This is a genomic window from Microbacterium sp. NPDC055312, assembly GCF_053645675.1.
Genome location: NZ_JBSHMU010000005.1, coordinates 1 through 57,671, shown reverse-complemented (window position 1 = coordinate 57,671; position 57,671 = coordinate 1). Strand labels below are relative to the sequence as shown.

The following is a 57,671-nucleotide window of genomic DNA, read 5'->3' as shown; positions in this document are numbered from 1 at the left end:
TGGGTTTCTTCGGCCTGTCCTGAGCCCGTCGAAGGGCCTGACGAAGGACCTGTCGAAGAACCCTCGAGCCCCTCGAGCAGATCAGCGGGCTCGGCCCAGAGCAGAGCGGCGTCGGGCGTGGCCCGGGCGGGCGCCGCCGCCGAGACGGACATCGCACCGGCGAGGGACGCGCCGGCATCCGCCGCCGACGTGAAACCGGGGCCACGACGCGGCTCCTGCTTCTGCTGGTACGCCTTCGCGGCGGCGTTCGCGCGCTCGTCGGCTGCTTCGTTGAGCGGATGCCCGGCATGCCCCTTCACCCACGAGAACTCGACGTCGCGGCCGCGCATCGCCTCGTCGATGCCCTCGAGCAGGTCGCGGTTGAGCACCGGGGCTCCGTCGGCCTTGCGCCATCCGCGGCGCTTCCATCCCGGCATCCACTTCGTCACCGAGTCGATCACGTACCGTGAGTCGCACTCGATGATGAGCTTCTCGTCGACGCCGGCGGTCGCGCGCAGCAGTTCGAGCACCGCACGAAGCTCGCCCTGGTTGTTCGTGCCGTGCGGGGAGCCGCCTGCGGCCCAGCGGTCGTCGTCGATGTACCAGGCCCAGCCGCACGGACCCGGATTGCCGAGGGCGGAGCCGTCGGCGGCGGCGGTGATCGTCATCCTTCAACCGTAGGGCGTCGGTGAGACACCGCCCGCAGTCGGTACTCTCGAGAAGTGACCGGATTCGCGCTGAAGACCGTGATCATCGTGGTCGTGATCGCGCTGGTCGTGATCGTCGTCGCCCGATCGTTCCACCGGCAGCCCCCGAACGTGTCTCGGCCGCAGGGGTCGGGGCGGCGGATGCCCGTGCTTGCCTGGCTGGCTGCAGCCGTGCTGCTCGGTGTGGGCTTCGTTCTCGCGCTGGTGTCGTTCACTTCGCGCTTCACCGACGAGCTGCTGCCCATGCGGATCGCCGCCGTCGCGGCGCTGCTGGCCGGCGGCGCCGTGCTGCTCGTCGCGTCCCGGCGCGCCCGAAACCGAAAGCGCTGACCTACTCGCCGGTGTCGCCGGTGTCGGCCGCTTCGGGAGCGGGCGCCGTCACCGGGAAGACGACGGTGGAGTACTGGGCGCTGAGCCCGACATCCAGCAGATCGAGCGAGGGCGCGTCATCGAGCTGCTCGGTGGGGTTCGTCTCGTCGAGCGGCTCACCGGGCAGAGCAGCCCACGCACTGGGCTCCTGCGGCTTCTGTGTGAACAGTCCCATGTCTTCATTCTCCTCCGCTCCGGCACTCTCAGGCCCGATCTCAGAAGTCGGCGATCACCAGTTTCTTCATGTCGAGCATCCGCTGATACGCCCCCGGCTTGGCCAGCAGCTCGCCCATGTTCTCGGGTACGACCTGCCAACTCACGCCGTACCGGTCGACCAGCCAGCCGCACTGCTCGGCGTCGGGCACCGCCGAGAGCGCATCCCAGAAATGATCGATCTCGGCCTGGTCCGTGCAGCGGATCTCGAGCGACACACCGGGCGTGAAGCCGAACTCGTGCCTGACGTTCGAGTCCATGAACGAGAACCACTGCTCGCCGATGCGGAACTCGCCGAACATCACGCTGCCCGCCGCGGCGGTGCCGGTCGCCTCGGGATACTCCACCACCGTGCCGAACGCGGTGTCGTCGAACAGCGACAGGTAGAAGTCGACCGCCTCGCGAGCCCGGTTCTGCGCGACGCCGGAGAACATCACCTGCACCATCACGAAAGGACGCGGGCCGCCGCCGGGACCGGCGAGCATGAGCTGCCAACTGACGCCGTACCGGTCTTGCACCCACCCGTAGTACGGGCTGAACGGGTAGTCGCCGAGCGGCATGAGAGCCTGGCCGCCGTCCGACAGGGCGGCCCAGGTGCGATCGAGCTCGGCGCGGGCGGCATCGGCATCCCCGTCGAACAGCAGCGGATCGAAGTTCAGCATGAACGAAATCGACGGCGTCGGACGGAACGTGTCGTCGGAGTTGATCATCGTGATGCGGAACCCGGCGACATCGAGGTCGACCACCACCGGCTCACCCTCGAGACCCTTTTGGAAGTCCGGCAGCTCATCGGGGTAGCGCATCGCGACGTGCGCGCTCGTCTGAGGCAGGGCTGAGCTGTAGAACTCGCCGGCGTCGCCCGCGTCGCCGGCGAACCAGAGGTTGGGGATGATCTTCTGAGTCATGTCGCTCCTTCGTCGATCAGTCGGGCGTCTGCTGCTGGTCTGTGCCTGTGCCTGTGCCTGTGCCTGTGCCTGTGCCGGTGTCGGCTTCCCGCACCGCGTCGACGAGCTCGCGCCACGCGCCCTCGAGCCGGGTGTCGGGAACGACCTGCTCGAGCTGCTGGTCGCGCAGGCGGGCGTGGATGCTCCACACGTAGCGGTCGGCGCCACGGGCATCCGGATCCAGTCGCTCGTCCCACGGACAGCGGTCGACGAGCTCGATCCACGTCGGCGCCTGCTCGGGCGCCGGCTCCGCCCGCCAGCGGCGGCGGAGCCCGGCGATGCCGCCGCTGCGCACCACGGCGATGACGATGCGATCCTGCGCATCGTCGGTTCCCGCACGGTCAGCGGGGGGTTCGTGCTCGTGCATCCTCGATCACTCCGACCGCGATCCACGCGTCGCGGACCGCTGACTCCACGGTAGACCCGATGCTGCCCGCGGCGGCGATCGTCTTCTCGGCGAACTCGGTGAAATCGGCCGTCGACGACAGGTCGCCGGTGAGTGCGCGGTACCAGGCGAGACCCGCGCCCTCCCACGCGTGCCCGCCGATCGCTGTCGCCGCCAGCGCGAAGGCGCGGTTCGGGATGCCCGAATTGATGTGCACGCCGCCGTTGTCTTCCACGGTCTGGACGTAGTCGCGCATGTGCGCCGGCTGCGGATCCTTGCCCAGCTCGTCGTCGTCATAGGCGGTGCCGGGCTCGAGCATCGAGCGCAGCGCCCGCCCCTGCACGGCATCCGTGAAGATGCCCTCGCCGACCAGCCACGACGCCTGATCGGCGGTCTGATCGCGCAGGTGCTGCTCGGTCAGGACACCCAGCACGTCGGCGATCGACTCGTTCAGCGCGCCGGACTGATCGCGGTAGACGAGTCCCGCCGTGCTCTGGATCACACCGTGACCGAGTTCGTGTCCGATGACCGAGACCGATCGGGTGAAGCCGACGAACACCTCGCCGTCACCGTCGCCGAACACCATGCGCGAACCGTCCCAGAAGGCGTTGTCGTAGTCCTCGCCGTAGTGCACGGTCGCGTTCAACGGTGCCCCCTGGCCGTCGAGCGAGTCGCGCTCGAACGCGTCGAGCAGCATCTGGAACGTCGCCCCGAGCCCGTCGAACGCCTCGTTCACCGCGGCGTCGGCGACCGGCGCGTCGTCTTCGGTGCGCACGATCACGCCCGGGAGGGTCTCGGTGTTCTGCGCGTCGAAGATCGTGCGGGTGGGAGCCGACGTCACCTCGGCCACGAGTGCGCCGCTCTCGTCGATCGACAGCTGGAGCGCCGCGTGGAAGGCGGGGCGGCCGGCGATGAGCGTCTGCCTCGCGGCGCGAGCGGCGTGCGGGTAGCGCTCGGATCTCGCCAGCTGCGCCAGCAGATAACCGGGGACGATGCCCTGGCGAACAGACGGGTCCGCAGGAGAGAAGGTGCTCATGTGCCGACCCTACGCCGGGGTGCCGACAACGCCCAGGGGGTCACAGCTGGGCCGCGTAGAATCAGCCTAATGACCGATGTCCCCTCGCTGTCCGCCTCCGGCATCGACCCCGACGACCTCGCCACCACCCTGCGGGTGCTCGCCTCGCTCGATGAGGTCGATCAGCAGCATCCGGACTACCTCGCCGTCCGCCGCGCCACCGCCAACATGTTCAAGGCCGTCAAGCGCGCGCGCCGCAAGGAGATCCGGGATGCCATCGCTGAGGCCGACAAGGCCGTCGTCGCGCGCACCGCGACCGGGGCGCCCGACCGCATCGACGACGAGACCCGCGGGCTCGACCTCAGCTCGCGGGTGACCGACGCGCCCAGCGCCGGTGAACTGCTCAAGCCCCGCAACTGCTACATCTGCAAGCAGCCGTACACCCGGGTGGATGCGTTCTACCACCAGCTGTGCCCGGAGTGCGCCCTGTTCAGCCACGGCAAGCGCGACGCCCGCACCGACCTCACCGGCCGACGCGCCCTGCTCACCGGCGGGCGCGCGAAGATCGGCATGCACATCGCCCTGCGCCTGCTGCGCGACGGCGCGCACCTGACCATCACGACCCGCTTCCCGCGCGATGCGGTGCGTCGGTTCTCGTCGCTGCCGGATGCCTCCGACTGGCTGCACCGGCTGCGGGTCGTCGGCATCGACCTGCGCGACCCTGCGCAGGTGATCGGCCTCGCCGACTCGGTCGCGGCCCAGGGGCCGCTCGACATCCTCATCAACAACGCGGCGCAGACCGTACGGCGCTCGCCGGGTGCGTACTCGCTGCTGGCGGATGCCGAACTGCAGCCCCTGCCCGACGGACCGCTGCCCGAGATGGAGACCTTCGGGCACACCGCCGACCCGCACCCGCAGGCGCTGCAGGCGTCGGTCGACGCGCATCCGCTGCTGTCGGTCGCAGCCCTCGGCGGCACGGTCGCCGAGCAGGGCGGGCAGGCGCTCACGGCGGAAGACCTCGCACGCCTTGCCATGGCGCCAGGCTCGTCGTCGCTCGTCAAGCACGCCGACGGCACGGCGATCGACGCGGGCGGCCTCGTGCCCGACGTGAACCGCGTGAACAGCTGGGTGCAGTCGGTCGAGCAGGTCGACCCGCTCGAGATGCTCGAGGTGCAGCTGTGCAACACCACGGCGCCCTTCCTGCTGATCAGCCGGCTGCGGGCGTCGATGGCGGCGTCGACCGCGCGCCGCAAGTACATCGTCAACGTCTCGGCGATGGAGGGCCAGTTCTCCCGCCGGTACAAGGGTCCAGGGCATCCGCACACCAACATGGCGAAGGCCGCACTCAACATGCTGACGCGCACCAGCGCCGGCGAGATGCTCGAGACCGACGGCATTCTGATGACCGCCGTCGACACCGGCTGGATCACCGACGAGCGCCCGCACTTCACGAAGGTGCGCCTGGCGGAAGAAGGCTTCCACGCCCCGCTCGACCTCGTCGACGGCGCCGCCCGCGTGTACGACCCGATCGTGCAGGGCGAGGCGGGCGTCGACCTGCAGGGCGTGTTCCTGAAGGACTACCGACCCAGCCCCTGGTGACCCGACCGGCCCGGCGGCTGACGGGCTGCCCGACCCCCGACCGGCGTTACGTTCCCCGGAGTGCATCGCGCGACGGGGGCATCGCGCGGCGGATGCCCCGACGTGGGCAGACGCGACGGCGGATGCGCGGGACGACGCGGTCGCGGTCAGGACGACTGGGCGAGCACCCGCTGCAGGGGCGCGTAGTGCTCGATCACGGCTCGGCGATACGCCTCGACGTCTCCGGCGCGCACCGCGTCGAGCATGTCGCCGTGCGCCTTCGCGGTGCTCTCGATGTCGGCCGGGGGAGCGATCTTCAGCTGCGGCAGCACCGCCGTGTGCACGTCCCAGAAGGCACCGACGAGCTGGCCGACCAGGTGGTTGCCGGTGCGGGCGAACAGCTGCGTGTGGAAGGCGCGATCGGCCTCGAGGAAGTTCTCGCCGCGGCCGGCCTTGTCGACCATCTCGTCGACGAGATCGGAGAGCGCCGGATGCCCGCTCTCGGCCGTGCCCGCTTCGACGACGCGCTCGGCCATCGACAGGTCGAGCGCGAGGCGCACCTCGACGACCTCGCGGAGCGCCTGCAGCGACCCCTCGGGTGAGAGCACACCGCGGAACACGAGCGCCTCCACCATCGGATCGAGCGACATCTCGCCGACGAACGTGCCGTGTCCGTGGCGCACATCGACGATGTCGAGCGTCGACAGGGTGCGGATCGCCTCGCGCACCGACGAACGCGACACGTCGAGCGTCTCGCACAGCTCGGACTCGGTCGGCAGCGGGTCACCGGGGCGCAGGCTGCGGGTGAGGATGAGCTGCTTGATCTGATCCGCCGTCGTCGCGCGGCGCATGCGGGACGCACGAGATCGGGTCGGGATCAACTCGCACTTCCTCTCACGTCAGGTCGATCATCTCATTGTCACGAACGGGTGACTGCTGTTGAGAACGTCACCCATCTGTGTTTATAGTACATCAGACATCTGATGTCCCGACGATGTCGTCCCTCCCGAAACTGGAGCATCACATGACCCGTTACATCCCTCGCAGGCGCGGGACCCGATTCGGGGCGGCGCTGGCCGGCTCGATCGCCGTCGCCGTCGCGCTCTCCGGCTGCGGTGCCGCAGCCCCCGAAAAGAATGACGCCGGCGCCGAGCCCGGCAAGGTCGACCCGAACGCCACCATCGAGGCGGGCATCTCGTACTCGCTGAGCGGCAGCTTCGACCCGATGGTCGCCTCCGGCGCCGTCACCGTCTCGGCGAACTGGCACATCTTCGAGGGCCTGGTCGACCTCGACCCCGTGAGCCAGAAGCCCGCGCCGGCACTTGCCGCCGACCTCCCCAAGAAGGTCGACGACACCACGTACGAGATCGACATCCGCGAGGGTGCGACGTTCCAGAACGGTGACCCGGTCACCTCCGACGACGTCGTCTTCAGCTACCAGCGCGTGCTCGACCCGGCGAACAACTCGCTGTTCCTCTCGTTCATCGACTTCATCGACACGGTCACCGCCGTCGATGAGGACACCGTGCAGATCACCACCGACTACCCGTTCTCGCTGATCAACGACCGCCTCGGCGTCGTGAAGATCGTGCCGAAGGCCGTCGTCGAGGCCGACCCCGAGGCATTCGCCTCGAAGCCCGTCGGCTCGGGCCCCTACACCCTCGTCTCGGCCGTGCCCGAGGACAAGATCGTCTTCGAGCGCTACGACGACTACAACGGCCCGCACCCGGCCCTCGCCGCCGGCATGAACTGGAACCTGCTGGCCGACCCCTCGGCCCGTGTGACCGCCATGTCGACCGGCACCATCCAGGCCATGGAGGACGTGCCCTACATCGACGTCGACTCGCTCGCGTCGGCCGCCGAGGTCGAGAGCGTGCAGTCGTTCGGTCTGCTGTTCATGATGTTCAACACCAAGGCGAAGCCGTTCGACGACCCGCGGGTGCGTCAGGCGCTGCACTACGCGCTCGACATGGACAAGATCATCGAGACCGGCATGCTCGGCAACGCCACCGCCGCCACGTCGTTCCTGCCCGAGAACTACAAGAACTACAACAAGGCGTCGACGGTCTACACCTACGACCCCAAGAAGGCGAAGTCGCTGCTGGACGAGGCCGGCGCCTCTGACCTGTCGATCACGCTTCTGACCACCGACACCGGCTGGGTCAAGGAGGTCGCTCCGCTGATCAAGGAATCGCTGGATGCCGTGGGCGTGAAGACCACGCTCGAGATCGGCCAGTCCGCGGCCATGTACGAGAAGGTCGACTCCGGCGACTACACGGTCGCCGTCGCCCCCGGAGACCCGTCGGTCTTCGGCGTCGACCCCGACCTGCTGATGAACTGGTGGTACGGCGACAACGTGTGGTCGAAGACCCGCACGGCATGGGCCGACTCGCCTGAGTACGCTGAGCTGACCGGTCTGCTCGACCAGGCCGTCCAGCAGACCGGCGACGAGCAGCAGAAGACCTGGAACAAGGCGTTCGACCTGCTCTCCGAGCAGGCCGTGCTCTACCCGCTGTTCCACCGCAAGCTGCCCACCGCGTGGAGCGACCAGGAGCTGGTCGGCTTCAAGCCGGTTCCGACCACCGGCCTGTCGTTCCTCGACGTCGGGGTCGCAGCCAAGTGACCCTCCTCCGGGCGGCGCGCGAGCCGCGCCGCCCGGAGATCCCTCTCGAACAAGAAGGCCCCCCGTGTCCAGCACGCTCAGTCTCATCGGCCGCAGGCTTCTGCAGCTGCCCGTGATGATCTTGGGCATCACGTTCCTCGTGTTCTTCGTGATGTCCTTCTCGCCCATCGACCAGGCCCGGGTCGCACTCGGCGAGACCGCCTCGCCCGAGGCCCTCGAGGCATACCGTGAGAAGAACGGGCTCAACCTGCCGCTGCTCGCGCGCTACTTCGGCTTCCTCGCCGGACTGTTCCGGGGCGACCTCGGCACCTACTCCGCGCGCAGCCTCCCCGTCATCGACGAGGTGTCCCGCGCATTCCCCGTCACCCTCTCGCTGACGTTCTTCGGCCTCATCATCGCCGTGGTGCTCGCCTTCGCGATCGGCATCATCGCCGCCGTGTATCGCGACCGCTGGCCCGACCAGGTGATCCGCTTCTTCGGCGTGGCGGCACTCTCGACGCCGTCGTTCTGGCTGGCCATCCTGCTCATCCAGGTCTTCACCCTCGGACTCGGCGTGCTGCCGGCATCCGGTCCGCTGCCCGACTTCTGGACCGACCCCTCCGCCTGGCTCGCCCGCATGACCCTCCCCGCGGTCGCCCTCGCCGTGCCGGTGATCGGCCAGCTGTCGCGCGTCGTGCGCACCTCGATGGTCGAGGAGCTCGACAAGGATTACGTGCGCACCGCCCTCGGCGCGGGCATCCCCCGCGTGGTCGTGGTCGGTCGCAACGTGCTGCGCAACGCCCTGATCACCCCCGTGACCGTGCTCGGTCTGCGCATCGGCTACCTGCTGGGCGGCGCGGTCGTGATCGAGATCATCTTCGCCATCCCGGGAATGGGCACGCTCATCCTCAACGGCGTGACCAACAACGAGCCCAACCTGGTGCAGGGCGTGACGCTCGCCGTCGCCCTCGCCTTCGTCGTGATCAACATCATCGTCGACCTCCTGTACGTGCTCATCAATCCCCGAATCCGGGCGGTGTGACCCATGCGACGCAAACTCACTGAACGACTCTCCGCTCCCGGCCTGCGCTTCGGCGGCCTGTCGGTCGGATCCCTCATCTGCATCGCCATCCTGGCGATCATCGCGCTGGCGGCCGTGTTCGCCCCGCTCGTCACGGCGTTCGACCCGCTCGCCTCGGGCAGCCCGGTGCAGGCCCCCGGCGGCGACCACATCTTCGGCACCGACCGACAGGGCCGCGACATCTTCTCGCGCCTCGTCTTCGGCGCCCGATACTCGCTGGTGATCGGTCTCGGTGCGACACTCGTCGCCCTCGCCGTCGCCTGCGTGCTCGGCACCATCGCCGCCACGGCACCCAAGTGGGTGTCCGAGACGCTGATGCGCGTGATGGACGTCATCATGTCGTTCCCCGGCATCGCCCTCGCGGCCGTGTTCGTCGCGGTGTTCGGCAAGTCGCTGCCCGTGCTGGTGCTGACCATCGCGTTCCTGTACGTGCCGCAGCTCACCCGCATCGTGCGCGCCAACGTGCTCGACCAGTACGGCGAGGACTACGTCTCGTCGGTGCGGGTGATGGGTGCGCGCACCCCGCGCATCATCATCAAGCACGTCGCGCGCAACGCGATGGCACCGGTGCTCGTCTTCGCCACCGTCCTGGTCGCGGACGCGATCGTCTTCGAAGCCTCGCTGTCGTTCCTGCAGGCGGGTGTTCCCGACCCCGAGCCCAGCTGGGGCAACGTCATCGCGGCCGGACGCAACCTGCTGATGTCCGGCGCGTGGTGGGCGACGTTCTTCCCCGGCATCCTGATCATGATCACGGTGCTGTGCCTGAACATCCTCTCCGAGGGCCTCACCGACGCGATGGTCTCGCCGCGGGCGCGCAAGATCACCGCCGACGCTGCGGGCACCGAGGAGTCGACCACCGACCTCGAGCGCGCCGGCTTCGACGACACGCACGTCGTGCGCACCGTCGACACCTCGGTGAACCTGTCGGTGCCCAGCGGCGTGCCCGAGCTGCGGGCTCCGCAGACGCCCGTGGTGCCCCTCGCCGAGCGTCTCGCCGAGCTGCGCACACGTGAGCTCGCCCGCACCGACCGGATGGTCTACACCGGCGATGACGCGCCGCTGCTCGAGGTGCAGGACCTGTGCATCTCGTTCCCGCGGCACGGTGACGTCGACGTGGTCGATCACGTCAGCTTCACGGTGCGCCCGGGCGAGACCATGTCGCTGGTCGGTGAATCGGGCTGCGGCAAGTCGATCACCTCTCTGGCGATCATGGGCCTGCTCGACCCGAAGGCGAACGTGCGCGGACGCATCATGTTCGACGGCGAGGACCTGCTGCAGATGGATCCCGCACAGCGCAACGCGCTGCGCGGGCACGACATCGCGATGATCTACCAGGACGCGCTGAGCTCGCTCAACCCGGCCATGCTCATCCGCGCGCAGATGAAGCAGCTCACCCGCCGCGGCGGCACCCGCACGGCCGAAGAGCTGCTCGAGCTGGTCGGCCTCGACCCGAAGCGCACCCTCGCCTCGTACCCGCACGAGCTCTCCGGCGGACAGCGCCAGCGCGTGCTGATCGCGATGGCGCTCACCCGCGACCCGCGCCTGGTGATCGCCGACGAGCCCACCACGGCGCTCGACGTCACCGTGCAGGCGCAGGTGGTCGAGCTGCTCATGCGGCTGCAGCGCGAGCTCGGCTTCGCGATGATCTTCGTCTCGCACGACCTCGCTCTCGTCGCCGAGCTGACTCACCGGATCACCGTCATGTACGCCGGTCAAGTGGTCGAGCAGGGCACGACGCGCGAGGTGCTCACCCAGCCGGTGCACGAGTACACCCAGGGCCTGCTGGGCGCGGTGCTCTCGATCGAAGCCGGCTCCGACCGCCTGCACCAGGTGTCGGGTGTCGTGCCGTCGCCGCGCGACTTCCCGCGCGGAGACCGCTTCGCCCCGCGCTCGTCGGATCCCGCGCGCTACGCCGGAGTCACTCCCGTGCGCCGGCAGATCGCCGGCACCGAGCACTTTTACTCCGCGCATCCCGACGATGCGCCCGTCGAGCCGATCGGAGCAGGGCGATGAGCGAACCCGTCATCGAGCTGAAGGACGTGCACGTCCGCTATCGCACGCGCACCTCGACGCTGTTCAAGCCGAACTACGTCGACGCGCTGGCCGGCGTCTCGCTCACCGTCAAGCGCGGTCAGACCCTCGGCATCGTGGGCGAGTCCGGTTCGGGCAAGTCGACGTCCGCCAAGGTGCTGATCGGGCTCGAGAAGCCCACCAGCGGGCAGGTCGTGTTCGCCGGTGAGCCGGTGCGCTCGTTCACGCCCGCCGTGCGCAAGCGGCTGGGCCGCATCCTCTCGGTCGTGTTCCAGGATCCGGCCACCGCGCTGAACGCCCGCATGACCGTGCGTGACGCGCTGCTGGATCCGCTGCAGGTGCACGGCCTGGGAGACCCGGCCTCGCGGCAGCGCAAGGTGCGCGATCTGCTCGGGCTGGTCGGCCTGCCGGCATCCGCCCTCGACGCCCTGCCCGGCCAGCTCTCCGGCGGCCAGCGGCAGCGCGTGGCGATCGCGCGCGCCCTCGTGCTCGACCCGCAGGTGATCATCGCCGACGAGCCGACCTCGGCGCTCGACGTCTCGGTGCGCGCGCAGATCCTCAACTTGCTCACGGACCTCAAGGATCAGCTCGGCCTGGGCATGGTCTTCATCTCGCACGACATCCAGACCGTGCGCTACCTCTCCGACGAGATCGCCGTGATGAACCGCGGCCGGGTCGTCGAGTTCGGCGATGCGGCCAGCATCTTCGACAACCCCTCCGACGACTACACCCGCACCCTGCTCGGCGCCGCGCCCTCGCTGCTCGCGCCCGCATCCCACTAACGAATGAACCGGAACCTCATGTCCTCTGCATCCCCCGCCTTCGCCGGCATCGTCCCCCCTGTCGCCACCCCGCTGCTGCCCGACCACACCGTCGACCACGCCTCGCTCACCCGCCTCGTCGAGTACCTCGTCGACGCCGGCGTCGCCGGCCTGTTCGCGCTGGGCTCGACCGGCGAGACGGCGTACTTCACCGACGACCAGCGCGTGGCCATCCTGAAGACCATCGCCACCGCGAACGCAGGCCGCGTGCCGATCATCGCCGGTGCCATCGAGCTCACCGCACCGCGGATCATCGAGACCGCCCGCCGGCTCGTGGATGCCGGTGCCGACGCGATCGTCACCACCGCGCCGCTGTACACGCTGAACTCGCAGGACGAGATCGCCGACCACTTCCGCACCATCGCCGCCGCGATCGACGCGCCGCTGTGGGCGTACGACGTGCCCGTACGCGTGCACAAGAAGCTCGGCCTGGAACTGCTGATCCAGCTCGGCACCGAGGGCGTCATCGCGGGCGTCAAGGACTCGTCGGGAGACGACGTCGGCTTCCGCCGCCTGATCGCCGCCAACGAGGCGGCCGGCCGTCCGCTGCAGCTGCTGACCGGCCACGAGATGGTCGTGGACGCCATGCTGCTGGCCGGCGCCGACGGCGTGGTGCCCGGTGCGGCGAACGTCGAGGCCGAGGGCTACGTGCGGCTGTTCGACGCCGCCCGCCGCGGCGACTGGGACACCGCGCGCAGCGAGCAGGAGCGCATCAACCGCATGTTCGACATCGTCTTCCAGCCGACCGGCCTCTCGGGCGACGCGACCGGAGTCGGCGCGTTCAAGGCGGCGATGAAGGCACGCGGTCTGATCGAGCACGCGACCATGGCGCACACCGTGACCCCGCTCGACGGCGAGGCCGTCGAGAAGGTCGGCGGCGTGCTCGCCGGCGTGGGACTGCTGCCGGCCGCGACGCGCTGATGTCAGAGGTCGTCCTGGCCGTCGACGTGGGCGGCACGAAGACCGCAGCCGCGCTCGCCGGCCGGGACGACGTGCCGTTCGCGACGCGCGTCGCGCCGAGTCGCGCCGCGGACGGGCCGGATGCCGTGATCGGCACCATCCTGGCCCTCGCGACGTCGCTGCTCGACGCGGCCGATGCCGCGTCCGGCGAGCGGACGATGCTCGACGGGGTCGGCATCGGCACCGCCGGTGTCGTGGATGCCCGCACCGGCACGATCGTGTCGTCGACCGACACGTTCGCCGACTGGCCGGGCACCGACGTCTCGGCGCGCGTGCGCGCGGGGCTCGCCGACCGCCTGGTCGAGGGCGCCGTCGTCGCCGTGCAGAACGACGTCGACGCGCACGCCGCCGGCGAGTTCCGGCATGGCGCGGCCGCGGGCGCCTCGAGTGCCCTGATCGTCGCCGTCGGCACGGGGATCGGCGCCGGAGTGATCGTCGACTCCCGCCCGCTGCGCGGCGCGCACCACGTCGGCGGCGAGCTCGCGCACCTGCCCATCCGAGGCGCCGATCATCTGCGCTGCCCGTGCGGACGCATCGGCCACCTCGAGGCCATCGGCGCCGGCATCGGACTGCACCGGCACTACCTGTGGCTCGGCGGTGATCCCGCCGTGCTCGACTCCCGCGGCGTCGCCGCGGCGGCGACCGCGGGCGACGAGCGCGCCCTGCAGGCCATCGCCGACTCGGCCGCAGCCGTCGGGCGCGCCCTCGCGGGCGCGGCATCGCTGCTCGACCCCGAGCGGATCGTCGTGACCGGCGGCGTTCCGCGGATCGGCGAGGCGTGGTGGAATCCCATGCTCGCCGCCTATCGCGCCGAGGCGATCGACGCGCTGCAGACCACACCCATCCTGCCGGGAGCCCTCGGCGACGACGCCCCGCTGCGCGGAGCCGCGGCATCCGCATGGAGGAACTGATGCGATTCACCGATATCCCCGAGCGGCTCGCCGGCCGCCTGATCGTCTCGTGCCAGGCCTACCCCGGCGAGGCGATGCGCGACCCGCGCACCATGGCGCAGGTCGCGCAGGCCGCGATCGTCGGTGGAGCCGCCGGCATCCGGGTGCAGGGGATCGCCGACATCCGCGCGGTCGCCGATCTCGACGTGCCCGTCGTCGGCCTGTGGAAGGACGGCGACGACGACGTCTTCATCACCCCGACCCTCGATCACGCACGCGCGGTGATGGATGCCGGAGCCGATGTCGTCGCCATCGACGGCACCCGCCGGGCCCGCCCTGACGGGCTGACGCTCGCAGAGACCATCGCCGGCATCCGCGCGCACGGCGACGTGCTGATCATGGCCGACTGCGGGTCGCTCGACGACGCGATCGCCGCCGAGGCGGCCGGCGCGGACTTCCTCGGCACCACGCTGTCGGGGTACACCGGCGAGCGCCCGAAGACCGACGGCCCCGATCTCGAGCTCATCTCGCTGATCTCCGAGGCGTGCGAGCGTCCGGTCATCGCCGAGGGCCGCCTGCACACGCCCGCCCAGGCCGCGGCGGCCATCAGCGCCGGCGCGTTCGCCGTGTGCGTGGGCACGGCGATCACCCACCCCTCGACGATCACCTCCTGGTTCGCCGGCGCGGTCGCCGGCGCCGACCGGACCGCGGGCTGATGCCCCGTCCGGTGGTCGTCAGCGCGTATCCGCTGTCGCCCGCGTTCGCGAACTGGGACCCGGCTGTCGAGGACGACGTGCTGAACGGGCTCGCCGAGCTGCCGGGCGTCGCGGCGCTCGAGGTGCCGTGGATCGACGGCATCCACCCGCACGACGCCGACTGGTTCCTCGCCAACGCGCCCGCCGTCGCGCTCGCCCTCACGCCGCTGCCGTTCGTCATGCGCCGCCTGGCGACGCCGGGATACGGCATCGCCTCGGCCGATGACGACGGCCGTCGGGCGGCGATCGCCGACCTGCGGCGCGTCGCCGCCGACGTCGCGACCATCAGCTCGCACAGCGCCGCGCACGTCGCCGTCGTCGAGCTGCACACCGCGCCGCGGGGTGAGGCGGATGCCGACGCGCTGGCGCGCTCGCTCGCCGAGCTGGGCGAGCTCGATTGGTCGGGTGCCCGCCTGGTGATCGAGCACTGCGATGCGCACGTGCCGGGTCAGACCCCCGAGAAGGGCTTCCTGCCGCTGCACGGTGAGATCTCGGCGATCCGGGCATCCGGTGCCGACGTCGGGCTCTGGATGAACTGGGGCCGTTCGGCGATCGAGCTGCGCGACCCCGACGCCGTCGCCGAGCAGATCGCGGCCGCTGCCGACAGCGGGCTGCTCGATGCGCTCGTGCTCTCCGGAGCGTCCGACCGCGAGGGCCCGTACAGCGGGCCGTGGATCGACGCCCACCACCCCTTCGCATCCCTCGACCCCGACGCCGAATCGCTGCTCACCGACGACCGCCTGCACGCCGCCGTGCGCGCGGCCGGCGACGCGCCGTCGCTGGGACTCAAGGTGAGCCGGCGCCCCGACGCGACCACCGCAGCCGAGGTGCTGCGCGTCGCCGAGCGCCACCTGCAGGTGCTCTCGGCCGCCGCGCCCTGACCAGACCCTCCCCCGCACGAACAGAAAGGCCTGTCCATGCAATGCCGTACCGAGTCCTCGTTCCGCCACTCCCGGCGGGGCAGGATGCTCTTCACCTCCGTCGTCGGAGCGCTGGCGCTCGCGCTCAGCATCCCGGCGCAGGCCGCCTTCGCGGCACCCGCCCCCGGCTACCTCGCCGACCCGACCCTGCCGCCGGGCAGCTATCAGGAGCAGAACCTCGGCGCCGACCGCACGGCCGAGAACTTCTTCTACCGCATCCCCGCGCTCGCCCACCTCGGCGACGGTGTGATCCTCGCCTCGTGGGACGCGCGCCCGGGCAGCGCCGCCGACGCGCCGAACCCGAACTCGATCATCCAGCGCCGCTCCACCGACAACGGCAGGACGTGGAGCGATCTGCAGATCATCGCGGCCGGTGACGCCGCGGCGCCCAAGTACGGCTACTCCGACCCCAGCTACGTCGTCGATCACGAGACCGGCCGGGTGTTCGCCTTCTTCGTCTACTCGAAGGACGTCAGCTTCCAGGGCAGCCGCTACGGCAACGACGACGCCGACCGCAACATCATCAGCGCCGCCGTCATCCACTCCGACGATCAGGGCGTCACCTGGAGCGAGCCCGAGCTGATCACCGACGTCGTCAAGCCCGCCAGCGGCACGGTCGTGAACGGGACGTACCAGCCCGTCGCGGGTGACGTGCGCGGCGTGTTCGCGACCTCGGGCGAGGGCATCCAGCTGCGCTACGGTGCACACGCCGGGCGTCTCATCCAGCAGTACGCCGCGCACGTGCGCCAGGCCGACGGCAGCGAGGCCATCCAGGCGTACTCGGTGTACTCCGACGACCACGGCGCGACCTGGCAGCGCGGCGCCTTCGTCGGCACGGGCATGGACGAGAACAAGACCGTCGAGCTCTCGGACGGCCGCGTCATGCTCAACTCGCGAGACAGCTCGAACGGGCGCCAGCGCAAGGTCGCTATCTCGACCGACGGCGGCGCGACGTACGGCGCGGTGACGCGCGACGCCGAACTGCCCGACCCGACCAACAACGCCTCGATCACGCGGCTGCACCCGGATGCCCCGCAGGGCAGCGCGGATGCCCGCAAGCTGATCTTCACGAACTCCAACAACGGCGCCAACGGCGACCGGGTGAACGGCGCCGTGCGCCTCTCGTGCGACGACGGCGAGACGTGGCCGGGCCTGCGCACGCTGAAGCCGGGCTTCTTCGGCTACTCGTCGGCCACGGCGATCGGCGACGGACGCGTCGGCGTGCTGTGGGAGGGCAACTACACCGACCAGATCCGGTTCTCGTCCTTCGACCAGGCATGGCTCAACGCGGTCTGCGCACCGGTCTCGGTGCCCGAGACGGCGCTGCAGCCGGGCGTCGCCAAGACCGTGCCTGTGACGGTCGCGAACCAGGAGGACACAGCGCTCACCGGCACCGTGTCATTCCACACACCGGCCGGCTGGACGGCATCCGACGCCGCGGTCACCGCCCTCGCACCCGGCGCCAGCGTCACGGTCGACGTGACGGTCACCGCGCCCGCCGGCGCCGAGGGCGCGCAGCGCCTGCAGGCCGCCTTCACCGCCGCGGACGGCCGGGTCAGCCAGGGCACGGCCACGCTGCAGCTGCCGCTGAACGCGAAGCTCGGGGCGACGCTCAGCGTGACGAGCACCTCGCCCGCCCGTGACGTGGTGGCCGACCCGTACACGGCGGGCGAGCAGCTCGCGTTCACCGTGCGCGTCGTCGGCACCTCGAACGTGGTCAGCACGCTCACCCCGGCTGCTAACACGTTCACGACCGGTTTCGCGCCGACCGCGTGCCGCTGGCAGAACCTGGCCGTGGGCGGTTCGTACAACTGCACCACTCCGCGCCGCACGCTGACCCAGGAGGACATCGACCGCGGCTGGTTCGCTCCCGAGTTCTCGTTCACGATCACGGGCGGCTCCCTCGCGCCCGTCACGGTGAGCCACACCGGCGCGGCGGTTCTGCTGCGCGACGGCCTGCTCTCGGCCGAGATCAGCGGACAGCGCACCGACACCGGCCGCGACCTGACTGCCGACCCGTACGCCGTCGGCGAGCAGGTGCCGTACTCGTTCCGGGTCGACAACGCGACTCCCGGCACGGTCACCGTGGCGCCCGTCGCCGGTCCGTTCGCGCCGTTCGTGGCGCCGGGAGCCGGAAACTGCCGCTACCAGAACCTGCCGAAGGACGGCGGGTACACCTGCGCCACCCCGCGTCACACCGTGACGCAGGACGACGTGGACCGTGGCTACTTCACCGCCGACACCACCTGGCGGCTGGAGGCCGCGGGTCAGACCGCGAAGGACATCGCGGTCACCGGCGGAGAGGTCGACGTGATCACGCGCGCCCCGGCGCTCGCCGGCTCGGTCAGCGGCGAGTGGACGGATGCCAACGGCACCGGCGTCGCCGATGCCGGCGACACCGTCACCTGGACGCGCTCGGTGCGCAACACCGGCAACGTCGTGCTGGACGAGGTCGTGGCCGACGGCGACGAGCTGGGCGGCCTCGCGAAGGGCGCGACCGGGCAGCTCGAGCCCGAGGTCGTGACGCTGACCGTCGACGACATCGCGGCAGGGAAGGTCTCGGCCGACGGGTTCGCCGCAACAGCATCCAACGGCAGCCTCGACGTCACCGCTCAGGCAGAGGCGAGCGAGCTGACCCTGCCGATCGCACCGCTCTGGGCATCCGGATCGGTGTACCTCACGGGCGACCGGGTCACCTACCAGGGCAGGCTCTGGCAGGCGGGCTGGTGGACGCGCGGCGAGAAGCCGGGCTCGAAGGCCACCGGCGCCTGGCAGGAGATCGCGGTGAACACCGACGGCGACGTGCTGTGGACGTCGACGCGGGTGTTCCTCGCCGGCGACGTGGTCGTGCACGACGGACACCGCTACGAGGCGCGCTGGTGGACCCGCGGCGACGAGCCGGTCGCGAAGCCCTCGTGCAAGCGCCCGGGCGCCTGGAAGTTGCTCGGCTGACACCCTGACGGCGCGTCGCCCGCAGCGTGCGCAGGCACCCCGTGCTGCCACCGGATCCACAGGATCCCGCGGCGGCACGGGGTGCTTTCCGCGCGACGGCGGTCAACCAGCCGTTCGGCGGTAGCCGCCGTCGTGGGGTTCGATCGCGCCCGCCGCGACGAACTCGTCGATCCAGCCGCCCATCGGCCAGGTACCCCACCGCTCGGCGAACAGGGCGCCGTTGCGCAGGATGTCGTCGAGGTGACGCCACGGGGGAGTGCCGGCGGGATGCCACTGGTGGTACGCGTGCGCTCCGCCCACCCAGTGCAGCGGGATGCCCGCCGCGCGCGCACGTCGGCCGAGGTCGGTGTCTTCGGCGCCGTAGCCCTCGTACCGTTCGTCGAAGCCGCCGAGCCGCCGCCACGTCGCAGGCGTGACGGCGAACGAGAGCGACCAGAACAGGTCGTACGCGGTCGGATCCGCGGTCTCGACGGCACCGGTCGCCGGGTTCGGGCGCACCGGATGCGGTCGGGTCATCGCCTCGAGCTCGTCGGGGGACGACGGACGCTGCACGCTCTCGAGGTAGGTGACCGGACCGCAGAGCAGTCCGTCCGGGTGCGAGCCGGCCGCCGTGATGTACCGCGCCAGCAGCTCGGGCCCGGGCAGGCAGTCCACGTCGAGGAACACCAGCAGATCGACCCCGCGCGCGAGAGCCGTCTCGGCCGCGGCGTTGCGCGCCGCGCCGACCCGCATCCCGTCACGACCGGGCGGGACGTGCACGTGCTCGGCGCCGTCGAACGGGGGCGGCGGCTCGGTGTCGAGCCAGGCTTCGATGCGCACCACGTCGTGCTCGGGCCGCAGCACCTCGCGAAGAAAGCGGCGCTGGCGGTGCAGGTGCGCGAGGCGGTTCTGCGACACCGGTGTGATCACGGCGATCCGTGTCATGAGGCGACCTCCTGTATGGCGCGGGCTGCGCGCGCGGCGGCGCCGGTGGCGCCCCATCCACTCCAATCGGCGGGCGCCGTCGCCGCCCGCTGCACGAGCTCGACCACCTGCGCGGGCGACGATCCGGCGGGCGCCGTCGAGGCGAGGCCCGCGGCCCGCAGGACGCGAGCCGTGTGCTCCTGCTCACCGAACGGCCGGTCCTGGGGCAGCACGACCGCGCGCGCTCCTACGGTCGCGAGATCGGCCACACCGTTCAGGCCGGCGGCGCTGATCACGACGGTCGCGCGGCAGAGCAGCGGCCACACGTCATCGACGCGATCGTCGTCGCGAGCGCCGGCCGTCTCGACCACCCAGCCCCGAGCCGTCAGCAGGTCGATCGTCTCTGCGAGTCGCGACTCGTCGAGCGTGCGGCTGAGGAACAGCGCCCGACGGGCGGCACCGTCGGCTGGGCGGCGGGTGCGCCCGTCATGTCGCGAGATCGCGCCGACATGACGGACGCGCTCGTGGTGGTCGGACAGCTCGGCGGCATCGAACAGGCCCTCCGGCCACGGCGCCACGATCCGATCGGCCAGGGCGTGGCCGAGCCGGTGCGGCCGGTCGGAGCGGTCGCCCGGCTGCGCGAACACCACGGTGGGAACGCCGAGAAGGCGCACGAATGCGGTGACTTCTACGCTGACGTCGACCACGAACGCGGCGACGGGATGGCGGGCGATCCAGTCGGCGATCGTCGCGAGCCGCCTCTGATGGCCGGGATGCCCGATCGGCGCCCAGTGCAGCGCCCCGCCGGCGGTGGCGTCGCCCAGCTCGTGGGCGGCGCAGAGTGCTCCGTCCGCGGTCAGCACCGGATCCGCGTCCGCAGGCAGGCGGATCCACGTGGTGTCGTCGCCGAGATCAGGGGGAGCGGGAAGCGACGAGAACACGGTGACCTCGTCGTCGAGATGAGGGCGGATCGCCTGCATCCGCGTCAGATGACCCCAGCCGTGATGGTGCACGTACCAGCCGATCATGCGCCGACCGCCGCCTCATCTGCCGTTCTCGTGCCGACCTCAGCCACCCGACTGTGCGCCGCGACGGTGAGCACGCGCTCCACCTCGCGTTGGCGGTGGGCGAGCGAGTGGCGGGCCGAGGCAGCCGCGCGCACCCGATCCCGGAACACGGGCGACGCCGACCGCGCGGCGAGGGAGACCGCGGCTTCGGCGAGGGCACGCACATCGCGGGCGGGCACGACCGCGCATCCGGGCAGCCCCGCCAGCACCTCGCTCGCACCGCCCGCGTCGAACGCGACCACGGGGGTGCCCGTCATCAGCGCCTCGGCAAGCACCAGGCCGAACGGCTCCGACCAGACCGGGGTGACCAGCGCGACCGACGACGCTCCGACCAGAGCGCACAGCTCGGGCTGGCGCAGCGGCCCGACGTACTCCACGCCGTCTCCGAGAAGCGGCTCGACCTCGCGGGCGAAGTACCGCGGGTCGCCGATCCGGCCGGCGATCCGCAGGCGCGCGCCTGCGAGCCGGGCCGCCCGGATGGCCAGATGAGGAGCCTTCTCGGGCACGATCCGGCCGAACCACACCCACTGCTCGCCGCCGCGCCCTCGTCGCCATTCGCTGCTGTCGACACCGTTGGGGAAGACGAACGCGTCGACGCCCTCGTCGGACCACGCTCGCGCGGTGTACTGGCTGACGGCCAGAAAGCGGTGCGGCGCGGCCGGGGGCAGGGAGCGGGCCGCGTTCACCATGTCGGGAAGGGGCGGCGTGTGCAGGGTCGTCACGACCGGGATGCCCGCGTCGCGGCTCCACAGGATCGGATCGCTGTGCAGACTGTGGTTGTCGACCACATCGACGCCGTCGAGCGGATCGGTCAGTCGTCGACGCACGCGGGCGAAGGCATCCGCCATCCGTCCGCGGTGCCCTGCCGGATTCTCGGTGTCGGATGTCTCGTGCCTACGACGCCAGCGAGGGCTGGGCAGCTGCAGGTCGGGGCACGACCCGAGGAAGTCCGATCCGGCGGCGGCGCACAGCTCGACGTGGTGTCCGCGACGTCTCAGCCATCGCACGCGATTCCACACGACCGCTTCGAGCCCACCGGCGTGCGGCTGCCGCAGAGGATGCCGCTCGGGGGCGACGACGAGCACGCGAAGGCGCTGCGCGGCCCTCACGCCTGGACTCCCGCGGCGGCATCCGGAACTCCCGCGGCGGCATCCGCCGGGACGCCTGCCACGGCATCCGCATAGAGGCGGGCATGCGCCGCCCGGATCGCACGTCGCTGCTCGTGGCGCTCGGCGCGGCGACCCGCCAGGCGCGTCGCCCTCGAAGAAGACGGCTCCTGCGCGCGCTGGGCCCACGACACCGCGGCGGCCAGCGTGCGGGGGTCGTCGAGATCGATGACGAAGAACTCGGACGGATGCTGCGACCGGATGTGGCCGACGTCAACTCCCGCCACCGGCACACCCAGGTCGTAGCAGAGCTCCACCCAACCCGAGTGCGTTCCGTGTCGATACGGCAGCACGAACAGGTCGAGGCCGCCGAGCCACCCCTCGATCTCCGCGTCGCTGAGATACGGGGTTCGACGCACCCGCACAGCCGCATGCCCGCCGGCGGAGACGATCACACGCTCCGCTGCGCGATCGTCGCGTACGCGGTCGTTCATCAGCACTTCGATCTCGACCGCCTGGCCCGCCGTGTCGAGCAGCCGGGCTGCCTGAACGGCTGCTCGCACCGCTCCCTCCGCGTCGATGTTCGGACGCAGGTCGCGCAGCGCGATGCCGACGCGCACGGTGTCTGCACCGCTCCCCCGGCTGTCTGCGGCGGTCCGCTCGAGCAGCGTCGGATGGGCGAGCACCGTGCTCGTACGACGCCACCGGTGCTCGATCTCCGCCGCCGCGGAGGGGGTGAGCGTGATCAGGTGATCGGCCGACGGGACGATCACATCGAGCAGCTCGCGATAGGGCTCCTGGTCGACGATCTGCGGATTGTCGAGGTCGTGCACCGTGAAGACGACCGGGCGGCCGGCGAGGCGGGCGGCGTCGAGGCCCGCGCGCAGCTCGTCAGGGGTGAACGACTCGAGCCCGAAGTGCACATGCAGCAGGTCGTACTCGTGGGCGTTCTCGCTGAGCCACGGCGCAGTCATCGCCACCGGCGGCCACCACTGCTCGGCTGGTGCGCCCGGCACGGGCGGGTCTGCCAGGAGCGTGACGCGCTGGGGATCGGTGATGGCCCGCACGTACGGGTGTGCGGAAGGGACGGAGGCGACGCGGATGCGCGCAGAGGTTGCGGCGATGGATTCCTCCTCGTGTAGCGGGCGCTGCGCGCGTATCGAAGTGATGGATCTCGGGAAAAGCAACGGGGTCAGACGAACAAATCCAGAGGTATACGTTCGGAGCATGACTCCCACCCCGCCTGACGTCACCACCGTTGCGTCCGCCGAGGCGGCGGTGCTAGGACGACGTCGGCACTACGGCGAGTTCTACGGGATCGCCCCTCTTCCCGAGAGCTTCGGCGTGGTGCTCGGCAACTGCCAGGCGGAATCGCTGCGGCTGGTGATGGACGCCCCGCAGCGCCGCTTCATCCGGGTTCCTCCGGTGCACGAGATGACGGCCGACGATGCGCGGCGCCTGCACGAGGTGGCGGCTGCCGCCCACACGGTCGTCACGCAGCCGGTGCGCGACGACTACCACGACCTTCCGCTGGGCACGCGCCAGGTGGCTGCCGCGACCTCGGCCAGGGTGCTCACGGTGCCGCCCGTGCGGTTCGCGGGACTGCATCCGTTCCAGGCGGCCATCCGCGTGCCCGGGATCGACGATGATCCGCCGCTCGTCGCCTACCACGACGTGCGCACGCTCGCCGAGGCGGCGGGACTGCCGGTGGCGTCGGCGCTCGACCCCGCCGCCGTGCGCGGCGTCGGACGGGCGTCGATCGACGTGCTGCGTGAGCGCGAGGCGACGACAGACATCGCGGTGTCCGACCTGTTCGACACGGTCACCGCCGACCACATGCGCACCGTGAACCACCCCGGCAACGCGGTCTGGCTGCCGCTCGGTGCCCGCGTCCTCGATGCGCTGGGGGCGGCGGAGGGACCCGTCGATCCCGGGCGGCCTCTGCTCGACTCGGTGCGCGCCCCTCTCGCTGCCGAGGTGATCGAGGCGTGGGCGCTGAGCGACGAACCGCAGGAGCAGTGGATCGTCGAGGGGAAGCCTGTGAGCGATGCGGAGGTGCGCGAGGCGCACCTCGCCTGGTACGCCGAGCATCCCGGGTTCGTCGCCGCGGCGACCGAGCGGCTCGCCGCGCTTCTGGCCGTCTGGCGCGCGGCATGACCGGCGCGCCGCTGCTGCTCGTGCACCCCGGTGACCACGGCGTCGCCGTCTACGCCCGTGACATGGCTGATGCCGTTCGAGACGTCGCCGAGGTGCGCACCGTCGACGCGGACGGGCTCGCGCGACTGCCCGCCGGGACCAGTGTGCATGCCCATTTCACCGACCGGCTCTGGGGTGCCTCGCCCGAGCAGGCATCCCGCACGTTCGCCGCGCTCGCATCACGCCTGCGGATGAGCGTCACCCTGCACGATGTGCCCCAGGCATCCGACGGTGAGCTGAATCGGCCTCGCCGTCGCGCCGCGTACACCCGCGTTGCGTCGGCCGCCGGCGCAGTGTTCGTGAACAGCGAGCACGAGCGCGAGCTGCTGCGCGAGGAGGACGTCTGGTCGGGGAAGGTCGAGGTCATCCCGTTGCCGGTGGAATCGGAGAAGAACGCCGGGCGGGGGCGACCCGACGGGTCGGTCGGGGTGCTCGGGTTCTTCTATCCGGGCAAGGGCCACGACGAAGCGGCGGAGGCTGCGGCCGCCGCGGGGATCGGTGCGCTCACGGTGCTGGGACGCGCGTCCGACGGGCATGCGGCCGAGCTCGACACCTTCGTGCGGCGCTCGGCGGCCCTCGGCGTCGAGGTCGAGGTGACCGGATGGCTGGACGACGCCGAGATCGCCCGCCGCGGGCGTGCGGTGAGTGTTCCGGTGATCGCGCACCGGCACATCTCGGCATCCGGATCCCTCGCCTCGTGGATCGGCTGGGGCCGGCGCCCGGTCGCCGTGCGCAATCGCTACGTCGATGAGATGGCCGCGCTGCGTCCGGGCACGCTCAACCCCGTCGGGGAGAGCGACCTGATCGGCGCGCTGCGTCGCGCGTGCACGAACCCCGACGCGACCTGGCACGGACTCGCACGGCTCCCCATGTCGCGTGCCGACGTGGCACAGGCGTACCTCCGCCTGTGGGCGGGGAGGGCTTCGTGACCGCGAGGTGGGTCGTCGGCAATCGATGGGATTCGCTTGACGGCATCCATCCCGATCCGCTTCCCACCGTGTCGGTGATCGTCGCGCACTACGACCAGCCCGGGCAGCTCGCGCGCACCCTGCATGCCCTCGCCGCGCAGGATTATCCGCAGGAGCTGCTGCAGATCATCGTCGCCGATGACGGCTCGCCCGACGAGCCCGACGTGCCCGACGGGGTGATGCTCGTGCGGCAGGAGGATCTCGGGTTCCGCCTGGCCGCGGTCCGCAACCTCGGGGTGCGGGCGAGCAGCGGCGAGGTGCTGTGCTTCCTCGACGCCGACACCACGCCCGAGCCCGGCTATGTGCGGGCGCTGAGCAGGCTTCCCGCGCTGCTGCCCGAGGCGGTGGTCGTCGGTCGCCGCCGCCACGCGGATCTCTCTGCGGTCGCGCCGGACGTGCCGATCGTGCAGGCAGCGGCTGGGCGGGAGCTGCCGGAACCTGCCTGGCTGGCCGAGGAGTACGCCCGCAGCGGGGATCTGCTCGACTCCGACGACCGCTCCTACCGGTTCGTGATCGGCGCGGTGATCGCCTGCACGCGACGCATGTTCGACGAGGTCGGCGGATTCGACGAGACGTTCACCTCGTACGGGGGTGAGGACTGGGAGTGGGCGCATCGCATGTGGCAGGCGGGTGCGGTGTTCGCGCACGTACCGGACGCGGTCGCCTGGCACGACGGCCCGGAGTGGGCCGACCGCGAGGGCTCGGGGATGGATCGCGCCAACGCGCAGACGCTGCGGATGCAGTCGATCATCCCGGTGTCGGGGTCGTCGCCGCGCGCGCTGCTGCACGGGGCTGCGGATCTCGTGGTGCGGGTGCGAGGAGAGCACTCGTCCGCCGCGCTGTTCATCATGGCCGACTCGCTGTTCGCGGCGTTTCCCCGGGCCACGCTGCAGCTCGACGTCGTGCCGGAGGCGCTTGCAGCGGATCCGCGTGTCGCGGGTGCGGACGGTGTCGTCGACGCCCGGGTGGTCTGGCACACGAACCGGCCCGTCGTCGTGCTCGAACCGGGCTGGCTCGTCGACCTCGTCCACAGCCTCGGGGCGGGAGATCTCGGCGCCGTCGACCTCGTCGACGCAGACGGTGCGCCGGTGGGGTCGCTTCACGCGCGTCGCGCGATGCGGCGCGCTGCGCGCTGGGGACACCACGAGACCTTCGAGCGACGGCGGATGACGGCTGTCGGAGCCCATGCGCTGCGCCCCGACCCGCGGGTGGAGGCCTGGGTCGGCGGGTGGGGCGGCGTCGAGTCGTTCTGCTGAGCGGGGCGCTACAGCCGGCCGACCCCGGTCACCGTGATGACGGCCTCGCCGACCTCGTCGGATGCCGCGAGGTCGACCGTTGCGGAGATCCCCCAGTCGTGGTCGCCGGCGGGGTCGTCGAGGATCTGACGCACCGTCCACTGCTGCGCGCCCTGCTCGATGAGCAGCAGCTGCGGGCTGCGGGCGTCGGCGCCGGTGAGGATCTCGTCGTGCTCGGCGAAGTAGGCGTCGAGGGCGTCGTTCCAGCCGTCGGCGCCGAGGTCGGGGTCGAGGGATGCCAGTGACTCGACGTCTTCGCGCGCGGCGAACAGCACGCGACGGAACATCTCGTTGCGCACCAGCACGCGGAACGCGCGGGTGTTCGAGGTGAGGCGCTTCGGGACGGGCGGCACGACGGGCTCGTCGTGCCGGTCGAAGGCCCCGTTGTCGATGCCGGCGACCAGCTCCTCCCACTCGTCCAGCAGGCTCGAGTCCACCTGGCGCACGAGCTCGCCCAGCCACTCGATGAGGTCGCGTAGCTCGTCGGTCTTCAGCTGCTCGGGGATGGTCTGCGACGCCGCGCGATAGGCATCCGACAGATAGCGCAGCACGACGCCCTCCGAGCGTGCCACCTTGTAGTAGGCGACGTATTCCCCGAACGACATGGCGCGCTCGTACATGTCGCGCACCACTGACTTCGGGTGCAGCTCGAAGTCGCGGATCCACGGCTGCGACGAGCTGAACGTCTCGAACGCCGCGCTGAGAAGCTCGTCGAGGGGCTTGGGGTACGTGATCTGCTCGAGCAGCTCCATGCGCTCGTCGTACTCGATCCCCTCGGCCTTCATCGCGCCGACGGCCTCGCCCCGAGCCTGGAACTCCTGCTGGCTGAGGATGGCCCGCGGGTCGTCGAGCGTCGCCTCGACGATCGAGATCATGTCGAGCGCGTATGTACCGCCCTGGGTCCCTGAGCCGGCCGAAGGGTCGAGCAGCTCGAAGGCCGCCAGCGCGAACGGCGAGAGCGGCTGATTGAGCGCGAAGTCGGGCTGCAGATCGACGGTGAGGCGCACGGTGCCGTCCACGCGCTCCACGACGCCGGACTGCAGCAGCGTGCGGTAGATGCCGATCGCGCGAAGCGCCAGCAGCCGCTGGACCGCGCGCGACTCGTGATTGTCATATATCAGTGAGCGCATATTCGCGAACACGTCGCCGCCGCGGGCGATCACGTTGAGCATCATCGCGCTGGTGATCTGCATGTGCGGGGTCAGCGTCTCGGGCTCGGACGCGATGAGCTTCTGGAACGACGGCTCGCCCCACGACACGAACCCGTCTGGTGCCTTCTTGCGGATGATCTTGCGGCTCTTCTTGCTGGGGCCCTGAGCCTGTCGAAGGGCGTCCGCCTTCTTCACGGCGGCGATGTTCTCGGTCTCGTGCTCCGGCGCCTGCGCGACCACGGTGCCTGCGGTGTCGTATCCGGCGCGGCCCGCGCGACCGGCGATCTGGTGGAACTCGCGGGCGTTCAGCTGCCGCATCCGGGTGCCGTCGAACTTCGTCAGAGCGGTGAGCAGCACGGTGCGGATCGGCACGTTGATGCCGACGCCGAGCGTATCGGTCCCGCAGATCACCCGCAGCATGCCGCGCTGCGCGAGCTGCTCGACGAGGCGGCGGTACTTCGGCAGCATCCCTGCGTGATGCACGCCGATGCCGAGTCGCAGCAGCCGTGAGAGGGTCTTGCCGAACGCGGTCGTGAAGCGGAATCCGCCGATGAGCTCGGCGATGGCATCCCGCTGCTCACGGGTCGCGACCTTCGCACTCGCCAGAGCCTGTGCGCGCTCCATCGCCGCGGCCTGCGAGAAGTGCACGATGTAGACCGGCGCCTGTCCGGTCGAGAGCAGCTCGTCGATCGTCTCGTGGATCGGCGTGGTCTCGTAGTAGAAGTGCAGCGGTACCGGGCGTTCGACGCCCGTGACCACGGCCGTCTCACGGCTCGTCCGACGGGTGAGGTCGGCCGCCAGCTCGCTCACCTCGCCGAGCGTGGCCGACATGAGCACGAACTGCGCCTGCGGCAGCTCGAGCAGCGGAACCTGCCACGCCCAGCCCCGGTCGGGATCGCCGTAGAAGTGGAACTCGTCCATGACGACCTGGCCGACGTCGGCATCCGGCCCCTCGCGCAGCGCACGGTTGGCGAGGATCTCGGCGGTGCAGCAGATGATCGGGGCGTCGGCGTTGACCGACGAGTCGCCGGTGATCATGCCGACGTTCTCGGCGCCGAACACATCGACCAGGGCGAAGAACTTCTCGCTGACCAGCGCCTTGATAGGTGCTGTGTAGAAGGTGCGGCGTCCGTCGGCGAGGGCGGCGAAGTGCGCGCCGATGGCGACGAGCGACTTTCCGGTGCCGGTCGGCGTGCTCAGGATCAGGTTCTTGCCCGACACGATCTCGATGACCGCCTCGTCCTGCGCGGGGTACAGGCTGATACCGGTCGACTCCGCCCACTCGACGAACGCCAGGTAGACGGAATCCGGATCGGCGCCGCGCACGAGTGAGGGATCGAGGGCAGTCATCCGTCGATCCTTTCACGCCGCTCGCTCACGTCTCGTCGCTGAGCTCGTCGTGGATGCGCCGCAGATCCTCCATCAGCGACCCGACGAGGATCCAGTGATCGGATGCCGGAGGGCGCACCACCAGGGGAGTGGTGAGAGCCGGGACGGGTGCGGTGCGGGCATCCGGAACGCCTTCCGAGCCCCGCACCGCGAGCCGCACGTCGTGACCCGCCCGATGCAGCTGCTCGGCGATCGCCCGCACCGTCGGGTCGGTCGCGAGGGAATCCTCGTAGTGGTCGATATACGCCCGGGTCATGCCGATCACCTGCGTGACGACCGGCGAGAGTCGATCGAACAGCTCCCGCAGCCGGTCGAGGTCGTCGCGGTGACGGCCGCGGCGGGGGTTGAGCGAGAGCGACTCCTCGGCTGCCGTGAGGGATGCCTCGGCGGCGTCTTTCATGGGCCGAAGCAGTCGCGCCTCGAGCATCAGCTCCTGCAGCTGCGCGGGCGTACGGGTGGTCGGCAGGGCGTCGGCGAGGCGGTCGAGGGATGCGGCCAGCTCGCGGCCGAGCATCCCGATGTCGCGCCGAGCCGGACCCGACAGGACGGGCGGGACGACCGCGACGTTCACGACGAAACCGATGGCCGCGCCGATGAGCGTCTCGAGGATCCGGTCGAGCGCGTAATCGGGATTCGACGACCCGAGAGCCAGCACCAGCACGGCCGAGATCGCGACCTGATTGCCCGTGCCGGTCGAGGCGCGCAGCGCCCACGCGATCAGCAGCGCGACGACCACGGCGGCCAGCACCACCCAGCTCTGCCCGCCCAGCAGCAAGCTCAGCAGCACGGCGATCACGACCCCGAGGATCACCCCCGCGCTGCGCTCGAGCGCCTTCGACAGCGACTGGTTGACGCTGGGCTGCACGACCAGCAGCGCGGCGATGGCGGCGAACACCGGCAGCGGGCCGGGGATCAGCCAGCCGGCGATCAGCCACGCCGCGATCGTCGCCGCGGCCGACTTCAGCACCTGCAGCAGGGGAGCCCGGCGTGCGGCACGGATCGCGGCGGGAAAGCGCATGGGTCAACGGTAGCGCCGGCGCGTCGTGGTGCAGCAGCTGCCGCGGAACGTCGGCGGTCCGGCGCCCGTGTTCCGTGCCGGAGTCCCGCGTGTCGGGCGCGGGGTCGGCGGGGTGTCGGCCGCGAGTGGTTCGATGAGGGCATGGATGCCGGGTTGCGCGAGCTGGAGCGGATGCTGTGGGCAGCCGCGGCCTGCTTCGCTGCGGGCGCGGTCGTGGGCACCGCCGTGCTGTGGGGAGCCGCCCGCCCGTTCAGCGGCGACGGCTCGGTGATCATCCCGATCGCGCTGGTGGCTGCGGTGATCGCGGCGGTCGCCTTCACCGTCAGCACCCGGATGCACCGGGCCGGCGAGACCGCGCCCATGCCGCCGTGGCAGGCCGCCGTCTCGCATCTCAGCGCGGTCGCCGTGACCGTCGCGATCGCCGGCGTCACGGGCCTCGGCGTGCTGCTCGCCGGCGAGGTGCTCGCGACGGGGCTGCGGGGGCTGACCCTGCCCGCACTCGTCGGCGGCGTGTTCACCGGGCTGGCGTCGGCGCTCGCCGGGCGCTGGGCCTTCGGGATGGGTGTGCGCCTGAGCACACAGGACATCGCGCGGCTGCTGACGACGTTCCTGGTGATCGGCACCCTGTTCGCGATGCTGACCGCAGCCGACTCCGCGTGGTGGGAGCGCAGCTTCTCGGAGCTCGGCATCGGCGCAGGGGGATGGGCGTTCAACGGCACCGTGATCGTGGCGGGGCTGCTGATCGCGACGACCGGCTCGTACCTCGGGCGTGATCTGCACCGGATGCTCGGCGACCGCGCACTGCCGCAGATCGCCGCGGTCGTGCTGACCTGGGCGGGAGCGGGGCTCGCGCTCGCCGCCGTCGGACTGCTGCCGCTCGACAGGGTTCGGGTCGCGCACGCGGTCGCGGCGTTCTCGACCCTCGGACTCATCCTCGCCGCGGCCGTGCTGACCACGCTGCTGCTGCGCGACGTCGCGCCGCTGCGGGTGCTGACCATCGTTCTCGTCGGCACGGTGGTGATCGCGGGGGTGATCGCGTTCGGCTTCCGGATGCTCTCGGTCACGGCGCTCGAGGGACTCGTGGTCGGCCTCGTGCTGCTGTGGCTGACGACCTTCGTGCAGCTGCTCGCGGTGCTCGCTCCCGAGGCGTCGCGCCCGTCGGCCCGCCGCTCGCTGCTTCGGGCCTGAGCCGCGCCGCGCCGGGTGGGCCCATTCGGTCGCCTCGTCGAGCTGAGCGGTGCGCGGCTGTGATGCGCGGGTGGGCTCATATGGCTGCGTCGCTGGCGGCGAGGCGACCCTTCGCGCCCACCCGGGGGTGGGCTGCGATCACCCCTGTGCGCGGGTGGTCCCATATGGCTGCTTCCCGGGCGGCGAAGCGACCCTTCGGGACGACCCCGGGGGCGGGGGCCTCCGCACCGAACGGCGAACTCAGCCCTGGCGACGCACCATCTCGGCGATCCACGCCGGGGCGAAGGGCGACGTGCAGTTCGGCGGCACGGGGTAGTCGGCGAGCACCTGCAGTCGCTCGCCGATCGTGACGGCGCGCTCGCGCAGCGCCGGATGATGGATGCCGATATACGCCAGCGTCTCGTTCATCGCCCACTGCTCGCGGCTCGGCGCGTCGCGCAGCTCACGCTCGATGCGGTCGAGCAGGGCATCCAGATCCAACCCGTCGGGGCTCTTCTGCACGCGGGTCGAGGTCAGCGACCATGCGGCGGCGCGGGCATCGGCATCCGGGTCGTCCATCCAGCGCATCCGCAGCTCTTCGGCAAGCGGCGATCTCTTCGCGATGTAGTTCACCAGCCAGTCGTGCGCCTTCGCGCTGCGGGTGGAGCGCAGCATGCCGTCGATCTCGTCGGCCGGCAGCTGGCGCGGCTTCGCGACGAGCAGAGCGACCAGCTGACCCGCGACGTCCTGCGTCGCCCAGAGCGAGCGCGCCAGGTCGGTCGACATGCCGGCGTTCTTCGCCACCGAGCGCAGCTTCGACAGGTTCACGCCGTGTGCGTCGCCGTGCCGTTCGTTGACCGCACGTGCCTTCGGGTCTTCCAGTGCGGCGAGCTCGGCGAGGATGTCGGCGGTCGTGTTCGGCATCTCGAAAGCGTAACCGCGGGTCAGGGGGGGTGAGCGGGGAAACGGCGACGTCGCCGTGCTCGGCTGGGCCGATACGGCTGCCTCGCGGGTGGCGAGGCGACCATTCAGGACGACCCGGTGAGAGGAGTCCGCCGTGGGCGGGGTCGCGCTGCGCACGCCAGTGCTCGGCTGGGCCCATTGGGCTGCCTCGTGGGCGGGGAGGGGGCCATTCGGGCCCACCCGGGACGGGCGGTCTGCCGCAGGAGGGACCGAGCCCACGCGGCCGTGCTCGGCTGGGCCCATAGGCCTGGCTCGCGGGTGGTGAGGGGACCATTCGGGCCGACCCGGGCGCGAGCGGACCCGGCGCACGGCACCGAATCAGTGCTCAGCCCGCGCCCGGGGCCGCGGTGGACGAGCGGATGATGAGTTCCGGATGCAGGTCTGGGCCGTCACCGTCATCCGTCCCCTCGATGTGCGCGATCAGCCGCTGCGCGGCCGCGCGGCCCATCTCCTCGAACGGCTGGCGCACGGTGGTGAGGGCGGGGGAGGCGTAGGCGGCGAGGGCGATGTCGTCGACGCTGACCACCGAGACGTCCTCAGGCACCCGGCGGCCCGCCTCGTGCAGGGCGCGGATCAGTCCGAACGCCATCTCGTCGCTCGAGACGAACACGGCGGTCGCGTCGGGGATCGCGGCGATCGTGCGACCGGCACGGTATCCCGACTCGGGGGTCCACTCGCCGGGGATCAGCGGCGGCGGGGTGATGCCGCGCTCGTGCAGCACCTGCTCCCACGCCTCGCGGCGGTGGCGTCCTTCGATCCAGTACTCATCGCCGCCGATGTGCCAGACGGTGCGATGACCGAGATCGAGCAGATGCTCGACGGCGAGGCGGCCGATCACGTGCTGGTCGACGACCAGCGGCGCGTCGGGCTGCAGCGACGCGACCTGGCTGCGGGTCGACGGCGTGCGCTCGGTGCGCAGGCGCATCGCCGGGCTGTCGAGCTCGACCGGGACGTGCAGCACGACGCCTTCGGCGCCCTGTCGCTCCAGGCGATCGAACGCCTCGAGGAAAGCGGAGGTGGAGGCATGATCCGAGACGGACGCGGTCGTGACCGTGTACCCGTGGGCGGCGGCCGCCTTCTCGACGCCGGCGCCGAGTGCGGCCGACGAGTAGCGGTCGTTCGAGACGACGATCATGCCGAGGATGCGCGTGCGACCGGATGCCAGTGACGCCGCCGCGGCGTGGATGCGGTACCCCAGCGAGTCGATGGCCGCATGCACGCGGCGGGCGGTGTCGGGGCGCACGTTGGGGTGGCCGGCCAACACGCGCGACACGGTCTGAGCGCTCACTCCGGCGGCGCGCGCGACATCCACCTGATTCGGTGCGGGATCCGCACTGGGGCGACGGGGCGACATCCCGCAATGATAACGGTGCAGACCCGCGAACCCAGGCCTCTCCCCGAACCGGAACTGCGGTAATGTGAGCGCAAACATTTCTTCTTGATCGGGAGCTTGCATGTCCACCCCCACCCTCGCCTGGCGTGACGGCCAGATCCTCCGTGACGGAGTGCCGCACCGCATCCTCTCCGGCGCCATGCACTACTTCCGCGTGCATCCCGACCAATGGGAGGACCGCCTGCGCCGTCTGGCGGCCATGGGGGCGAACACCGTGGACACCTACATCGCGTGGAACTTCCACGAGCGCACCGAAGGCGAGTACGACTTCACCGGCTGGCGCGACGTCGCGCGCTTCATCCGCATCGCCGGAGAGGTCGGGCTGGACGTGTTCGTCAGGCCCAGCCCGTACATCTGCGCGGAGTGGTCGAACGGCGGCATCCCGTTCTGGCTCAGCGGACGAACGCGCGCGCTGCGCACCGCGGATGCCGGCTTCCTCACGGCCGTCGACGCGTGGTACGACCAGCTGATCCCGCAGCTCGCGCCTCTGCAGGCGGCGCACGGCGGGCCGATCCGTCTGATCCAGGTCGAGAACGAGTACGGCTCGTACGGCACGGATGCCGAGTACCTCGCCCACCTGCGCGACGGACTGCGCTCGCGGGGGATGGTCGAGATGCTCACCACCGCCGACGGCATCACCTCCGACATGATCGAGCACGGCAGCGTGCCCGGCGCCATGACCACTTTCACCTTCGGCACGGGGGTGCCGCGGGCGATCGCGCTGCAGCGCGACGACGAGCACCTGATGTGCAGCGAGCTGTGGGGCGGCTGGTTCGATCACTGGGGTGAGCAGCACCACATCCGCGCGGCCGCGAGCACGCTGGGCACCGTCGACGAGCTGCTCGACGCGGGCGGCTCGGTGAGCCTGTACATGGCGCACGGCGGCACCAACTTCGGGCTGTGGAACGGAGCGAACCACGACGGCGTCATCCAGCCCACCGTCACGAGCTACGACTCCGACGCGCCGATCGGCGAGGACGGCACGCTGGGCGAGAAGTTCCACGCGCTGCGTGAGCGCTTCGCCGGCTTCCACGACGGCGAGCTGCCGCCGGTTCCGGATGCCCCGCGCCGGCAGTCCGCGGCATCCGCCGAGCTGCGCGCCGACGCCGCGCTGCTCGACGTGATCGCCGCGACGCCCGTGCGCGCCGAATCGCCCCAGCCGCTGAGCTTCGAAGAGCTCGGCGTCGAGGACGGACTGGTCGCTTACGAGAGCGACCTGGTCTTCCCGGCCGACACGACCATCGGCATTCTGCAGCTGCACGATCGCGCGACGATCTTCCTCGACGGCGAGCGCCTGGGCACCCTCGAGCACGACGGCGAGCACAGCCTCCCGCTGCCCGCCGCGGGCGGCCGCGGGCGGGTGGTGATCGTCGTCGAGAGCCTCGGGCGCATCAACTACGGGCCGCTCACCGGGCAGGGTAAGGGCATCCTCGGCGGCGTCGTGATCGGCGGGCGCCGCTACCAGCACGGCTGGACGCACCGGATGCTCGGCGACGGCATCCCCGCGGTCGACGGCGCGGTGCACGCCGAGACGGGCGCCGTCGATCCCGCCGGGCTCGCCTCCGCCTCGCTCGAGGTCACCGAACCGCTGGACGCCTGGCTCGCCTTCACCGACGGGGCGAAGGGCATGGTGTGGCTCAACGGCTTCCTGCTCGGCCGGTACTGGGAGCGCGGGCCGCAGCAGACGCTGTACGCGCCGGCCCCGCTCTGGCGTGCCGGTGAGAACGAGATCGTCGTGCTCGACACCGACCGCCTGCCCGCACGCGTCGAGATCCGCGAGCAGCCCGACTTCGGGCCGACCGAGGAGTTCATCGGCACCTGAGGGCCCCGCCCTCCCTTCAGCGACCGCCCCGCCCCGATGACCGCTCGGTCTCCGGGCGGGGCGGTCGTGCATCCGCCGCACCGACCGCACCACGATTGTTTGCGCGCATTTGCCGTCAGACCTTGTCATGAATGAGCAACGTCCGTAGGGTGATTGCGCAAACACTCGTCTTCAGAGTGTTCGAGTATGCGCAGCGACGCGCCGGAGCGTCGCACCGACCGGAAGGCCACCAATGGTGCTGAGATCCCCCGCCAGACCATCCCGACCACGATGCCTCGTCGGCTCCGTGCTGACGAGCGCGCTCGTGTTCGGCGGTGTCGTCGCCGCCGTCCCCGCCGTGGGCGCCGAGCTGACGCCGGTGCCCAAGACGGAGTACCGCCTGCACGCGGTCTCCAGCGAATCGGCGGCCTACCCCGCGCCCCCCGCGCTCGACGGAACGGCCCTCGGCGCGTTCGACGGCGACTACAGCACGCAGTGGGTCTCGGATTACGCGAACACGGCGCCGTTCCCGCACTGGATCGCCATCGACCTGCAGCGCGCGGTGTCGATCAAGGCGCTCGACTACTCGGGCAAGCGCGGTCAGCGCATCGACGCGAAGTCCGTCGAGGTCTACGTCACCGACGACGCCGCCACCGCGAAGGGGTCCCCGGCCGACGGCGGCTGGGGTGCGCCGGTCGCGACGGGACAGCTCGAGGCGCCGACGTCGGACACCCAGAAGCAGCGGATCGCCCTCAGCGAGGCCGTCACGGGCCGCTTCGTCGCCCTCGTGATCGTCGAGGCGCAGGACATGGACGGCAACGGCGGCGGCGCCGGCGAGATCGAGGTGCTCTCCGACCAGGTGATCCCGCCGGTCGCCGAGCCCGAGCAGCCGACCACCCCCGAGATCCCGGCCGACGAGGTGCACCGCATCTCGGCCGGCGGCACCACGGCATCCGTCGATCGGACCTTCCCGCGGATCCGCGGGTACGAGGTCGGCGACGCGTCCTTCGCCGGTCAGCGCACCGGCGGCGACGCGTGGGCCGTCAACGGCAAGACCTACCCCGCCGAGACGGTCGCGATCGCGTCGGCCTCGAAGGTCGACTACGTGTCGACGCTCTCCGGCGTCGACGTCACCGTGCACAGCACGGTGCGCGTCGCCGACGACGGCACGGTGCACTTCGAGGTGACGAAGATCACCGGCGGCGACGTCGTCAACACCCTCGGCCTGCCGGGCAACACGTTCCTCTCGGCGGGTGCCGGCGCGACGCTCGACCGCACGATCGCCAGCCCCGACAGCACGACGAACGCCGACGAGCACATCTCGATCACCGCGTCGAGCGCCACGGGCGCGAAGAGCGCCGCCTACGCGTTCCTCGGCGACGGAGAGCTGATCGGCAGCATCATCACGAACGCGACCACCCAGGCATCCGGCGGCACCGCATCGTGGAACACCCGCCTGACCACCCGCATCACCGACACCGACGGCCGCTCTGCCGAGATCGGCTCGAACGCCTGGCTCGTGCACCCCACCAGCGCGGCCGACGACCGCGTCGCCACCTACGAGCTGCCCCGGGTGAGCGTGATGTTCGCCGGCGACCGCAACGGCGACAAGGCGGTCGACTGGCAGGATGCCGGCATCCGCTACCGCGAGGTCGACGCGCCCCGCAAGGGAGCCGAGCGCGTCGCCGAGCGCGTGGTCAGCCGCATCCCGTTCAACTTCGCCTCGAGCGCGACGAACTACTTCGACCTCGTGCTCGACAACACCAAGCGCATCGCCAACCAGACCGACGGTCTCGGCCAGTGGGTGCTCAACAAGGGCTACGGCAGTGAGGGTCACGACTCGGCGAACACCGACTACGGCGGAAACTACAACGAGCGCGCCGGCGGGCTCGGCGACCTGAACCACCTGATCGGCGAGGGCGCCGCGCTGAACGCCGACATGAGCGTGCACGTGAACGCCACCGAGATCTACCCGCAGGCCGACTCGTTCGACAGCGCGATCCTGCAGGGCAAGGCGCCGTACAGCCCCGGCTGGAACTGGCTCGACCAGTCGTTCTACATCGACCAGCAGGTCGATCTCGGCACCGGGCGCGTGCTCGACCGGTTCGAGCAGCTGGCGGCCGAGGCCCCGGGCCTCAGCGGCGTCTACGTCGACGTGTACTACTCCAACGGCTGGGTCGCCGAAGAGCTCGCGAACAAGCTGAACGAGCTCGATCTCGAGGTCGCGACCGAGTGGGGTGACAAGTTCGTCGACAGCTCGGTGTGGGCGCACTGGCCCAACGACCTCGCCTACGGCGGCAAGACCAACAAGGGCATCAACTCGACGATGGTGCGCTTCATCCAGAACGGCCAGGCCGACATCTGGAACGACGACGCCCTGCTCGGCCAGCAGCGGCTGGTCGACGCCGAGGGCTGGGTGGGCAACAGCAACTGGGACGGCTTCATCGACAACGTGTGGACCCAGAGCCTGCCGACCAAGTTCATCCAGCAGTTCGACCTGCTCAGCTACCAGGCCGGCAAGGCCGCCACGCTGACCGACGACGTGCAGGTCGCGATCGACGGCGGAACCCGCGTCATCACCATGGACGGGGCGACCGTGCTGCGCGGCGACTCGTACCTGCTGCCGTGGCAGACGCTCGCATCGAACGACGAGGCGGGCTCGCCGGTCGATGCCGACAAGATGTACTTCTTCTCGGCATCCGGCGGCAAGAAGACCTTCGGCCTCACCGGCGCGTTCAGCGGGAACACCGCGTTCGACGTGTTCCAGCTGACCGATCAGGGACGTGAGAAGGTCACCACGGTGAACGCCGTCGACGGCACGCTCACGCTCACCGGCGAGGCCGGTGTCGCGTATGCGGTCGTGCCGCAGGGCGGCGCGGAGCGCGCCGCCGTCGCCTACCACGACGCCGGTCTCGACGACCCGGGATTCAACTCCGGTTCGCTGGATGCCTGGCATCGGTCGGGTGATGTCTCGCTGGCCCGCACGTCCCACGGCGACGGCAAGGCCGACCCGACCGGCGACAACGTCGCCGTGCTCGGCGCCGGTGCGTCGTCGATCAGCCAGACGGTCACCGGACTGACCCCGGGCGAGCGCTACACCTTCTCGGCCCAGGTGCAGATCGACCACGACGCCCTGCGCGACGTGACCGTGTCGGTCGACGCCGGGGCCGGTGCGGTCACCCGCACGTGGAACCTCTCGCCGACGTACAACTACATGCGCGCGGACTCGAAGTCGGGCCTGTACTACCAGCGCGGGGCGGTGTCGTTCCTCGCACCGGCATCGGGTGAGGTCGAGGTCGCCGTCTCGGCGGCCGCGGGCGAGAGCACGGTGCGGGTCGACAACGCCCGCGTCATGCGCGACACCACCGCGCCGCACGCGGCCGGCACCGTCTACTCGAACGACTTCGAGGGCAACCAGCCCGGCTGGGGGCCGTTCGTGAAGGGCGACGCCAACGGCATCGACGACCCGCGCACGAGCATCTCGCACAAGCAGGACCCGTACACCAGCGCCGCGTGGCGCAACACGGCCAAGCCGCACAACCCGGAGGGCTCCGAGCCCGGCCGCGCGGTCGACTCGGTGCTGTCGGGTGGCAGCTCGCTGATGTCGCACTCCGAGAACACCGGTGTCGTGTACCGCACCGACCCGACCCTCGTCGCCCTGCAGCCGGGTCACACCTACGACATCTCGTTCGACTACCAGGTCGGCGCCGACGGCGCCTACCGCTGGCTGGCCGGCACCGACACGATCGCCGGGGGCGAGCTGAGCTCGGCCGTGCTGTCGCGCACCCCGATCGCGCAGGCGCTCGAGACCGAGCGCTTCACGCAGACCGTCGCGGTCGGGTGCGGTGACTACTCGTGGGTCGGCCTGGAGCGTCTGGCCGGTCCCGCGGTGGACTTCATCCTCGACGACTTCACGGTCACCGATCGCGGCGAGACGCCCGGCGGCACCCCGTGTGCGGCGGTCACGGCCGACGGCGCGGTGCTGAGCCCCGGCACGCAGGCGACGTTCACGACGACCTTCACCAACAGCGAGGACGTCGACGCGCAGAACGTCGGCGTGCAGCTCGACCTGCCCGAGGGCTACGAGGTGCAGGTCGCACAGGGCTCGTCGAACGTGTTCGACGAGGTCGCCGTCGGCGAGAGCGTGCAGACCGTCTGGCTTATCACCGCTCTCGCCGCGGATGCCGGAAAGACGATCCCCGTCGGGGTCACGGCCACCTACCGGGCCGACTGCGACGTGCGCACGGTCAGCGCCGAGCTGAGCGCGAGCGTCGCGCAGCGTGCACGCATCCCGCACACGCAGATCGGCGTGACGGCGAGCTCTGAGGAGACCGCGGGTGAGGACGGGCGCGCGGTCAACGTGCTCGACGGAGACCGCTCGACGATCTGGCACAGCAGATGGAGCTCGGACCAGGCGTCGTACCCGCACTCGCTGACCTTCGACCTCGGGTCCCCGGCACAGGTCGACGGCATCTCGTACGTGCGACGCGCGGCGAACACCAACGGGCCGATCAAGGCGTACACGGTCGAGGTGTCCGCTGACGGCGCGACGTACACGAAGGTCGCCGAGGGCGAGTGGAAGAACGTCGCCGAGCAGCAGGACGTGTCGTTCGAGGGCACGCAGGCGCGCTACGTGCGGGTCACCGCGCTGTCGTCGATCTCGGGCACGCCGTTCGCGGCGGTCGCCGAGATGGGCATCTACGGTGTCGGCACCGCCCAGGAGGGCCATGCTCCCGCCGAGCGCGCTGAGGACGACCTCGACGGCTGCACGCCGCCGGCCGTCGACCCGTCGCTGGTGCTCGGCGCGAAGAGCGTCGCGGCCGGCGGCACGGTCAAGGCCGATCTGACCGGCTTCGCGCCGGACAGCGCGGTCACCTTCTGGCTGGACGACCAGCGCCTCGCGCAGGCCGCTGTCGACGCCGAGGGCGCCCTGTCGACGAACCTGCTGATCCCGGCGGACGCCGCACCGGGAGCGCGGCAGGTGCTCGTCAAGGGACAGAACGGCGAGACGCTCGCGTCTGCCGCGCTGAAGGTCCGGAAGGCGCCCCCGGCGTTGAAGCCGACCGTGACGCCCGCCGTGGGGTCGGTGCGCGCCGGCGCGAGCCTCGACGTGCAGCTGCGCGGGTTCGAGTCCGGGGCGGCCGTGCAGCTGTGGCTGCACTCCGAGCCCGTGCGGATCGGCGAGGTGCGCGTCGGCGACGACGGCACGGCTGTCGCCACCGTCATCGTGCCGGTGACGACCGCAGCCGGGCAGCACGCGCTCGTCGCGACGGACAGCGCGGGTGAGGAGATCGCCCGCGCCGACCTCGCGGTCACGCAGGCCCTCGGAGCGGACGGCAGCGACGGCATCTCCGGGACGCTGCCGATGACCGGGCTCGACGGCATCCTGACATCGAGCATCGCGCTCGGAGCCCTCGCGCTGATGGCGCTGGGCGGGGTGCTGCTGGTGCGACGCCGCCGCGCGGCCTGACACCACACCCGACGGCGGCTCCGGACCCGGTCCGGAGCCGCCGTTCGCGCGCCTGGCACCTGTCCGTATCCGGTCGGTCGCCGAGCCGCGGGTGCACCTAAGGTGAATGCATGACTGCGCGCGAAAGCGTACCGGCGACCGGCCCCGACGACGGCGACGCCGACCTCGTCCTCTCGGGCGGAACGGTGCTGACCATGGATCCGCGCCGTCCCAGGGTCGCGGCGGTGGCCGTGCGCGCCGGACGGATCGTCGCGGCAGGGGAGGCCGCCGAGGTGCTCGAGCTCGTCGGTCGGCGCACCGAGCGGATCGACCTCGGCGGACGCACCCTGATGCCGGGACTCGTCGACCCGCACATGCACTCCGCGCTCGTGCAGCTCGCCGACTGGATCGACATCAGTCCGATGGCGACGCCCGACGCGGATGCCGTGCGGGATCGCCTGCGCACGGCGACGCCGGCCGCGACGGGCTGGGTGCTGGCCCAGCAGTTCGACCCGAGCATCACCTCGGGCGACCCGCGGCTCGACAGGGAGGAGCTCGACCGGCTCGTCCCCGACCACCCGGCACTGGTGCTGGAGAGCAACGGGCACATCGCGTACGCGAACTCGGCTGCGCTGCGAGCGGCGGGGGTCGACCGGCGCAGCGACGATCCGCTCGGTGGCAGGTATCAGCGGGATGCCGCCGGCGAGCTCACCGGTCGACTCGAGGAGCCGCCTGCCGTCGCCGCGTTCGCCGGGGGCTTTCCGGTGCTCGGGGAGGATGCGCTCGTCGAGCGCATCCGCGGCCTGCTCGAGCACGCCGCAGCCACCGGCGCCACGATGCTGCACGACTGCAGCATCGGCGCGATGGCGGGCGCGGCCGACCTCGATGCGCTGCGCCGGGCGATGGGTGAGGACTCCCCGGTGCGGTACCGGGGAATGCTCGTGTCGACCGCGTACGACTCGTGGATGCAGCACGGGGTGCGCCCCGGCGACGGCGACGACATGCTGCGCGTGCACGGCATCAAGGCCTGGGCCGACGGCTCCAATCAGGCGGGAACCGGGTACCAGCGCGAGCCGTACCTCGGCACGCAGTCGTGCGGCGCGCTGAACCACACGCCCGAGCAGCTCGCCGAGATCATCGGGCGCGCGCACGCGGACGGCTGGCAGGTCGGGGTGCACGCCAACGGCGACGCCGCGATCGATGCGACCCTCGACGCCTATGAGCAGGTGCTGCGCTTCCACCCGCGCCCCGACCACCGCCATCGCATCGAGCACTGCAGCATCCTGCATCCCGAGCAGATCGACCGGATGGCGGAGCTGGGGCTGTCGCCGTCGTTCCTCATCGGTCACCTCCGCTGGTGGGGCGCGGCGTTCCGCGACCGCCTGCTCGGACCCGACCGCGCCGCGCGCTACGACCCGTGCGCCTCGGCGCTGCGCGGCGGGCTGCGCATCTCGCTGCACAGCGACTGGAGCGTCACGCCGTTGGAGCCGCTGCGCTGCGTCGAAGACGCGGTGACCCGGATCATGGCCGAGAACGGCGAGGTGCTCGCCGGCGACGAGCGCATCCCCGTCGAGGCGGCGCTGCGCGCGGTGACGATCGACGCAGCCTGGCAGTGCCGCTCGGATGAGATCACCGGGTCGATCGAGGTGGGCAAGCACGCCGACCTGGTGCTGCTGGAAGACGACCCGACGCGCGTCGATCCGACCCGGATCAGCGGCATCCCCGTCTCGCAGACGCTGGTCGCCGGCAGAACGGTGTTCCGGCGATGACCCCGGATGCCGCCGAGCGGCGCGCACGATCGGCGCCCGACGCCGAATCCCGCGCCATCGTCGTCGCGGGTGTCGGCGCCGTCATCGGGTTGATCGCCGGGCTGGTCGTCTTCGCCGGACGCCTGGTGGGTCTTGCCGACGGAGCGCTGCCGGTGGGCTCGTTCGCCGCCGTGGTCGCCGGGCTCGTCGGCATCCCCGTGTTCGCGATCACCTACGTCCGCGCCGATCGACGTCGAAGCGCAGCCGACGCGCAGACGCGGCGCTCGCGGCTGCGACGCGCCTTCGACGTGCTCGGGCTCACTCTCACGGCCTGCGGCATGGTGATGCTGCTGATCGCCACGCTGTTCTCGATCGCGCAGCTCGCGTTCCGGTACCTCGCGATCGATGCCTTCGCGGCGTCGCTGCTCACCGCCGGCGCCGTCGCCGCGAGCACCTACGCGCTGTCGCTGCTGGCCTCCGACGTGACCACGCAGCGCGTGGCGACCCTGCTGGCGCTGTTCCTCGCGGCGGGCACGCTCTCGAGCATGCTCTCCGCCGAAGACGAGCTGTGGTGGCAGAACAACTTCTCGGCGCTCGGGATGCGGGTGGCGAGCGGCTCGTACGCGTTCAACGTGACCGTCATCCTCTCCGGTCTGGTGCTGATCACCCTGTCGGCGTATCTAACCCGGGATCTTCGGGTGCGCAGCATCCGGTACGCGGTGCCGGCGCGCGGCGTCGGCATCGTGCGGACCCTGCTGGTCGTCGTGGGCGTCGCCTTCATGGGCGTCGGCGCGGTGCCCGTCGACGTCAGTCAGCTGCTGCACAACACCTTCTCGATCGGGCTGATCATCGCGTTCGTCGCCCTGATCGCGGCGTGCCCTGCGCTGATCGCGGGACTGCCGCGCGCCTTCGTCGTGGCCAGCGTCGTGTTCGTCGCCGCGATGGTGCTGATCGTGCTGCTCTGGGTGCCGTTCGGGTACTACAACCTCACCGCGGTCGAGCTGCTGGCGGTGGTGGTGGTGTTCACGTGGCTCGTGCTCTTCACGCGCAACGTCTCCACCGAGCCGATGCCCGATGGAGACGTCGCGGGTGGTGCGGACGGCGCCGGCGTCAGCCCTTGACGGCGCCGGCGGTCAGGCCCGAGCGCCAGTAGCGCTGCAGGGTGAAGAACAGGATGATAAGCGGCACCACGCCCAGCAGAGCGCCGAGCATGACCGCTCCCTTGTCGGGGGAGAAGTAGCTCATCATGCCGTACAGGCCGAGCGTCACAGGCTTGAGCTCGGCGCTGGAGACCATCAGCAGCGGCAGCAGGAAGTTGTTCCACGTCGCGACGAAGATGAACAGGAAGATCGTCACCATCGCCGGTCCCAGCAGGCGCAGCACGATGGTGAAGAAGATGCGGATCTCGCCCGCCCCGTCGATGCGCGCCGCCTCGAGCAGCTCGGTGGGCACCGACGACTGCGCGAAGACCATGCCGAGGAACACGCCGAACGGCGACACCGCCGAGGGGATGATGATCGCCCAGATGGTGTCGGTCAGCCCCAGGGCGTGGAACTCGATGTACAGCGGCACGGTGAGCAGGGCGACCGGAAGCAGCAGCCCGCCCATGATCACGCCGACCGCGATGCGCCTGCCCGGGAAGACGAACTTCGCGATCGCGTACCCCGCCATGACCGCGACGAGCGTGCCGATGACCCCCGCGCTGACCGAGTACAGGATCGAGTTCGCGACCCAGCGCCAGAACAGCCCCTGCGTCCAGCCCATCAGGCTCTCGTAGTTCGCGCCGAGGTTCCACTCGGCGAACCAGAACCCGAAGGTGGAGGTGAGGTCGGCGTTGCTCTTCGTCGATGCCACCACCAGCCAGAACACCGGCACGAGGAAGTACAGCGTCGCGATGACCAGCGCGATGACACCGAAGATGCGCGCCAGCGGGCCCGGGGCGATCGAGCGCGGCGGCAGGTCCGCGGCGGGCGCGGGGCGCCGCCGCGGTCGTCGCGTGGCCGCGGTCTCAGCGGCGAGCAGAGTGGTCGTGGCGGTCATGCGTCCCCCTTGCGGCGCTGCAGCAGTGCGTAGACGATCGCGAGCACGCCGGCGATCACGGCCATGAGCAGGGAGTAGGCCGATGCCGGGCCGCTGCCCGACGGCGAGATCTCGCCCATCATCGAGTTGTAGGTGAGCATCATCGGGGTGAAGTCCTTGCCCATCCACTGGTTCTGGCTCTCGAGCACCACCGGCTCGTTGAACAGCTGGATCGTGCCAATGATCGACAGCAGCACGGCGAGCAGCGCCGCCCCGCGCATCATCGGCACCTTGATGCGCGTCGCGACCTGCCATCCGCTGGCTCCGTCGATGCGCGCCGCCTCATACAGATCACGCGGCACGGCCTGCAGCGCCGACAGGAAGATCAGCATGTTGTAGCCGGTGTAGGTCCACGTGGTCATGTTCGCCATCGACAGCAGGATCGTGCTCGGCGCCAGGAAGTTCGTGCCCTCGGGCAGGAACTCGAGGAAGGGTGAGACCTGCGGCGTGTAGAGGTAGAGCCACATCATCGCCGCGATGACACCGGGCACCGCGTACGGCAGGAAGAACGAGAGCCGGAACAGACCGGGCCGGCGGACGATGAACGAGTCCAGCAGCAGGGCCAGGGCGAGGGCGGCGAGGATCATCACCGGGATCTGGAAGGCCGCGTAGAGCACGACGCGACCCATGCCGACCCAGAAGGCGCTGTTGCCGATGGCGAGCGCGAAGTTGTCGAAGCCGACGAACGTGTCGACCAGCTCGCCTCCGCCGTAGAGCCCTCCGCCGGAGGGCAGCTGGGCGAAGAAGGATGCCCGGATCGAGACGACGATCGGCACGACGAACACGATCAGGAAGAGGATCGCGAACGGCGCGAGGAACATCCATCCCGTCAGCCCCTCGCGGCGGATGCGGCCTCGTCGTCGTGTCACCGGGCGCTCCGGCTGCGTCGCCGGGCCCTCGGGTGCGGGGCCGGCTGCGTCGGTGCGCGCTCTGATGGCTGTGTCGGTCACGGCTCTCTCTCCTGATCCAGGACGACGGCGGAGAGCACCCGGGTGCTCTCCGCCGTCGGCGTCATTCTGTGTCGTGCTCGCCGGTCACTCGGCGACCGGCAGACCGAGGTCCTTCAGCGACGCGACCGCGGTCTTCTGCCCCGTGGCGAAGATGTCGGCGACCGTCGCGGATCCGCTCGCGGCGCCCGCGGCGACCTCGTTCATCTTCGACATCGTCGAGAAGCCGGGAGCGTAGGGGAAGTCGGGGTTCAGGTTCTTCGTCGCGGTCGCGAGCTCGGCGAGAACGTCCTGCCCGCCGAACTGGCGCGCCATCTTCTCGGGGGTCTCGACCGCACCGTCGGCGGCGACGACGAGACCCTGGGATGCCAGGTCGTCGACCTGCGTGTTGAACCAGGCGTTGAACTTCATCGCCTCGGCCGGGTGCTCGCAGCCCTTGAGCACCGAGACGCCCGAGCCGCCGTCGGGGCCGCTGATCTGGCCCGCGCCGAAGTCGGGCAGCTGCGCGACGCGCCACTGGCCCTCGGCAGGGGTCCCGTCGAGGGAGTCGAGCAGGAAGCCCGCCTCCCACGCGGCACCCACGTGGCCGATCAGGCTGCCGTCGTTGAGAGCGGCCGTGAAGCCCTCGCCCCAGCGCTCGGTGGTGAGCGTCTGCTTGCCGTCGATGAGGTTCTGCCAGAACGCGGCGACGCGCTGCGCCCCCTCGCCCTCGGCGTCGACCTTCCACTTGTCGTCGGTGCTGGAGAACCAGGTGTCGCCCGCGGCGGCGGCCTGAGCCGAAAGCCAGTTCGATGCCTCGTCGGGGGTGAACGCGGTGACGAACTTGCCGGCCGCTGCGGCGGTCGCGCTGTCGGCGGTGAGGTCGTCGAGCGTGGCCGGCACATCGAGGCCCAGCTCGCCGAAGGCGGTCTCGTTGTAGAAGTACACCAGCGGGCCGACGTCCTGGGGCAGGCCGACGATGGCGTCGCCGACCTTCATGCCGCTGAAGGCGCCCGCCGAGAAGTCGTCCTCGTACTTCTTCGCCTCGGTCGCGACGTCCTGCAGCAGGCCCTTCACGAACAGCTGCGGCACCTCGGAGTAGCCGGTCTGCGCGAGGCACGGGGCGTTGCCGGCCTTCACGTCGGTCTCGAGCTTGAGGATCATGTCGCTCGCCGCGCCGTCGAACTTGGTCGCCTTGACCTGCACGCCGGGGTTCTCGTCGTTCCAGCGCTGCACGATGTCCTTGACGGCGGTCATGTCCTTGCCGTCGGGCAGTCGGTGCATGTACTCGATCGTGACGGCGTCGTCGCCGCCGGATGCCGGGCCGCCGCTGCTGCAGGCTGCCAGGCCGAAGGCCGATACGGCGCCGACGACGATGACGGCTGCGGTGCGGATGGTGCGGGACGTGGATGCCATGCTGTGCTCCCCGTTGAGGTCAGTTGAGTGGGCGGAGGCCGTCGGGATGAGGCCCCGGGAGCCATTAAAGCGCAGGATGTTTGCGCTCACAACCCGAAGTGCACAGTTGTTTGTTCGACTTGACCGTTGTGGCAGGTAGCGCTACCACTCCGGGCGGATCGAGAACCGCGAACGCGTCGCCGCCCGGGCGCCGATAGAGTGTGGTGCGTCGCTGGGGAGCGGAAAGGACGCAGATGAACCGCTTCTTCCAGCGCGCCGTCGGGCTGGTCGTGATCGTCGTCGTTCTCGCCGCTGCGAGCCTGCTCTGGTGGGGCATCGCCGTCACCGATCCGCCCCAGCTCTGGCATCCGGTGCAGGTGACCCTGTCGGGCGTCTGGCGCCTGTTCTACAGCGCCGAACTCCCCAACGCGGGGGTCATGGCGGTCGCCCTGGGTCTCGCGCTGCTGTTCGTCGCGTTCGTCGTCGTCAGCGAGCGCGTGGTCGCCAAGCGGTACCGCCGTGCCGAGGCCGACGTGTCGGCGCTGCCCCTCGCGCCCCGCGTCGTCATGGCGCGCACCCGCGGGGTCTTCGCGGGCGAGGTGACCGTGACCGTGCTGATCCCCGCCCACAACGAAGAGCGCTCGCTGCCGCACACGCTCAGCTCGCTGCAGCAGCAGACGCGCCCGCCGCAGCGCGTCATCGTCGTCGCCGACAACTGCACCGACAGCACGGTCGAGGTCGCCCGTCAGCACGGCGCGGACGTGTTCGAGACAGTCGGCAACACGCACAAGAAGGGCGGCGCACTCAACCAGGCGCTCGCCGATCTGCTGCCCACCCTGGGCGACAACGACACGGTCATGGTGATGGACGCCGACAGCCAGATCGGTGACGGGTTCCTCGCCGAGGCCGCCCGCCGCTTCACCGACGATCGCGCCCTGATGGCCGTGGGCGGGCTGTTCGAGGGCGAGGAGGGACACGGCCTGCTCGGGCAGTTCCAGCGCAACGAGTACATCCGCTATCAGCGGGAGATCCGCCGGCGCCGCGGCCGGGTGTTCGTGCTCACCGGCACCGCCTCGGTGTTCCGCTCGGCGGCGCTGCGCGAGGTCGCCGCCGCGCGCGGGCGCCAGCTTCCCGGCATCCCGGGCGAGGTGTACGACACCCTCGCCCTCACCGAGGACAACGAGCTGACGATCGCGATCAAGTCCCTCGGCGGCCTCACCATCTCGCCGACGGAATGCAGTGTCGTCACCGAGCTCATGCCGACATGGCGGATGCTCTGGGCCCAGCGCCTGCGGTGGCAGCGCGGTGCGCTCGAGAATCTCGGCGCCTACGGCATCACGCCGCAGACGCTGCGCTACTGGGCCCAGCAGATCGGCATCGGCTACGGTGTCCTGGCGCTGTTCGCCTACTTCGTGCTGCTGCTGATCATGCTGCTGGCGATGGACACCTGGGTGTGGTTCCCGTTCTGGATCGCGATCGGGCTGCTGTTCTCGGCCGAGAGGGTCATCACCGCCTGGAAGGGCGGGTGGCGCGCACGCGTGGTCGCCGCGCTGGTCTTCCCGGAGCTGGTCTACGACAGCTTCCTGAACCTCGCCTTCCTCCGGGGCGTCTTCGAGATCGCCTTCGGGCGCAGCGCCACGTGGAAGCACGTCGACCACAGTCGCACGCCCGCGCCGAACGCCGCTGCGGCGAAGAGAGGAGACCAGTGATGATCCGCACCGGCATCCTGCTGCCCGAATCGATCCTGTACGGCGACTGGTTCGGCGTGCTGGCGACCTTCGTCGCGATCAACACCCTCATCTACGTCGTGCTGGGCATGATCAAGGTCGTGCCGCAGTGGCAGCGACCCGGGCACTCCGGCGCGAGCCGCAGGTCAGAGACGCGAAGCATCCACCCCGACGCGCCGCTCTAGGTCGTCGAGCATCTCGGCGATCCCGTCCACGGGGGTGGGCCGGCCCAGGTGGTATCCCTGGGCCAGGTCGACGTCGAGCTCGCGCACGGCACCGAGCTGCGGGCCGTCCTCGACGCCCTCGACGAGCGCGCGTGCGCACACCTCGTCCGCCGCATCGAGGATGCTGCGCACGCGCTGCCGGCCCTCGTCGTCCGCCAGTGAGCGCCAGAACACCGCGCGGTCGATCTTCACGATGTCGGGACGCAGCTGACGGATGCGGTCTTCGTCGGCGAAGCCGACTCCCGCGTCGTCGATCAGCAGGAAGCCGCCGAGCTCGTCGACCTGCTGGCGTATCGCCAGGCACTCCTCGGGATCCGCCCCCTCGAACAGCTCGAGCCCCCACGAGCGGTCGCAGCGGCGCAGCGTCTCGGCCAGCCGGGGAAAGGCCATGGTGCGTCCGGAGACGTTCAGGGTGATGAATCCCTCGGCAGGCAGAACGGTCGCCGCGTCCACGGCGCTCTCGATGAGCTGCAGCTCCAGCTGTGCGCGACGGCCGCGCTCGTCAGCCTCGCGCAGATGCTCGAGCGGCGAGACGCCGTCGTCGAAGCGGGCGAGCGCCTCGAAGCCGATGGCGCGCATCGCGCCCACATCGACGATGGGTTGGAAGAACGCGCGCGCGCTCGGCATTTCAGACATACGACTCCGGTCCCTGAGGGATCTTCAGTGTATTCCTCGCTGCGGCTGCAGCTATCGCGTGATATATCGCGCGATAGCCTGACACGGGGGAGGGGCGATGGTCGCCCGCGGCGGAAGGGGATGGATCGTGGTGCAGCAGGGGACACGCTCGGCCGATGCGGCACGAATCAGCCGAGGGGGCGCATCTCGGCTGCGACGGATGCGCGCTCGCACGTCGACCTTCTCGATCGTGACGTCGATCATGTGCGCGTTCTTCTCGCTCCTGCTGCTGATCGAGCTGTTCGAGCGCGACCTCTCCCTGTTCGAGATCGTGCTGTCGGCGGTGCTCATGGTCGTCGGCTTCGGGGTCGGCGCCGCCGTGCTGCTGTTCGGGCGGCGTCTCGCGCGCAGCACCGGGCTGATTCTGGTGCTGCTGCACGCCGCGGTGTCGGTCTACTACGTCGGCTTCTCGGATGAACGGCAGAACGCGGTCGCCAGCATCCAGGAGCTGCCCGTCATGGCGATCTACCTCGCGTGGTTCAACCGGGCGCGGATCGGCCGATGGGTCGAAGCCGCCGTCCTGGTCTCGGTCAGTGTGGCGATGGTGCTCGGGCCGTTCGGCGGCGTGGCTGTTCCCGGGGCGGCCGCTCCCGGGCTGTTCGGTGTGGCGAACGTCTTCGGTCTCGTCGTGATGAGCTGGATCTGCCTCGAGATCGGCTTCTTCGCACGCGACCGGATGCGTGTCGAGGCGCAGACCGACCCGCTCACCGGAGCGCTGAACCGCCGCGGTCTGGTGTCGGAGATGAGCGTGGTGCGGCGCCACGCCGCGCGCAGCGGGCAGGCGCTGTCGATCGCCGCGATCGACCTCGACGACTTCAAGGAGGTGAACGACGAGAAGGGCCACGACGCGGGCGATGCGCTGCTGAAGTCGCTCGTGGCGCAGTGGACCTCGCTCTCGCGCGTGCGGGACCGGATCGCTCGTCTCGGCGGCGACGAGTTCGTGATGGTGCTGCCCGACACCTCGTACGCGGGAGCCGTGTCGATGCTCGAGCGGATGCATCAGCTGACCCCGCACCCCTGGTCGTGGGGAGTCGTGCAGGTGAAGGCGGACGAGTCGCTGGAGGATGCGCTGCGGCGGGCGGATGTCGAGATGTACCGCCACAAGCGCAGCCACTGAGGTTCACGCGCCCATGTTTGCCGCATTACGGAATACCCTAGGGGGGTATTCCGTAGTACCTTGGTGAGAGTACCCCTCCGGGGTACCGGACGAAGGAGGAACCATGAGCACCACCGAATTCCAGGTGACCGGGATGACCTGCGGGCACTGCGAGATGTCCGTGCGCGAAGAGGTCGAGAAGGTCGCCGGCGTCGAGAGCATCGATGTCAGCGCGCAGACCGGCCGCCTCGTCGTGACCTCGGCAGCCCCCGTCGACGCCGACGCGGTCATCGCGGCCGTCGACGAAGCGGGCTACCGCGCGGTCACGGCCTGAGCCCCGCTCGATCCCAGGGGAGCAGATCGTGAGCACCGAGGCGGCGCCGTCGGGCGTCGAGCAGACCCGCGTCGATCTCGAGATCGGCGGGATGACCTGCGCATCCTGCGCGATGCGCATCGAGAAGAAGCTCAACAGGCTCGACGGGGTCAGCGCGAGCGTCAACTACGCCACCGAGAAGGCGCAGATCGTCGTCGACGGCCCGGTCGACACGGCGGCGCTCATCGCCGAGGTCGAGAATGCCGGCTACTCGGCGGCGGTGCCCGCGCCGCGCGCACTCACCGAGGCGGCCGGGGCGGAGCATCCGGATGCCGAGCCGGCCGACGACCACGAGCTGCGCTCGCTGCGTCAGCGGCTGATCGGCTCGATCGTGCTGTCGGTCCCGGTCATCCTGCTCGCGATGATCCCCGCCCTGCAGTTCACCTACTGGCAGTGGGCGTCGCTCGCGCTGGCGGCGCCCGTGGTCGTGTGGGCCGCCTGGCCGTTCCACCGCGCGGCGTGGGTCAATCTGCGCCACGGCGCCGCCACCATGGACACGCTGATCAGCCTCGGCACGTCGGCCGCGTTCCTGTGGTCGCTGTACGCGCTGTTCCTCGGCACGGCGGGCCACCCGGGCATGACCCACGGCTTCTCGTTCGCCATCACCCGCAGCGACGGGACCGGCAACATCTACCTCGAGGTCGCCGCGGGCGTGACGATGTTCGTGCTGGCCGGCCGCTACTTCGAGAAGCGCGCCAAGCGCCGGGCGGGAGCCGCGCTGCGCGCGCTGATGGAGCTGGGTGCGAAGGACGTCGCGGCGCTCAGGGACGGCGTCGAGGTGCGCATCCCGATCGGCGACCTGCGCGTCGGCGACGAGTTCGTCGTGCGACCGGGCGAGAAGATCGCCGCCGACGGCGTGGTCGTCTCGGGCACGTCGGCCGTGGACCAGTCGATGATCACCGGCGAAGCCGTGCCCGTCGAGGTGGCGACGGGAGATGCCGTGACCGGCGCGACGGTGAACGCCGGCGGACGGCTCGTGGTGCGCGCGACACGCGTGGGTGCTGACACGCAGCTCGCCCAGATGGCGCGCATGGTCGAGGAGGCGCAGGGCGGAAAGGCCGAGGTGCAGCGCCTCGCCGACCGCATCTCCGCGGTGTTCGTGCCCATCGTCATCGTCATCGCGCTCGTCACGCTCGTCACCTGGCTGGCGCTCGGCTTCCCGGCATCCGCCGCCTTCACCGCCGCCGTCGCGGTGCTCATCATCGCCTGCCCGTGCGCGCTGGGTCTCGCGACGCCCACGGCCCTGCTCGTGGGGACGGGGCGCGGCGCGCAGATGGGCATCCTGATCAAGGGACCCGAGGTGCTCGAGTCGACCCGCCGGGTCGACACGGTCGTGCTCGACAAGACCGGGACGGTCACCGAGGGGCGCATGTCGGTCGTCGCCGTCGTGCCCGGGCAGGGGGTGGATGCCGATCGGCTGCTGCTGCTCGCGGGAGCCGTCGAGCACGCCAGCGAGCATCCGATCGCCCGCGCCATCGCCGCAGCCGCGTCGGAGATCTCAGATGATCCGGATGCCGCGCGGCGAGCCGCCACGCGACCCGCCGCCGCCGGTCCGGATGCTCTGACGACTCCGACCTCGCAGCGGATGCTGCCGGAGGTCGAATCGTTCCAGAGTCATGACGGGCGGGGCGTCACGGGCGTCGTCCAGGGCCACGCGATGGTGGTCGGGCGCCTCTCGCTGCTCGAGGACTGGTCGATCCACCCCTCCGCCGATCTGCTCGCGGCGAAGGCGCATGCCGAGGCCGCCGGCCAGACGGCGATCCTCGTCGGCCGCGACGGCGCGGCGGCGGGCATGATCGTCGTGGCCGACGAGGTCAAGCACACGAGCGCCGAGGCCGTCGCCTCCCTCGTGGCGCTCGGGCTGCGGCCCGTGCTGCTGACCGGAGACAACGAGGCCGCGGCACGGCACATCGCCGCTCACGTCGGCATCGACGAGGTCATCGCCGAGGTGCTGCCGGCCGACAAGGTCGCGGTCGTCTCGCGCCTGCAGAGCGAGGGGCGGGTCGTCGCGATGGTCGGCGACGGGGTGAACGACGCCCCGGCGCTGGCTCAGGCCGATCTCGGCATGGCCATGGGCACCGGCACCGACGTCGCGATCGAGGCATCCGACATCACTCTCGTGCGCGGCGACCTGCGCGCCGCGGCCGACGCGATCCGCCTCTCCCGACGCACGCTCGGCACCATCAAGGGCAACCTGTTCTGGGCGTTCGCGTACAACGTCGCCGCGATCCCGCTCGCCGCGCTCGGACTGCTGAACCCCATGCTCGCCGGGGCCGCGATGGCGTTCTCGAGCGTGTTCGTCGTGGGCAACAGCCTGCGGCTGCGGGCGTTCCGCTGATCAGAAGGATCCGTCATGAATGCGCACGAGACACACCCCCGGAACCACGACCATGGCGACCACACCGCCGGTTCCGGCGGCCATGTCGCCCACGCCGGCCACGGTGACCACCACGGCGGGCACGGCGACCACGTCGGGCAGTTCCGCCGGCTGTTCTGGATCAACCTGCTGATCGCCGTCCCCGTGGTCGCGACGAGCGGCATGTTCGCGATGATCATCGGCTACGAGGTGCCGGGGTGGGCGCGCTGGATCGCCCCGCTGCTGGGCACGGTGATGTACGTCTGGGGCGGCCGCCCGTTCCTCACCGGAGCCGTCGGCGAGCTCAGGAGCCGCACGCCCGGGATGATGCTGCTCATCGGCCTGGCCATCACCGTCGCGTTCCTCGCGTCGTGGGGTGCGAGTCTCGGCATCCTGCACCACGAACTCGAGTTCTGGTGGGAGCTGGCGCTGCTGATCGTGATCATGCTGCTGGGTCACTGGCTCGAGATGCGCTCGCTCGCGCAGACCACCTCAGCGCTCGACTCGCTCGCAGCTCTTCTGCCGGATGAGGCCGAGCGCGTCGACGGCGACGAGGTCACCGCCGTCGATCCGGCCGACCTGCGCATCGGCGACGTCGTGATCGTGCGCCCCGGCGGCAGCGTGCCGGCCGACGGCGTGATCGTCGACGGCCGCGCCAGCATGGACGAGTCGATGCTCACCGGCGAGTCCCGCACGGTCGGTCGCGGGGTGGGCGACCGCGTCACCGCAGGCACGGTCGCCACCGACTCGGGACTGCGCATCGAGGTCGACGCCATCGGCGACGACACCGCCCTCGCCGGCATCCGCAAGCTCGTCTCCGACGCACAGGCGTCGAGCTCGCGCGCGCAGCGCCTCGCCGACCGGGCCGCCGCCTGGCTGTTCTGGTTCGCGCTGGGTGCCGCCGCGATCACCGCCGTGGTCTGGACCCTGTTCGGGATGCCCGACGAGGCGGTCGTGCGCACCATCACCGTGCTCGTGATCGCCTGCCCGCACGCCCTGGGGCTCGCCATCCCGCTGGTCGTCTCGATCGCGACCGAGCGGGCAGCCCGCGCCGGCGTGCTCGTGAAGGACCGGCTGGCGCTCGAGAGCATGCGCACCGTCGACACGGTGCTGTTCGACAAGACCGGAACCCTCACCAAGGGCGAGCCGACCGTCACTGCCGTCGCCCCGGTCGACGGCTGGGACGATGATGCCGTGCTGGCGCTCGCCGCGGCCGCTGAGGCCGACAGCGAGCATCCGCTGGCGAAGGCGATCGTCCGGGCGGCATCCGCCCTTCGACGAGCTCAGGGACCCACCGGTGCGTTGACGGCGACCGGCTTCAGCTCGTCGCCCGCCGTCGGCGTCACCGCGACGGTCGACGGCGCCGAGATCCGCGTCGGCGGACCGCACCTGCTCACCGAGGCCGGTGTCGACGAGGTGCCGGATGCCGAGCGCTGGCGCTCCGAAGGGGCGATCATCCTGCACGTGCTGCGCGACGGACGGGTCATCGGCGGGTTGAAGCTGGCCGATGAGATCCGTGCCGAGTCGCGGCAGGCCGTCGACGCGCTGCACTCCCGCGGCATCGAGGTGGTGATGATCACCGGCGACGCCGAGGCCGTCGCGCACGCGGTGGCCGACGAGCTGGGGATCGACCGGGTCTTCGCCGGGGTGCGCCCGGAGGACAAGTCGGCCAAGGTCGCCGCGCTGCAGAGCGAGGGCAGGAGGGTCGCGATGGTCGGCGACGGCGTGAACGACGCTCCGGCGCTCGCGCAGGCGGATGTCGGCATCGCGATCGGCGCCGGCACGGACGTGGCGATCGGGTCGGCCGGGGTGATCCTGGCATCCGACGACCCGCGAGCGGTGGTCTCGGTGATCGAGCTGTCGCGGGCCGGCTACCGCAAGATGACGCAGAACCTGTGGTGGGCCGCCGGGTACAACCTGATCTCGGTGCCGCTGGCCGCCGGCGTGCTCGCGCCGATCGGATTCGTGCTGCCGATGTCGGCGGGCGCCGTGCTGATGAGCCTGTCGACCATCGTCGTGGCGCTCAACGCGCAGGCGCTGCGCCGGCTCGACCTGCGCCCCGAGGCCGTCCTCGACCGCTGACGGGCTGACGGGCTGACGGGCGCGGTCGGGGCGTCAGCGCTCGACGGGCCACTCCTCGGCGAGTAGCGCGTAATTCAGCCCGTCCATCCACTCGCCCGAGCGGTGCAGTCCGGTCTTGCGGCTGCTCTCCTCGCGGCGCATCCCGAGACGCTCCATCAGTCGCCACGACGGCTCGTTGGCGGCGAAGCATCCCGCGTGCACGCGCCGCAAGCCCAGTGTGGTGAAGCACAGATCGATCACCGCGCGCACCGCCTCGGCGGCGTAGCCCTGCCCGGTGTGCTCGGGGGCGAGCGCCCAGCCCAGCTCGGCCTGGGTCCCCGCCGCCTGCGCGGCGACCTCGGCCTGCGCCCAGGCGTCTTCGATGCGGATCATCAGATCGCCGATGATGGGCTGCGCGCCGGTCTCGGTATCCGGTCGGACGATCACGAAGGTCATCGCCCGCCGGCTCGGCTCGGAGTAGGTCTCGTGGAAGGCCTCGCGGGTCGCCGGGGCCCGCCCCAGCCACCGGTTCACCTCCGGAAGACGCCGGATCTCCCACATCGCGTCGAGATCGTCGAGTGCGAGCGGACGGATCTCGAGCCGCTCGGTGCGCACCGGCCAGGCGACGTCGTTCAGAGAGAGCATGTCGACAGCGTAATCCTGGGTTCGTCCACTCATCCGGCGTCGGGGGGTCCGGCCGGCCGCTGCGCGCGACGACCGTGCGGTGCGTCGCCGTAGAGCGCCACGGGGCGTCCGGCGCGCTCCTGCCCGGGCACCGGGCGCGACCGGCGCCCGTAGATCAGCTCCGACGAGTCGAGCAGCCATGGCACGAGCGTGATCGTCACGCCGTGCACGAGCATCAGCTGCGAGGCGATGCGGCGCGCCCGCCGGTTGTGCAGCAGGCTCTCCCACCAGTGCCCGACGATGTACTGCGGCAGGTAGACCGTGACGACCGACGGGCCGTGCTTCTCGCGGTACTGCCGGATGAACTGCTCGACGGGCTGCGCGAAGGTGCGGTACGGCGATTCGAGGATCACCAGCGGAACCGGGATGCGGTGCTGCTCCCACTCGCGCTGCAGCACCTTGCCGTCCTCCGGCGTCAGGGCGATGTGCACGGCGATGGTCTTGTCGTGCTGTGCGGCGATCGCGTAGTCGAGGGCCTTGATCACCGGCTTCTGCAGGCGGCTGACGAGCACGATGGCGACGTCGCCCTGCGAGCCGAAGTGCGTCGTGTCGTCGACGGTGATCTCGTGCTCGACGTCACGGTAGTACCGCTTCACGCCCAGCATCAGCAGGGCCAGCAGCGGGATCGCGAAGAACACCATCCACGCGCCGTGCGTGAACTTCGTGATCGTCACGATCACGAGCACCGTGACGGTCATGGTCGCACCGAGCGAGTTGATCACCAGCCCCACCCGGGCCGAGCGCCGCTCGGCGGCGACCTCCGACAGTCGTCGATGGGCCGTCTCGCGCAGCATCCGGCGCCAGTGCCGCACCATGCCGATCTGCCCCAGCGAGAACGACACGAAGACGCCGATGATGTACAGCTGGATCAGCGCGGTGAGGTTCGCCTGGAACGCCACGAGCACCGCGACGGCGCCGATGCCGAGCAGGATCATCCCGTTCGAGAAGACCAGCCGGTCGCCGCGGGTGTTCAGTGCCTTCGGCGCGTAGCCGTCGCGGGCGAGCACCGCACCCAGCAGGGGGAAGCCGTTGAAGGCCGTGTTGGCGGCCAGCAGCAGCACGCAGGCCGTCGCCGCCTGGATGACGAAGAACAGGATGCTGCCGCCGCCGAATGTCGCCGTGGCGATCTGCGCCATCAGGCTCGGCTGCGGGCCCGAGCAGTCGAAGCCCTGCAGATCGCACGGGTTCTCGGCGTAGCGCACACCCGCGATCAGCGCCACCGCGGTGAGCCCGGTGAAGAGCAGCGCCGCGATGGAGCCCATCAACGTGAGGGTGACCTGGGCGTTGCGGATCTTCGGACTGCGGAACGCCTGCACACCGTTCGACACGGCCTCCACGCCGGTCAGGGCCGAGCATCCGCTCGAGAACGCGCGCAGCACGAGCAGCACGATCGCCGCCTGCGAGATGCTCTCGGCCTCGACGGTGTAGCCGGCGCTCGTCGCGACGGGCGCATCGCCGAGCAGGGTGCGGATCAGCCCCGTGACGATCATCAGCACGACCGAGCCGATGAAGACGTAGGTCGGGATCGCGAACACGGTCGACGCCTCGCGCACCCCGCGCAGGTTGACGATCACGATGAGGATGACGAAGCCGACGGCCAGCTCGACCCGCAGCGGGTTGAGCTGCGGCACGGCGGAGATGATGTTGTCGACGCCCGACGCGATCGACACGGCGACGGTGAGCACGTAGTCGACGAGCAGGGCGGCGGCCACCACGACGCCCGGGACCTCGCCGAGGTTCGTCGACGCGACCTCGTAGTCGCCGCCACCAGACGGGTACGCCTTGATCAGCTGACGGTAGCTGAGCACCACGACGATCAGCAGCAGCACGACGGCTGCCGCCACCCACGGGCTGAGGGTCAGGAACGACACCCCGCCGATGAGCATGATCATCAGCATCTCCTGCGGCCCGTAGGCCACCGAGCTCAGCGCGTCGGAGGCGAAGATCGGCAGCGCCATGCGCTTGGGGAGCAGCTGATCGTCGACCTGCTGCGTGGTGAGGGGTTCGCCGAGGAGGATGCGCTTCGCGACCTGCGGGGCGTCCGCGTTCTCACGCATTTCGTTTGCCACGACCGGCGACATTACGCCTGCGGCGATTCCGCCGCAACAGACGCGCCGCCCGGCTCGTCGCCGTCGCCGTCGCCGTCACGGTCGCCGCCACGACGTGACCGTCCGACGCGGGCCGTCGGGATACAAGATGGGGGCCGACACTCCAGATGTCGGCCGGATCACGGCATCCGGTCCGACATCTGGAGTGTCG

At 70.8% G+C, this 57,671-nt stretch carries 45 protein-coding genes (1 of these 45 running past the window's edge); 25 read left to right on the top strand and 20 right to left on the bottom strand.

Annotation, left to right across the window (positions count from 1 at the left end; translation table 11 throughout):
• A protein-coding gene (locus ACWIDW_RS12305) for a ribonuclease H family protein (protein ID WP_454125608.1) crosses the window boundary here: on the bottom strand, positions 1 to 647 show its 5' portion. Its footprint begins 118 nt before the window's first position; the window shows 647 of its 765 coding nt (coding positions 1-647); the start codon lies at positions 645 to 647; its stop codon lies beyond the left edge, outside the window.
• A gap of 54 nt (positions 648 to 701) precedes the next feature.
• Between ACWIDW_RS12305 and ACWIDW_RS12300 the strand changes: the two genes are divergently transcribed.
• Entirely contained in the window at positions 702 to 1,016 is a 315-nt protein-coding gene (locus ACWIDW_RS12300; protein WP_454125607.1) for a hypothetical protein, read from the top strand.
• A gap of 1 nt (position 1,017) precedes the next feature.
• On the opposite strand, the gene ACWIDW_RS12295 is transcribed toward ACWIDW_RS12300, so the two are convergent.
• Genes ACWIDW_RS12295 through ACWIDW_RS12280 form a run of 4 tightly spaced genes read right to left on the bottom strand, consistent with a single transcriptional unit; the run spans position 1,018 to position 3,633 of the window.
• Positions 1,018 to 1,230 carry a hypothetical protein gene (locus ACWIDW_RS12295; protein WP_454125606.1) on the bottom strand — a complete coding sequence of 71 codons (213 nt, stop codon included), beginning with the start codon at positions 1,228 to 1,230 and terminating at the stop codon, positions 1,018 to 1,020.
• Positions 1,231 to 1,270: 40 nt separating this feature from the next.
• The gene (locus ACWIDW_RS12290) at positions 1,271 to 2,173 is read right to left on the bottom strand and encodes a VOC family protein (RefSeq protein ID WP_454125605.1); all 903 of its coding nucleotides are present in this window, start codon (positions 2,171 to 2,173) and stop codon (positions 1,271 to 1,273) included.
• Positions 2,174 to 2,189: 16 nt separating this feature from the next.
• A complete protein-coding gene (locus tag ACWIDW_RS12285; protein ID WP_454125604.1) occupies positions 2,190 to 2,579 on the bottom strand; it encodes a protealysin inhibitor emfourin in 390 nt (129 codons plus the stop codon).
• The gene (locus tag ACWIDW_RS12280) at positions 2,554 to 3,633 is read right to left on the bottom strand and encodes a M4 family metallopeptidase (RefSeq protein ID WP_454125603.1); all 1,080 of its coding nucleotides are present in this window, start codon (positions 3,631 to 3,633) and stop codon (positions 2,554 to 2,556) included. Before ACWIDW_RS12280 ends, ACWIDW_RS12285 begins: the two co-directional genes overlap by 26 nt.
• A 69-nt stretch (positions 3,634 to 3,702) precedes the next feature.
• Here ACWIDW_RS12280 and ACWIDW_RS12275 point away from each other — a divergent pair, with 69 nt between their 5' ends.
• Complete coding sequence (locus tag ACWIDW_RS12275) at positions 3,703 to 5,211, top strand: SDR family NAD(P)-dependent oxidoreductase (protein WP_454125602.1); 1,509 nt, start codon at positions 3,703 to 3,705, stop codon at positions 5,209 to 5,211.
• A gap of 146 nt (positions 5,212 to 5,357) precedes the next feature.
• Here the strand turns inward: ACWIDW_RS12275 and ACWIDW_RS12270 are convergent, their stop codons facing one another.
• The gene (locus tag ACWIDW_RS12270) at positions 5,358 to 6,071 is read right to left on the bottom strand and encodes a FadR/GntR family transcriptional regulator (protein WP_454125601.1); all 714 of its coding nucleotides are present in this window, start codon (positions 6,069 to 6,071) and stop codon (positions 5,358 to 5,360) included.
• A 143-nt stretch (positions 6,072 to 6,214) separates the two neighbouring features.
• On the opposite strand from ACWIDW_RS12270, the gene ACWIDW_RS12265 reads away from it, so the two are divergent.
• From ACWIDW_RS12265 to ACWIDW_RS12225, 9 genes are all read left to right on the top strand, one after another.
• Positions 6,215 to 7,813, top strand: coding sequence for an ABC transporter substrate-binding protein (locus tag ACWIDW_RS12265; protein WP_454125600.1), 1,599 nt, complete (start codon positions 6,215 to 6,217; stop codon positions 7,811 to 7,813).
• Positions 7,814 to 7,877: 64 nt separating this feature from the next.
• Positions 7,878 to 8,834, top strand: coding sequence for an ABC transporter permease (locus ACWIDW_RS12260; RefSeq protein WP_454125599.1), 957 nt, complete (start codon positions 7,878 to 7,880; stop codon positions 8,832 to 8,834).
• Positions 8,835 to 8,837: 3 nt separating this feature from the next.
• Positions 8,838 to 10,886 (top strand): dipeptide/oligopeptide/nickel ABC transporter permease/ATP-binding protein, encoded by a 2,049-nt coding sequence (locus tag ACWIDW_RS12255; protein WP_454125598.1) that lies wholly within the window; start codon positions 8,838 to 8,840, stop codon positions 10,884 to 10,886.
• Complete coding sequence (locus ACWIDW_RS12250) at positions 10,883 to 11,686, top strand: ABC transporter ATP-binding protein (protein WP_313357145.1); 804 nt, start codon at positions 10,883 to 10,885, stop codon at positions 11,684 to 11,686. Before ACWIDW_RS12255 ends, ACWIDW_RS12250 begins: the two co-directional genes overlap by 4 nt.
• Before the next feature lie 18 nt (positions 11,687 to 11,704).
• Complete coding sequence (locus ACWIDW_RS12245) at positions 11,705 to 12,646, top strand: dihydrodipicolinate synthase family protein (protein WP_454125597.1); 942 nt, start codon at positions 11,705 to 11,707, stop codon at positions 12,644 to 12,646.
• Positions 12,646 to 13,596, top strand: a complete 951-nt coding sequence (locus ACWIDW_RS12240; RefSeq protein ID WP_454125596.1) for an ROK family protein — start codon at positions 12,646 to 12,648, stop codon at positions 13,594 to 13,596. Before ACWIDW_RS12245 ends, ACWIDW_RS12240 begins: the two co-directional genes overlap by 1 nt.
• The gene (locus ACWIDW_RS12235) at positions 13,596 to 14,291 is read left to right on the top strand and encodes an N-acetylmannosamine-6-phosphate 2-epimerase (protein ID WP_454125595.1); all 696 of its coding nucleotides are present in this window, start codon (positions 13,596 to 13,598) and stop codon (positions 14,289 to 14,291) included. Before ACWIDW_RS12240 ends, ACWIDW_RS12235 begins: the two co-directional genes overlap by 1 nt.
• Positions 14,291 to 15,211, top strand: coding sequence for a DUF4862 family protein (locus tag ACWIDW_RS12230; RefSeq protein WP_454125594.1), 921 nt, complete (start codon positions 14,291 to 14,293; stop codon positions 15,209 to 15,211). The genes ACWIDW_RS12235 and ACWIDW_RS12230 overlap by 1 nt, the downstream gene beginning before the upstream one ends.
• An 84-nt stretch (positions 15,212 to 15,295) precedes the next feature.
• A complete protein-coding gene (locus tag ACWIDW_RS12225) occupies positions 15,296 to 18,202 on the top strand; it encodes an exo-alpha-sialidase (RefSeq protein ID WP_454125593.1) in 2,907 nt (968 codons plus the stop codon).
• Positions 18,203 to 18,304: 102 nt separating this feature from the next.
• Here ACWIDW_RS12225 and ACWIDW_RS12220 read toward each other — a convergent pair whose 3' ends face one another.
• From ACWIDW_RS12220 to ACWIDW_RS12205, 4 genes are read right to left on the bottom strand one after another with little or no spacing between them, the layout of a single operon-like run.
• Positions 18,305 to 19,126: a glycosyltransferase family 2 protein gene (locus ACWIDW_RS12220; RefSeq protein ID WP_454125592.1), complete on the bottom strand. Its 822-nt coding sequence runs from the start codon at positions 19,124 to 19,126 to the stop codon at positions 18,305 to 18,307.
• Positions 19,123 to 20,133: a glycosyltransferase gene (locus ACWIDW_RS12215; RefSeq protein WP_454125591.1), complete on the bottom strand. Its 1,011-nt coding sequence runs from the start codon at positions 20,131 to 20,133 to the stop codon at positions 19,123 to 19,125. Before ACWIDW_RS12215 ends, ACWIDW_RS12220 begins: the two co-directional genes overlap by 4 nt.
• Entirely contained in the window at positions 20,130 to 21,281 is a 1,152-nt protein-coding gene (locus tag ACWIDW_RS12210; protein ID WP_454125590.1) for a glycosyltransferase, read from the bottom strand. Before ACWIDW_RS12210 ends, ACWIDW_RS12215 begins: the two co-directional genes overlap by 4 nt.
• On the bottom strand, positions 21,278 to 22,507 hold the full coding sequence (locus tag ACWIDW_RS12205) for a glycosyltransferase (protein ID WP_454125589.1): 1,230 nt from the start codon (positions 22,505 to 22,507) through the stop codon (positions 21,278 to 21,280). The genes ACWIDW_RS12210 and ACWIDW_RS12205 overlap by 4 nt, the downstream gene beginning before the upstream one ends.
• Between ACWIDW_RS12205 and ACWIDW_RS12200 the strand changes: the two genes are divergently transcribed.
• From ACWIDW_RS12200 to ACWIDW_RS12190, 3 genes are read left to right on the top strand one after another with little or no spacing between them, the layout of a single operon-like run.
• Complete coding sequence (locus ACWIDW_RS12200) at positions 22,506 to 23,435, top strand: WcbI family polysaccharide biosynthesis putative acetyltransferase (RefSeq protein WP_454125588.1); 930 nt, start codon at positions 22,506 to 22,508, stop codon at positions 23,433 to 23,435. The two genes, ACWIDW_RS12205 and ACWIDW_RS12200, sit on opposite strands and share 2 nt — an antisense overlap.
• Positions 23,432 to 24,403, top strand: coding sequence for a hypothetical protein (locus ACWIDW_RS12195; protein WP_454125587.1), 972 nt, complete (start codon positions 23,432 to 23,434; stop codon positions 24,401 to 24,403). Before ACWIDW_RS12200 ends, ACWIDW_RS12195 begins: the two co-directional genes overlap by 4 nt.
• Positions 24,400 to 25,698 (top strand): glycosyltransferase family 2 protein, encoded by a 1,299-nt coding sequence (locus ACWIDW_RS12190; protein WP_454125586.1) that lies wholly within the window; start codon positions 24,400 to 24,402, stop codon positions 25,696 to 25,698. The genes ACWIDW_RS12195 and ACWIDW_RS12190 overlap by 4 nt, the downstream gene beginning before the upstream one ends.
• Positions 25,699 to 25,706: 8 nt before the next feature.
• On the opposite strand, the gene ACWIDW_RS12185 is transcribed toward ACWIDW_RS12190, so the two are convergent.
• Positions 25,707 to 28,238: a DEAD/DEAH box helicase gene (locus ACWIDW_RS12185; RefSeq protein ID WP_454125585.1), complete on the bottom strand. Its 2,532-nt coding sequence runs from the start codon at positions 28,236 to 28,238 to the stop codon at positions 25,707 to 25,709.
• A 25-nt stretch (positions 28,239 to 28,263) separates the two neighbouring features.
• Complete coding sequence (locus tag ACWIDW_RS12180) at positions 28,264 to 29,295, bottom strand: FUSC family protein (protein ID WP_454125584.1); 1,032 nt, start codon at positions 29,293 to 29,295, stop codon at positions 28,264 to 28,266.
• Positions 29,296 to 29,436: 141 nt separating this feature from the next.
• Here ACWIDW_RS12180 and ACWIDW_RS12175 point away from each other — a divergent pair, with 141 nt between their 5' ends.
• Positions 29,437 to 30,483: a DUF998 domain-containing protein gene (locus ACWIDW_RS12175; protein WP_454125583.1), complete on the top strand. Its 1,047-nt coding sequence runs from the start codon at positions 29,437 to 29,439 to the stop codon at positions 30,481 to 30,483.
• A gap of 240 nt (positions 30,484 to 30,723) precedes the next feature.
• On the opposite strand, the gene ACWIDW_RS12170 is transcribed toward ACWIDW_RS12175, so the two are convergent.
• Together ACWIDW_RS12170 and ACWIDW_RS12165 are read right to left on the bottom strand one after the other, a co-directional pair.
• Entirely contained in the window at positions 30,724 to 31,386 is a 663-nt protein-coding gene (locus ACWIDW_RS12170; protein WP_454125582.1) for a DNA alkylation repair protein, read from the bottom strand.
• 364 nt (positions 31,387 to 31,750) lie between these two features.
• On the bottom strand, positions 31,751 to 32,779 hold the full coding sequence (locus ACWIDW_RS12165) for a LacI family DNA-binding transcriptional regulator (RefSeq protein WP_454125581.1): 1,029 nt from the start codon (positions 32,777 to 32,779) through the stop codon (positions 31,751 to 31,753).
• Between the two features lie 100 nt (positions 32,780 to 32,879).
• On the opposite strand from ACWIDW_RS12165, the gene ACWIDW_RS12160 reads away from it, so the two are divergent.
• From ACWIDW_RS12160 to ACWIDW_RS12145, 4 genes are all read left to right on the top strand, one after another.
• Complete coding sequence (locus ACWIDW_RS12160; protein ID WP_454125580.1) at positions 32,880 to 34,640, top strand: glycoside hydrolase family 35 protein; 1,761 nt, start codon at positions 32,880 to 32,882, stop codon at positions 34,638 to 34,640.
• Positions 34,641 to 34,926: 286 nt separating this feature from the next.
• Entirely contained in the window at positions 34,927 to 40,089 is a 5,163-nt protein-coding gene (locus tag ACWIDW_RS12155) for an endo-alpha-N-acetylgalactosaminidase family protein (RefSeq protein ID WP_454125579.1), read from the top strand.
• A 110-nt stretch (positions 40,090 to 40,199) separates the two neighbouring features.
• Entirely contained in the window at positions 40,200 to 41,837 is a 1,638-nt protein-coding gene (locus ACWIDW_RS12150; RefSeq protein WP_454125578.1) for an amidohydrolase, read from the top strand.
• Positions 41,834 to 42,937 (top strand): hypothetical protein, encoded by a 1,104-nt coding sequence (locus ACWIDW_RS12145; protein ID WP_454125577.1) that lies wholly within the window; start codon positions 41,834 to 41,836, stop codon positions 42,935 to 42,937. Before ACWIDW_RS12150 ends, ACWIDW_RS12145 begins: the two co-directional genes overlap by 4 nt.
• Here the strand turns inward: ACWIDW_RS12145 and ACWIDW_RS12140 are convergent.
• From ACWIDW_RS12140 to ACWIDW_RS12130, 3 genes are all read right to left on the bottom strand, one after another.
• Positions 42,927 to 43,856 carry a carbohydrate ABC transporter permease gene (locus ACWIDW_RS12140; RefSeq protein ID WP_454125576.1) on the bottom strand — a complete coding sequence of 310 codons (930 nt, stop codon included), beginning with the start codon at positions 43,854 to 43,856 and terminating at the stop codon, positions 42,927 to 42,929. The genes ACWIDW_RS12145 and ACWIDW_RS12140 overlap by 11 nt on opposite strands.
• Entirely contained in the window at positions 43,853 to 44,845 is a 993-nt protein-coding gene (locus ACWIDW_RS12135; protein ID WP_454125575.1) for a carbohydrate ABC transporter permease, read from the bottom strand. The genes ACWIDW_RS12140 and ACWIDW_RS12135 overlap by 4 nt, the downstream gene beginning before the upstream one ends.
• Positions 44,846 to 44,929: 84 nt before the next feature.
• Positions 44,930 to 46,237 (bottom strand): ABC transporter substrate-binding protein, encoded by a 1,308-nt coding sequence (locus ACWIDW_RS12130; RefSeq protein ID WP_454125574.1) that lies wholly within the window; start codon positions 46,235 to 46,237, stop codon positions 44,930 to 44,932.
• A 233-nt stretch (positions 46,238 to 46,470) separates the two neighbouring features.
• Between ACWIDW_RS12130 and ACWIDW_RS12125 the strand changes: the two genes are divergently transcribed.
• Positions 46,471 to 47,925, top strand: a complete 1,455-nt coding sequence (locus ACWIDW_RS12125; RefSeq protein ID WP_454125573.1) for a glycosyltransferase — start codon at positions 46,471 to 46,473, stop codon at positions 47,923 to 47,925.
• Positions 47,925 to 48,128, top strand: a complete 204-nt coding sequence (locus tag ACWIDW_RS12120) for a hypothetical protein (RefSeq protein ID WP_454125572.1) — start codon at positions 47,925 to 47,927, stop codon at positions 48,126 to 48,128. Before ACWIDW_RS12125 ends, ACWIDW_RS12120 begins: the two co-directional genes overlap by 1 nt.
• Here ACWIDW_RS12120 and ACWIDW_RS12115 read toward each other — a convergent pair.
• Positions 48,090 to 48,794: an EAL domain-containing protein gene (locus ACWIDW_RS12115; RefSeq protein ID WP_454125571.1), complete on the bottom strand. Its 705-nt coding sequence runs from the start codon at positions 48,792 to 48,794 to the stop codon at positions 48,090 to 48,092. The two genes, ACWIDW_RS12120 and ACWIDW_RS12115, sit on opposite strands and share 39 nt — an antisense overlap.
• A 208-nt stretch (positions 48,795 to 49,002) precedes the next feature.
• Here ACWIDW_RS12115 and ACWIDW_RS12110 point away from each other — a divergent pair, with 208 nt between their 5' ends.
• The 4 genes from ACWIDW_RS12110 to ACWIDW_RS12095 all read left to right on the top strand — a co-directional run bounded on the left by ACWIDW_RS12110 (position 49,003) and on the right by ACWIDW_RS12095 (position 54,749).
• Positions 49,003 to 49,959 carry a diguanylate cyclase gene (locus ACWIDW_RS12110; protein ID WP_454125570.1) on the top strand — a complete coding sequence of 319 codons (957 nt, stop codon included), beginning with the start codon at positions 49,003 to 49,005 and terminating at the stop codon, positions 49,957 to 49,959.
• A 103-nt stretch (positions 49,960 to 50,062) separates the two neighbouring features.
• Entirely contained in the window at positions 50,063 to 50,272 is a 210-nt protein-coding gene (locus ACWIDW_RS12105) for a heavy-metal-associated domain-containing protein (RefSeq protein WP_454125569.1), read from the top strand.
• Positions 50,273 to 50,300: 28 nt separating this feature from the next.
• Positions 50,301 to 52,649, top strand: coding sequence for a heavy metal translocating P-type ATPase (locus ACWIDW_RS12100; RefSeq protein WP_454125568.1), 2,349 nt, complete (start codon positions 50,301 to 50,303; stop codon positions 52,647 to 52,649).
• Between the two features lie 15 nt (positions 52,650 to 52,664).
• The gene (locus ACWIDW_RS12095; protein WP_454125567.1) at positions 52,665 to 54,749 is read left to right on the top strand and encodes a heavy metal translocating P-type ATPase; all 2,085 of its coding nucleotides are present in this window, start codon (positions 52,665 to 52,667) and stop codon (positions 54,747 to 54,749) included.
• Between the two features lie 33 nt (positions 54,750 to 54,782).
• On the opposite strand, the gene ACWIDW_RS12090 is transcribed toward ACWIDW_RS12095, so the two are convergent.
• Positions 54,783 to 55,373: a GNAT family N-acetyltransferase gene (locus ACWIDW_RS12090; RefSeq protein ID WP_454125566.1), complete on the bottom strand. Its 591-nt coding sequence runs from the start codon at positions 55,371 to 55,373 to the stop codon at positions 54,783 to 54,785.
• Positions 55,374 to 55,402: 29 nt separating this feature from the next.
• Positions 55,403 to 57,469, bottom strand: coding sequence for an APC family permease (locus ACWIDW_RS12085; RefSeq protein WP_454125565.1), 2,067 nt, complete (start codon positions 57,467 to 57,469; stop codon positions 55,403 to 55,405).
• Positions 57,470 to 57,671: the final 202 nt, after the last annotated feature.

Excerpts from the sequence above, each read along its gene's own strand:
- ACWIDW_RS12235 (WP_454125595.1), top strand. The coding sequence starts at position 13,596 with ATGCGATTCACCGATATCCCCGAGCGGCTCGCCGGCCGCCTGATCGTC.
- ACWIDW_RS12130 (WP_454125574.1), bottom strand. The coding sequence starts at position 46,237 with ATGGCATCCACGTCCCGCACCATCCGCACCGCAGCCGTCATCGTCGTC.
- ACWIDW_RS12160 (WP_454125580.1), top strand. The coding sequence starts at position 32,880 with ATGTCCACCCCCACCCTCGCCTGGCGTGACGGCCAGATCCTCCGTGAC.
- ACWIDW_RS12145 (WP_454125577.1), top strand. The coding sequence starts at position 41,834 with ATGACCCCGGATGCCGCCGAGCGGCGCGCACGATCGGCGCCCGACGCC.
- ACWIDW_RS12230 (WP_454125594.1), top strand. The coding sequence starts at position 14,291 with ATGCCCCGTCCGGTGGTCGTCAGCGCGTATCCGCTGTCGCCCGCGTTC.
- ACWIDW_RS12275 (WP_454125602.1), top strand. The coding sequence starts at position 3,703 with ATGACCGATGTCCCCTCGCTGTCCGCCTCCGGCATCGACCCCGACGAC.
- ACWIDW_RS12265 (WP_454125600.1), top strand. The coding sequence starts at position 6,215 with ATGACCCGTTACATCCCTCGCAGGCGCGGGACCCGATTCGGGGCGGCG.
- ACWIDW_RS12195 (WP_454125587.1), top strand. The coding sequence starts at position 23,432 with ATGACCGGCGCGCCGCTGCTGCTCGTGCACCCCGGTGACCACGGCGTC.
- ACWIDW_RS12280 (WP_454125603.1), bottom strand. The coding sequence starts at position 3,633 with ATGAGCACCTTCTCTCCTGCGGACCCGTCTGTTCGCCAGGGCATCGTC.
- ACWIDW_RS12110 (WP_454125570.1), top strand. The coding sequence starts at position 49,003 with ATGCGCGCTCGCACGTCGACCTTCTCGATCGTGACGTCGATCATGTGC.
- ACWIDW_RS12180 (WP_454125584.1), bottom strand. The coding sequence starts at position 29,295 with ATGCGCTTTCCCGCCGCGATCCGTGCCGCACGCCGGGCTCCCCTGCTG.
- ACWIDW_RS12105 (WP_454125569.1), top strand. The coding sequence starts at position 50,063 with ATGAGCACCACCGAATTCCAGGTGACCGGGATGACCTGCGGGCACTGC.
- ACWIDW_RS12170 (WP_454125582.1), bottom strand. The coding sequence starts at position 31,386 with ATGCCGAACACGACCGCCGACATCCTCGCCGAGCTCGCCGCACTGGAA.
- ACWIDW_RS12085 (WP_454125565.1), bottom strand. The coding sequence starts at position 57,469 with ATGCGTGAGAACGCGGACGCCCCGCAGGTCGCGAAGCGCATCCTCCTC.
- ACWIDW_RS12150 (WP_454125578.1), top strand. The coding sequence starts at position 40,200 with ATGACTGCGCGCGAAAGCGTACCGGCGACCGGCCCCGACGACGGCGAC.
- ACWIDW_RS12205 (WP_454125589.1), bottom strand. The coding sequence starts at position 22,507 with ATGCTCCGAACGTATACCTCTGGATTTGTTCGTCTGACCCCGTTGCTT.
- ACWIDW_RS12200 (WP_454125588.1), top strand. The coding sequence starts at position 22,506 with ATGACTCCCACCCCGCCTGACGTCACCACCGTTGCGTCCGCCGAGGCG.
- ACWIDW_RS12090 (WP_454125566.1), bottom strand. The coding sequence starts at position 55,373 with ATGCTCTCTCTGAACGACGTCGCCTGGCCGGTGCGCACCGAGCGGCTC.
- ACWIDW_RS12255 (WP_454125598.1), top strand. The coding sequence starts at position 8,838 with ATGCGACGCAAACTCACTGAACGACTCTCCGCTCCCGGCCTGCGCTTC.
- ACWIDW_RS12185 (WP_454125585.1), bottom strand. The coding sequence starts at position 28,238 with ATGACTGCCCTCGATCCCTCACTCGTGCGCGGCGCCGATCCGGATTCC.
- ACWIDW_RS12115 (WP_454125571.1), bottom strand. The coding sequence starts at position 48,794 with ATGCCGAGCGCGCGCGCGTTCTTCCAACCCATCGTCGATGTGGGCGCG.
- ACWIDW_RS12120 (WP_454125572.1), top strand. The coding sequence starts at position 47,925 with ATGATCCGCACCGGCATCCTGCTGCCCGAATCGATCCTGTACGGCGAC.
- ACWIDW_RS12250 (WP_313357145.1), top strand. The coding sequence starts at position 10,883 with ATGAGCGAACCCGTCATCGAGCTGAAGGACGTGCACGTCCGCTATCGC.
- ACWIDW_RS12125 (WP_454125573.1), top strand. The coding sequence starts at position 46,471 with ATGAACCGCTTCTTCCAGCGCGCCGTCGGGCTGGTCGTGATCGTCGTC.
- ACWIDW_RS12140 (WP_454125576.1), bottom strand. The coding sequence starts at position 43,856 with ATGACCGCCACGACCACTCTGCTCGCCGCTGAGACCGCGGCCACGCGA.
- ACWIDW_RS12295 (WP_454125606.1), bottom strand. The coding sequence starts at position 1,230 with ATGGGACTGTTCACACAGAAGCCGCAGGAGCCCAGTGCGTGGGCTGCT.
- ACWIDW_RS12225 (WP_454125593.1), top strand. The coding sequence starts at position 15,296 with ATGCTCTTCACCTCCGTCGTCGGAGCGCTGGCGCTCGCGCTCAGCATC.
- ACWIDW_RS12175 (WP_454125583.1), top strand. The coding sequence starts at position 29,437 with ATGGATGCCGGGTTGCGCGAGCTGGAGCGGATGCTGTGGGCAGCCGCG.
- ACWIDW_RS12165 (WP_454125581.1), bottom strand. The coding sequence starts at position 32,779 with ATGTCGCCCCGTCGCCCCAGTGCGGATCCCGCACCGAATCAGGTGGAT.
- ACWIDW_RS12215 (WP_454125591.1), bottom strand. The coding sequence starts at position 20,133 with ATGATCGGCTGGTACGTGCACCATCACGGCTGGGGTCATCTGACGCGG.
- ACWIDW_RS12220 (WP_454125592.1), bottom strand. The coding sequence starts at position 19,126 with ATGACACGGATCGCCGTGATCACACCGGTGTCGCAGAACCGCCTCGCG.
- ACWIDW_RS12290 (WP_454125605.1), bottom strand. The coding sequence starts at position 2,173 with ATGACTCAGAAGATCATCCCCAACCTCTGGTTCGCCGGCGACGCGGGC.
- ACWIDW_RS12095 (WP_454125567.1), top strand. The coding sequence starts at position 52,665 with ATGAATGCGCACGAGACACACCCCCGGAACCACGACCATGGCGACCAC.
- ACWIDW_RS12285 (WP_454125604.1), bottom strand. The coding sequence starts at position 2,579 with ATGCACGAGCACGAACCCCCCGCTGACCGTGCGGGAACCGACGATGCG.
- ACWIDW_RS12240 (WP_454125596.1), top strand. The coding sequence starts at position 12,646 with ATGTCAGAGGTCGTCCTGGCCGTCGACGTGGGCGGCACGAAGACCGCA.
- ACWIDW_RS12245 (WP_454125597.1), top strand. The coding sequence starts at position 11,705 with ATGTCCTCTGCATCCCCCGCCTTCGCCGGCATCGTCCCCCCTGTCGCC.